30 protein-coding genes and 2 pseudogenes are annotated in these 41,709 nt (G+C 74.1%); 15 read left to right on the top strand and 17 right to left on the bottom strand.

Annotation, left to right across the window (positions count from 1 at the left end):
* Positions 1–375: 375 nt before the first annotated feature.
* The 4 genes and pseudogenes from AUV08_RS11690 to AUV08_RS02625 all read right to left on the bottom strand — a co-directional run.
* A pseudogene (locus AUV08_RS11690) lies at positions 376–1,093 on the bottom strand (transposase); the annotation flags it as partial.
* 230 nt (positions 1,094–1,323) lie between these two features.
* Complete coding sequence (gene acnA, locus AUV08_RS02635) at positions 1,324–4,026, bottom strand: aconitate hydratase AcnA (RefSeq protein ID WP_061867243.1); 2,703 nt, start codon at positions 4,024–4,026, stop codon at positions 1,324–1,326.
* A 201-nt stretch (positions 4,027–4,227) separates the two neighbouring features.
* The gene (locus AUV08_RS02630) at positions 4,228–5,700 is read right to left on the bottom strand and encodes a class I SAM-dependent RNA methyltransferase (protein ID WP_020625083.1); all 1,473 of its coding nucleotides are present in this window, start codon (positions 5,698–5,700) and stop codon (positions 4,228–4,230) included.
* Positions 5,701–5,859: 159 nt separating this feature from the next.
* Positions 5,860–7,812 (bottom strand): APC family permease, encoded by a 1,953-nt coding sequence (locus tag AUV08_RS02625; protein WP_036382845.1) that lies wholly within the window; start codon positions 7,810–7,812, stop codon positions 5,860–5,862.
* 134 nt (positions 7,813–7,946) lie between these two features.
* On the opposite strand from AUV08_RS02625, the gene AUV08_RS02620 reads away from it, so the two are divergent.
* Together AUV08_RS02620 and AUV08_RS02615 are read left to right on the top strand one after the other, a co-directional pair.
* Entirely contained in the window at positions 7,947–8,648 is a 702-nt protein-coding gene (locus AUV08_RS02620) for a TrkA family potassium uptake protein (protein ID WP_020625081.1), read from the top strand.
* The gene (locus tag AUV08_RS02615) at positions 8,645–9,358 is read left to right on the top strand and encodes a TrkA family potassium uptake protein (protein WP_036382825.1); all 714 of its coding nucleotides are present in this window, start codon (positions 8,645–8,647) and stop codon (positions 9,356–9,358) included. Before AUV08_RS02620 ends, AUV08_RS02615 begins: the two co-directional genes overlap by 4 nt.
* On the opposite strand, the gene AUV08_RS02610 is transcribed toward AUV08_RS02615, so the two are convergent.
* From AUV08_RS02610 to dut, 4 genes are read right to left on the bottom strand one after another with little or no spacing between them, the layout of a single operon-like run.
* On the bottom strand, positions 9,310–10,014 hold the full coding sequence (locus AUV08_RS02610) for a DUF3159 domain-containing protein (protein ID WP_020625079.1): 705 nt from the start codon (positions 10,012–10,014) through the stop codon (positions 9,310–9,312). The genes AUV08_RS02615 and AUV08_RS02610 overlap by 49 nt on opposite strands.
* Before the next feature lie 23 nt (positions 10,015–10,037).
* Positions 10,038–10,355, bottom strand: coding sequence for an OB-fold nucleic acid binding domain-containing protein (locus AUV08_RS02605; RefSeq protein WP_061867241.1), 318 nt, complete (start codon positions 10,353–10,355; stop codon positions 10,038–10,040).
* Positions 10,352–11,128, bottom strand: a complete 777-nt coding sequence (locus AUV08_RS02600) for a DUF3710 domain-containing protein (RefSeq protein ID WP_061867240.1) — start codon at positions 11,126–11,128, stop codon at positions 10,352–10,354. Before AUV08_RS02600 ends, AUV08_RS02605 begins: the two co-directional genes overlap by 4 nt.
* Complete coding sequence (gene dut / locus AUV08_RS02595; protein WP_061867239.1) at positions 11,125–11,607, bottom strand: dUTP diphosphatase; 483 nt, start codon at positions 11,605–11,607, stop codon at positions 11,125–11,127. Before dut ends, AUV08_RS02600 begins: the two co-directional genes overlap by 4 nt.
* A gap of 117 nt (positions 11,608–11,724) precedes the next feature.
* Between dut and AUV08_RS02590 the strand changes: the two genes are divergently transcribed.
* Positions 11,725–12,267: a DUF3093 domain-containing protein gene (locus AUV08_RS02590; protein WP_061867238.1), complete on the top strand. Its 543-nt coding sequence runs from the start codon at positions 11,725–11,727 to the stop codon at positions 12,265–12,267.
* A 19-nt stretch (positions 12,268–12,286) separates the two neighbouring features.
* Here the strand turns inward: AUV08_RS02590 and AUV08_RS02585 are convergent, their stop codons facing one another.
* Entirely contained in the window at positions 12,287–12,586 is a 300-nt protein-coding gene (locus AUV08_RS02585) for a DUF4193 domain-containing protein (RefSeq protein ID WP_002858157.1), read from the bottom strand.
* A 289-nt stretch (positions 12,587–12,875) separates the two neighbouring features.
* Here AUV08_RS02585 and sepH point away from each other — a divergent pair, with 289 nt between their 5' ends.
* Positions 12,876–14,315: a septation protein SepH gene (sepH, locus tag AUV08_RS02580; RefSeq protein ID WP_061867237.1), complete on the top strand. Its 1,440-nt coding sequence runs from the start codon at positions 12,876–12,878 to the stop codon at positions 14,313–14,315.
* Positions 14,316–14,339: 24 nt separating this feature from the next.
* On the opposite strand, the gene AUV08_RS02575 is transcribed toward sepH, so the two are convergent.
* Genes AUV08_RS02575 through AUV08_RS02565 form a run of 3 tightly spaced genes read right to left on the bottom strand, consistent with a single transcriptional unit; the run spans position 14,340 to position 18,973 of the window.
* Positions 14,340–15,521, bottom strand: a complete 1,182-nt coding sequence (locus tag AUV08_RS02575) for an alkaline phosphatase family protein (RefSeq protein WP_036382815.1) — start codon at positions 15,519–15,521, stop codon at positions 14,340–14,342.
* The gene (locus AUV08_RS02570; RefSeq protein WP_036382843.1) at positions 15,518–16,186 is read right to left on the bottom strand and encodes a DUF5998 family protein; all 669 of its coding nucleotides are present in this window, start codon (positions 16,184–16,186) and stop codon (positions 15,518–15,520) included. Before AUV08_RS02570 ends, AUV08_RS02575 begins: the two co-directional genes overlap by 4 nt.
* A 57-nt stretch (positions 16,187–16,243) precedes the next feature.
* A complete protein-coding gene (locus tag AUV08_RS02565; RefSeq protein ID WP_061873084.1) occupies positions 16,244–18,973 on the bottom strand; it encodes a GNAT family N-acetyltransferase in 2,730 nt (909 codons plus the stop codon).
* A 48-nt stretch (positions 18,974–19,021) separates the two neighbouring features.
* On the opposite strand from AUV08_RS02565, the gene AUV08_RS02560 reads away from it, so the two are divergent.
* The 4 genes from AUV08_RS02560 (at position 19,022) to AUV08_RS02545 (ending at position 26,826) form a co-directional block, all read left to right on the top strand.
* A complete protein-coding gene (locus tag AUV08_RS02560; RefSeq protein WP_061873083.1) occupies positions 19,022–21,628 on the top strand; it encodes a DNA topoisomerase (ATP-hydrolyzing) subunit A in 2,607 nt (868 codons plus the stop codon).
* 141 nt (positions 21,629–21,769) lie between these two features.
* Positions 21,770–22,801: a 3-oxoacyl-ACP synthase III gene (locus tag AUV08_RS02555; RefSeq protein ID WP_044659529.1), complete on the top strand. Its 1,032-nt coding sequence runs from the start codon at positions 21,770–21,772 to the stop codon at positions 22,799–22,801.
* Between the two features lie 18 nt (positions 22,802–22,819).
* Positions 22,820–25,756 (top strand): alpha/beta fold hydrolase, encoded by a 2,937-nt coding sequence (locus tag AUV08_RS02550; protein ID WP_061867234.1) that lies wholly within the window; start codon positions 22,820–22,822, stop codon positions 25,754–25,756.
* Entirely contained in the window at positions 25,753–26,826 is a 1,074-nt protein-coding gene (locus tag AUV08_RS02545) for an NAD(P)-dependent oxidoreductase (protein WP_044659527.1), read from the top strand. Before AUV08_RS02550 ends, AUV08_RS02545 begins: the two co-directional genes overlap by 4 nt.
* A 124-nt stretch (positions 26,827–26,950) precedes the next feature.
* On the opposite strand, the gene AUV08_RS02540 is transcribed toward AUV08_RS02545, so the two are convergent.
* Entirely contained in the window at positions 26,951–29,056 is a 2,106-nt protein-coding gene (locus AUV08_RS02540; protein WP_036384624.1) for a type IIA DNA topoisomerase subunit B, read from the bottom strand.
* Positions 29,057–29,307: 251 nt separating this feature from the next.
* On the opposite strand from AUV08_RS02540, the gene AUV08_RS02535 reads away from it, so the two are divergent.
* Positions 29,308–29,517, top strand: a complete 210-nt coding sequence (locus AUV08_RS02535) for a hypothetical protein (protein WP_002858172.1) — start codon at positions 29,308–29,310, stop codon at positions 29,515–29,517.
* Positions 29,518–29,582: 65 nt separating this feature from the next.
* Here the strand turns inward: AUV08_RS02535 and AUV08_RS02530 are convergent, their stop codons facing one another.
* From AUV08_RS02530 to AUV08_RS02520, 3 genes are all read right to left on the bottom strand, one after another.
* Complete coding sequence (locus AUV08_RS02530; RefSeq protein WP_254184191.1) at positions 29,583–31,133, bottom strand: RNA polymerase sigma factor; 1,551 nt, start codon at positions 31,131–31,133, stop codon at positions 29,583–29,585.
* Positions 31,134–31,293: 160 nt separating this feature from the next.
* Positions 31,294–32,352: a DUF4192 domain-containing protein gene (locus AUV08_RS02525; RefSeq protein ID WP_012750911.1), complete on the bottom strand. Its 1,059-nt coding sequence runs from the start codon at positions 32,350–32,352 to the stop codon at positions 31,294–31,296.
* A 36-nt stretch (positions 32,353–32,388) separates the two neighbouring features.
* Positions 32,389–33,345, bottom strand: a complete 957-nt coding sequence (locus tag AUV08_RS02520; protein ID WP_036384622.1) for a PAC2 family protein — start codon at positions 33,343–33,345, stop codon at positions 32,389–32,391.
* Positions 33,346–33,579: 234 nt separating this feature from the next.
* On the opposite strand from AUV08_RS02520, the gene AUV08_RS02515 reads away from it, so the two are divergent.
* From AUV08_RS02515 to AUV08_RS02500, 4 genes are all read left to right on the top strand, one after another.
* Complete coding sequence (locus AUV08_RS02515) at positions 33,580–35,112, top strand: leucyl aminopeptidase (protein ID WP_061873082.1); 1,533 nt, start codon at positions 33,580–33,582, stop codon at positions 35,110–35,112.
* 115 nt (positions 35,113–35,227) lie between these two features.
* Entirely contained in the window at positions 35,228–36,607 is a 1,380-nt protein-coding gene (lpdA, locus tag AUV08_RS02510) for a dihydrolipoyl dehydrogenase (RefSeq protein WP_036336938.1), read from the top strand.
* A 98-nt stretch (positions 36,608–36,705) separates the two neighbouring features.
* Complete coding sequence (sucB, locus tag AUV08_RS02505) at positions 36,706–38,571, top strand: 2-oxoglutarate dehydrogenase, E2 component, dihydrolipoamide succinyltransferase (RefSeq protein WP_036336936.1); 1,866 nt, start codon at positions 36,706–36,708, stop codon at positions 38,569–38,571.
* Between the two features lie 18 nt (positions 38,572–38,589).
* Positions 38,590–38,934: a hypothetical protein gene (locus AUV08_RS02500; protein ID WP_010078527.1), complete on the top strand. Its 345-nt coding sequence runs from the start codon at positions 38,590–38,592 to the stop codon at positions 38,932–38,934.
* Between the two features lie 116 nt (positions 38,935–39,050).
* On the opposite strand, the gene AUV08_RS02495 is transcribed toward AUV08_RS02500, so the two are convergent.
* Positions 39,051–40,724: a serine/threonine-protein kinase gene (locus AUV08_RS02495; RefSeq protein WP_061867232.1), complete on the bottom strand. Its 1,674-nt coding sequence runs from the start codon at positions 40,722–40,724 to the stop codon at positions 39,051–39,053.
* Positions 40,725–40,832: 108 nt separating this feature from the next.
* Here AUV08_RS02495 and lipB point away from each other — a divergent pair, with 108 nt between their 5' ends.
* A complete protein-coding gene (lipB, locus tag AUV08_RS02490; RefSeq protein ID WP_036314221.1) occupies positions 40,833–41,534 on the top strand; it encodes a lipoyl(octanoyl) transferase LipB in 702 nt (233 codons plus the stop codon).
* Positions 41,531–41,709: pseudogene (locus AUV08_RS02485) on the top strand (lipoyl synthase); the annotation flags it as partial. The gene lipB and the pseudogene AUV08_RS02485, both read left to right, overlap by 4 nt.

The raw sequence follows: 41,709 nt of genomic DNA, 5'->3' as shown, positions 1-41,709 counted from the left end.
CGTCATGATCTGACCAGTCTCCCTGCCCGCGACCGCGGGCAACAGGACGACTCTCATAACGACTGGACCTACGAAACGGGGTCAGCCCAGTCCCATCCTTGGACTCCCACAGGGTCTCGGCGTCCCGATGTGAGGATTCGCCCGAGAGCCGGCTTCAGAGTCATCGCAGGGCATCACCAGACCGGGCTGAAGCCTCGTCGACCAATATCAACCAGTGCCAACTGAAGAGCACTACATCGCTCACTCTGTTTCACGATGTGCATTTCGGGGGATCCTCTCTGTCCAGGTCCTCACGCTCATACCTGCCGGTGCTGAGCCTCGCCGAGCTTCTCGAGCACTTGACCTGGATCGTCGATCAGTTCGAACACGCCACTCGGGCGTGTCCGACAATGCCGTCGACCACGCGAGCACAGCATTCAGGACCACGGCAGCCCAGTACACGATCGCGTACTCGTCGTACCTGCTCGCCAGGCCCGGCCATTGCTTCAGGTGCGCGTCCTGGCGCTCGATCACGTTCCGGCCCGTGTAAGCCTCCGAGTCCAGGCCCACGGGTCGGCCGCCGGCCGAGCCGCGGCGTCTGCGGTGGCCCTGCTGGTCAGCCGGTTGGGGAGGACGGCCTTGATGCCACCGGCGCGCAGATGGGTGCCGATCGCCCGCGAGGAGTACGCCCTCTCGCCCAGCACCGTCGACCAGCTGATGGGTCTTAGTGCTCAGCCCGCTCCGTGAGCGCCCGAGGCCGTGGTCGGCGGGCTCTTCACGCGGATTCCTTGTCGTTCGATCCAGCCCCCTGTGAGCCGGGTGGTGTTCCTCGCGTGCTGATGGGCGCGGGCGATCGTGGAGTCCACCGAGACCGACCAATCGATCACGATTTCGGCATCCGCTGCGGCGGTCAGTGTTGCCAGCACCGTGTCCCACGTGCCCTCTTCGGCCATGCGGCCGTGCCAGGTCCACACGACTCAGCCAGGGCCCGTAGATCTCGGGCAGGTCCCGCCAGGGGATCGAAGCACCTGTACCGGTGGATGATGGCGTCGACCATCGTGACGGCATCGGCGAAAGGCCGGCCCTGCCGGCCTGTGGGGGCGTGGGAGAGCATCTGGAACCGGGACCGTGTCTTCGAGGGTGCCGGCCTTCCCCCGGCTTCATTGTCAGACACGCCCGAGGACCGTCTGGCCCAAGGGTTGGCCGGTCCCTGCACTGGGGGATGAAGAGCGGTCCTGCACCGGCTTCGGCCCCGGCGCCCACGACGACGGCGGCCCGCCGCCCTCCGTGCGGAGGGCGGCGGGTCGCCGTCGTGATGCCCGCGCGCGGGCTGTGTCCCGTGGATCAGGCCTTCGAGGCGATCTGACGGAGCACGTACTGCAGGATGCCGCCGTTGCGGTAGTACTCGGCCTCACCGGGGGTGTCGATGCGGACGACCGCGTCGAACTCGGTGACCTTGCCGTCCTCACCGGTGGCCGTGACCTTCACGGTCTTCGGCGTGGTGCCCTCGTTGAGGGCGGTGATGCCGGAGATGTCGAAGGTCTCGGTGCCGGTCAGGCCCAGCGAGTCGGCGTTCTCACCCTCGGGGAACTGCAGCGGCAGCACGCCCATGCCGATGAGGTTCGAGCGGTGGATGCGCTCGAAGGACTCGGTGATCACGGCCTTGACGCCCAGGAGCGCCGTGCCCTTGGCCGCCCAGTCACGGGAGGAGCCGGAGCCGTACTCCTTGCCGCCCAGGACCACCAGCGGCGTGCCCTGCTCGGCGTAGTTCTGCGCCGCGTCGTACACGTAGGCCTGCGGGGCGCCCTCCTGGGTGAAGTCGCGGGTGAAGCCGCCCTCCACGCCGTCGAGCAGCTGGTTCTTGATGCGGATGTTCGCGAACGTGCCGCGGATCATCACCTCGTGGTTGCCACGACGGGAGCCGTAGGAGTTGAAGTCCTTGCGCTGCACGCCGTTCTCCAGCAGGTAGCGGCCCGCCGGGGTGTCCGACTTGAAGGAGCCGGCCGGGGAGATGTGGTCCGTGGTCACGGAGTCGCCCAGCTTGAGCAGGACGCGGGCGCCGGAGATGTCCGACACCGGGTCCGGCTGCATGGTCATGCCCTCGAAGTACGGGGGCTTGCGCACGTAGGTGGACTTCTCGTCCCACTCGAAGGTGGAGCCCGAGGGGGTCTCCAGGGACTGCCAGCGCTCGTCGCCGTCGAAGATCGTGGCGTACTGCGAGGTGAACATCTCGGTGTCGATCGACGCGTCGATGATCTGCTGGACCTCGGTCGGGTCCGGCCAGATGTCCTTGAGGAAGACGTCGTTGCCCTCCGTGTCCTGGCCCAGGGCCTCGTTCTCGAAGTCGAAGTCCATGGTGCCGGCCAGGGCGTAGGCGACCACCAGCGGCGGGGAGGCCAGGTAGTTCATCTTCACGTCCGGGTTGATGCGGCCCTCGAAGTTGCGGTTGCCGGAGAGCACCGCGGTCACGGACAGGTCGTTCTCCTGGATGGCCTCGGAGATCTCGGACTCCAGCGGGCCGGAGTTGCCGATGCAGGTGGTGCAGCCGTAGCCGACCACGTTGAAGCCGAGGTCGTTGAGGGACTCGCGCAGCCCGGACTTCTCGTAGTAGTCGGTCACCACGCGGGAGCCCGGGGCCACGGAGGTCTTCACCCACGGCTTGGACTTCAGACCCTTGGCGACCGCGTTGCGGGCCAGCACGCCGGCCGCCATCATCACGGACGGGTTGGACGTGTTGGTGCACGAGGTGATCGAGGCGATGGACACGGCGCCGTGGTCCAGCTGGAACTGGCGGCCGTCTGCCATGGCCACGTCCACGAGCTTGGACGGGCGACCCTCGCCGGCCTCATCCTGCGTGGCGTAGTTGTGCAGGTCCTTGCGGAACTGGTCCTTGGAGTCGGTGAGCTCGATGCGGTCCTGGGGACGCTTCGGGCCGGAGATGGAGGGCACCACGGTGGACAGGTCCAGCTCGAGGTACTCGGAGTAGGCGACCTCGGCGGACGGGTCGTGCCACATCCCCTGCTCCTTGGTGTACGCCTCCACGAGGGCGACCTGCTCCTCGGAGCGGCCGGTCAGGCGCAGGTAGTCGAGGGTGACCTCGTCGATCGGGAACATGGCGGCGGTCGAGCCGAACTCGGGCGACATGTTGCCGATGGTCGCGCGGTTGGCCAGGGGCACGGAGCCGACGCCCTCGCCGTAGAACTCGACGAACTTGCCGACCACGCCGTGCTGGCGGAGCATCTCGGTGATGGTCAGCACGACGTCGGTCGCGGTGGCGCCGGACGGGATGCTGCCGGTCAGCTTGAAGCCCACCACCCGCGGGATCAGCATGGACACGGGCTGGCCGAGCATCGCGGCCTCGGCCTCGATGCCACCGACGCCCCAGCCCAGCACGCCCAGGCCGTTGACCATGGTGGTGTGGGAGTCGGTGCCGACGCAGGAGTCCGGGTAGGCGCGCAGCACGCCGTCGACCTCGCGGGTCATCACGGTGCGGGCCAGGTTCTCGATGTTGACCTGGTGGACGATGCCCATGCCCGGGGGGACGACCTTGAAGTCGTCGAAGGCGGTCTGGCCCCAGCGCAGGAACTTGTAGCGCTCGCCGTTGCGCTCGTACTCGATCTCCATGTTCCGCTCGATGGCGGCGTCGTTGCCGAAGGAGTCGATCTGCACGGAGTGGTCGATCACGAGCTCGGCCGGGGAGAGCGGGTTCACGCGCTCCGGGTCGCCGCCCAGGTCCTGGATGGCCTCACGCATGGTGGCCAGGTCCACGACGCAGGGCACGCCGGTGAAGTCCTGCATGATCACGCGCGCCGGCGTGAACTGGATCTCGGTGTCCGGCTGGGCGTTCGGGTCCCAGGCGGCCAGGGCCTTGATCTGGTCGGCGGTCACGTTGGCGCCGTCCTCGGTGCGCAGCAGGTTCTCCAGCAGCACCTTCAGGGAGTAGGGCAGCTTCTGCGCCCCCTCGACCTTGTTCAGACGGAAAATCTCATACTCGGCGCCCTTGACGTCCAGGACGCCCTTGGAGCCGAAGCTGTCGACGGTGGTCACGAGAGGACTCCTCTTCCCGCCCGGTTTCCTCCGGGCGCTCGTCCAGTGGGGGGTGGTCACCCGCGGCCGCGGACCGCGCCCCGTCCGGGACGGGCGTCGTCTGCGTCACAGGTGCCGCACTGCGTCCCAGGGTACCGCGCCGGTCCCGTGTGACGCGGGCATGGCGCGCGGCGGCCCGCAGGCCGCCACGCGGATGCCGGGTCAGATCTCGACGACGGCCGCGGCCGGGGCGCTCTGGGCGGCCGGCACCAGCACGGTCACCGACTCGAGGTGGTGGGTGTCCGGGTAGAGGTCGAACACGCGGGCGCGCTCCACCTCGTAGCCGCCGTCGCGCAGCCACGCCAGGTCGCGGGCGAACGAGGCGGGGTCGCACGAGACGTACACGATGCGGCCCGGCTCGAGCGCGAGGATGCGCTCGATCGCCCGCCGCCCCGCGCCCGCCCGCGGCGGGTCCAGGACGACGGTGTCCAGCGCGGCACCGCCGAGGCCGCCGTCCGCCACGGGACGCTCGGGGTACTTCAGCCAGCTGCCGAGCACCTTGTCCGTGGGGCCGTTGAGCACCGAGGCCTGCGGCTGGTCGTGCAGGTTGCGGCGGGCGTCCTTCGAGGCCTGGCGGGAGGCCTCCACCGAGTACACGCGGCCCTCGGGTCCCACGGCGTCCGCCAGGTACGCGCTGAACAGGCCGGCGCCGCCGTAGAGGTCGGCCACGACCTGGCCCGGCTCGACACGGGCGTCCTCGAGCACCGCGTCCACGAGGGTGGCCGGGGCGTGCTGGTGGACCTGCCAGAAGCCGTCACCCGTGACGCGGAAGCGCTTGGTGCCGCCACGCTCGGACTCCACGGTCTCCTCGACCCAGGTCTTGCCGGTGATGCGCTCGACCTTGACCGGCTGGAACTGCTTCGGGCCGGGCAGGGCCAGGCCGGTGGAGACGTCCACGCCGCACGCGTTGGCGGCCTGGCGGATCCGGGTGCGCAGCCGGCCGAGCTTGACCTCGTCCGCCCGCGTCTGCGGGGTGGGCGTCACCAGCACGAGGGGGCGGGAGCCGGAGGCCGGCGTCGCGACGTCCACGCGGGCGGCCCCGGTGAAGTCCCAGTCCCACAGGGCGAGCGCATCGAGGGCCGGCACGCCGAGCGGCATGTTGCGCACGGGCAAGAGGGTCGCCGAACGGTAGGCGTGCATCGCGATGTGCCCCTGGGGGGTCACCGCGAACGCGTTCCGGGTCCGCCAGCGCTGGCCGGTGGGCTCGTCCTCGGAGCCGGCGAAGCACACCTCCGGCTCCACCGCGAGGTCGGCGATGCGGTGCACCGTGTCCCGGAAGACCTGGGCCTTGAGCCGGCGCTGGTGCGGGACCACGATGTGGCCGAACTCGGCGCCGCCCACGGGCGGGCGACCCGAGGCGTGGGCGCGCAGCATGTCCGCGAGCTTCCACTGGTGGATGCGGCGGAACTCGGAGGGCCGCAGCACCTCCACGACGTCGCCGCGCCAGAAGCGGGCCCCGTCCTCGGCCTCGGTCAGGGCCACCCGGACCTTCTCGCCGGGCACGGCGTGGCGCACGAAGACGACCCGCCCCTCGTGCCGGGCCACGCAGTGGCCGCCGTGGGCCATGGCCCCGACCTCCACCTCGATTGTCCTCCCGATCCCGGTGACGTCTGTGGACGTGTCGACGACTGCCATGTCTGGCTCCTCTCGCATCGCAGCGCGCTTCAGGTCTTGCCCTGAGCATCGGCTGGTCAGATCATCACCATCCTTGCAGACCGATGTGGCTGTGTCGCCTCGATCGTGGGCGCGCCGTCGGACGGCGTCATCCGCCGCTCACCGGGGACGCCGGGGCGGTCAGGAGCCCTGGCCCTCGTGGACCTGCCACGGCACCGAGCCCACCATCACGCCCGGCTCCCGCTGCAGCCGCCGCGTCTGACGGGTGGCGGTCCGGTTGTGCAGGAGCGTGCGCCAGCCCGGCCGGACCACGTACTCCGGGATGAACACCATGGTCAGGTCCCGCGGGGAACGGCGTCGGTGCTCGCGCACATGCCGCACCAGGGGGGCCACCGTGTCGCGGTAGGGCGAGGCGATCACGGTGAGCGACATCGGCAGGCCGGCACGCTCCCAGGCGTCGATCACCTCCAGGGTGGCGGCGCGCTCGGCGTCCACGACGACGGCCTCGAGGGAGGACGGCCGCGACGCGCGGGCGTAGGCCAGCGCTCGCAGCGCCGGCCGGTCCAGCGTGGTCACGACGACCACCACGTGGACCCGCGAGGGCAGGGCCCGCGCGTCGTCCTGGGGGTCCGGTGCGAGCTCGCGGTCCACGTCCGCGTAGTGGCGGCGGATCCGCCCCATCACCAGCGAGCCGAGCACGATCGCCAGCAGCGCCACCCACGCGCCCTGCGTGAAGCGGGTGACCAGGACGACGACGCCCGCCAGCGCCGTGACCACCCAGGCCACCGCCGTGATGATCAGGCGCAGCCGGACGGCCGCGCGGGCCCGGGCGCCCGGCGTGTGCACGAGCCGGCGGCGCCACAGCCGCAGCATGCCGGCCTGCGCGAGCGTGAAGGCCAGCAGCACGCCGATGACGTAGAGCTGCACGAGCAGGGCGGTCCGGGCCTCGAAGAACAGCACGAGCGAGAGGGCCACGGCCCCCATCCCGAGGACGCTCCACGTGTGCACCAGCCGGTCGCTGCGGACCCTCAGCTGCCGGGGCAGGTAGCCGTCCTCGGCCACGCGCGCGGCCAGGGCGGGGAACGAGCGGAACGCCGACTTGGCCGCGAACAGCAGGAGCAGGGCGGTGGCCGCGATGGTGGCGACGGACAGGATGCTGCCCGGGCCGTACACGGTGTCCGCGAGCTGGGCGAGCACGGGGGCGGGGGCGCGGTCGGGCGTGACCTCGGCACCCGCGGCGTCCCGGAGGTTCTCCAGCTCCAGCCCGACGACGACGCCGGTGCGCTGGGCCAGGTGCATGACGCCCACGGTCAGCGCGCCGAGGGTGAGGGCCATCACGGTGAGCACCCACCGCACCGTGGGCACGGCCGGCCGGGCCATCAGGCGGGTGCTCGAGACCGGCACCTCGACGCCGGTGAGCAGCACCGATCCCGCGCTGAACGCGCGCAGGGCGAGCAGCGCCGTCGCCACGGTGCCGACGGTCCCGCCGACCCCGGCGCCCTCCTGCGTCCAGCCGGCCGTCGGCGCCGCGCCGAGCAGCCCACGGCCCTCCTGCCACAGGCCCGCCAGGACGAGCAGCGCGGTCAGGGCGACGAACACGCTCACGAGCACGGGCAGCACCCACCGGGACAGCCGCACCCCGCGGAGCGCGGCCAGCAGTACGCCCACGAGCGCGGCCGAGGCCACCAGCACGCGGCTGCCGACGGTGAGTCCGGGGGCCAGCGCCGCCACGAAGTGGGCGAAGGCGGCCACGGAGACCGCGGCGGTGAACACGAAGTCCAGCAGGAGCGCGGCCGAGGCGACGACGCCGGCCCTCGGGCCCAGCTTCATGCCGGCCATGTGATAGATGCCGCCGTGCGGAACGGCGGCGACCGCGGCGCGGAAGGACACGACGATGAGCAGCATCACCGCGACGACGGCCCAGCCGACGGCGGGTCCGAGCGCGAGCGCGGACGTGCCGGCCGCGACCAGGGTGAGGATGACCTCGTCCGGGGCGTAGGCGAGGGAGGACAGGGCGTTCGACGACGTCACGGGCAGCGCCCGCCACCGGTTCATGCGGGGCTCGTCGGCGGCGTGCGACGTCACGGGGCGACCGAGGAGGCCGCGGCGCAGGAGGGAGGACAGCGTGGCCACCGCACCACGGTACCCCCGCCGGGCCCGGACGCCGCGGCGACGCGGATGCTCCCGGACGTGCCCGCCGGATGCGAGGATGGAGCGCGCGTCGGCTCCCCGGCGCACGGAGCACCGCACGAGAGGCAGGGACGGGCATGGCCCACTACGTGATCGTCGGCGGCGGACGGGTGGGCACCCGGTTGGCGGCCGCGCTGGACGCGGCCGGTCACGGCGTCGCCCTCGTGGACCGCGACCCGCGGACCGTGGAGGGGCTGGCCCCCGGCTTCTCCGGCGAGCTCGTGGCCGGCGTGGGCTTCGACCGCTCCGCGCTGCTCGCCGCCGGCATCGACCGCGCGCAGGGCCTGGCGGCCGTGACCGCGGACGACAACACGAACATCATCGCCGCCCGCGTGGCCCGCGAGACCTTCCACGTGGACCACGTGGTGGCGCGCATCTACGACGCCGACCGGGCCCGGCTGTACCAGCGCCTCGGCATCCCCACGGTCGCCTCGATCCAGTGGACGGCCGACCAGGTGCTGCACCGGCTGCTGCCGGCCGGCACCGCCGACGCGGAGCACCGCGACGCCTCCGGCCGGCTGCTCGTGACCGAGCTGGTCCCCCACTCTTCGTGGTGGGGCCGTCGGCTGACCGACGTCGAGTCCACGGTGGGGATGCGCATCGCCTACCTCACCCGGCTCGGCGACGGCCAGCTGCCCCGGCCGGGCGACCGCCTGCAGGAGGGCGACGTGCTGCACGCCGTCTACCCGGTGGACCGCCGGGACCAGGTGGAGGCCGCCCTGCAGGGCGAGGCACGCGTGCCGGACGGCACGGACGAGGACGAGGAGGGACGGGCATGAGGGCCGTCATCGCCGGAGCCGGCGCCGTGGGCGCCTCCATCGCGCGGGAGCTGCACGCGCACGGCCACGAGGTGGTCGTCGTCGAGGCGCGCACGGACGCGGCCCGCAAGGCCGACGTCGGCGGCGCACGCCTCGTCCTCGGGGATGCGTGCGACCTGACCGTGCTCGAGCAGTGCGGCGCCCTGGAGGCGGACGTGCTCGTCGCGGCGACCGGCGACGACCGGGTCAACCTCGTGTGCTCCCTGCTGAGCCGCTCGGAGTTCGGCGTCGGCCGCACCGTGGCTCGCGTCAACAACCCGCTCAACGACTGGCTCTTCGACGAGTCGTGGGGCGTGGACGTGGCCGTGTCCACCCCCTCGATCATGACGGCGCTCGTGGAGGAGGCCGTGGAGACCGGGGACCTCGTGCGCCTGCTCAGACTGGAGGCCGGCGGCGCGGCGCTGTCCGAGTTCCGGGTCCCGGCGGAGCACTGGCTCGAGGGCCGGCGCATCGGCACCGTGTCCTGGCCGCAGGAGGCTCCGCTCGTGGCGGTCGTGCGCGACGGCGCCCCCCGGCAGGCGTCGGCGGACGAGGTCCTGGAGGTGGGCGACGAGCTCTTCTTCCTGGCCGCCGGCTCCGCCGAGCCGGCCCTGCGTCGCCTCCTCGTCGGCGAGGGCCGCGCTCAGGGACGCTCGGAGGCGGCGGAGTCCGCCGGCACGCCGTCGTCCTGACCGGGCGAGCTGACGGACCAGGCGAGCCAGAGCCCCAGGGCATAGAGCGGCAGGCCCATCACCAGGCGGGCCACCCCGAGCGCGGTGACGGCGTCCCCGAGGTAGAGGGGCACCTGCACCGCCAGGCGCAGCGCGAACACGGCCACGAGGATCCAGGTGGCCGCGGCGTAGGCGCGGCGCCGACGCCGGTGGGCCCGCCAGCGGGTGCCCTCGGCGCGCACGAGGCCGAGCACCAGGCCCGCCGCGGGCCAGCCCACGAGGACGGACACCGCGAACGCGAGGCCGTAGGCGGCGTTGGTGACGAAGCCCCACAGGTAGTAGTCGCGGGCCTGGCCGGTGGTCAGGGAGACCACGACGGACAGGACGACGACGGCGAGGCCGGCCAGCACCTGGACCGGCGACTGGCGCTGGACGAGGCGCGCGACGCCCAGCACGAGTGCGACCGCGACGGCCGCCACGCCGGAGGGCCACACCTGCTGGGTGGCGACGTAGCCGACCATGTAGACGAGGGTGGGCAGGGAGGCCTCGACGATGCCGCGCCAGCCACCGACGCTGCCCAGCGCGTCGAGGCGGCCGCGCTCGTCCAGGCGGGCTCGAGACGGCAGGGGGCCGGCCCCGTCCGGGGCGGCGGTGACGGGGCCACGCGGCTCGGTCATGGGCTCTCCTCTCGGGGCCGTGCTCAGAGCGTGGCCTCGGGCGCGTCGACCAGGTCGAACTCGGGGTTGTGCAGGGTGGGCACGCCATCCATCTGGGTGACGCGGCCGCGGACCGTCAGCCACTCCCCCGGCATGACGCCGGGCACGCGGCGCCGCCCGTGCCAGACCAGCTGCAGCGTCTCGGCGGGCGCCATGCTCCCGGGTGCGGGCAGGCGGTCGGCCAGGGACGCGCGGAAGACGGTCGCCTCGTCCGCGCCGGGCAGCGTGACGGAGGCGATGACCCCGCGGCGCTCGATGCGGCCTGCGGCGCCGGCCGGGTGGGCCGCGACGGCGGGGCTCACCGGATCTCCGTGATCTCCGGACCGCGCTCGGGCAGCGCGGTGGCCTCCGGTGCCGCGCCGTCCCCCGGGCCGGCGGCGGTGTCCGCGAGCACGTCCCGGCCCTCGTCCGGGGCCGGGCGGCGACGCTGCAGCGGGCGCGCGTTGGGAGGCGGACGCAGGGGCAGCAGCTCGCGCGGCGGGAGCGGCTCGTCGCCCCGCACCACGACCAGGTCGGAGAACACCTGTTCCAGCGGCTCGGCGGCCTCCGGCTGGAAGGCGGCCTCGCCGTGGAACACGCCGCGGACGAACCAGCGCGGACCGTCCACGCCCACGAACCGGGCGACGTTCCACCCCGGCGAGCCGTCCGGCAGCGCCGCCGGCACGCGCGTGAGGATCTCGATGCCGAAGCGGCCGGTCTGCTCCTGCACGGTCGCGTGGGCGGTGGTCGACAGGGAGTCGTGCAGCTCGGCGCGCAGGTCGTCCCACAGGCCCGTGCGGCGCGGGGCGCTGAACGCCTGGACCTGCAGGGCCGAGCGGCCGAGGCTGACGGTGGCGGCGACGATCCGCTTCGTCGCGTCCTCGACGTCGAGGCGCAGCTTCATGCCCTGGACGGCCCTCAGGCGCAGCGACCCCAGGTCGATCATGCCGGCGGGATCCGGGCGGGTGGCGACGTCGTGCGGACCGACGTCGGCTGCCTCCGGCGCGGCGGCGATCTCGAGGTCGCGCTCCTCCAGCAGCTCGGCCGGCAGGCTGACCTGCTCGTGGCGCACGGTGCGGTTGCGTCCGAAGATCACGACGTCCTCCCAGGGGTGGTGTCGGCGGTGAAGCCGCCGGTCGAGCCGAAGCCGCCGGCCCCGCGCTCGGAGTCGGGCAGCGCGTCCACGGGCTCGAAGCGGGCCCGCACGACCGGCTGCAGCACGAGCTGGGCGATCCGGTCGCCGCGGTGCAGCACGATCGGCTCGGTCGGGTCCAGGTTGATCAGGGGCACCTTGATCTCGCCGCGGTAGCCGGCGTCGATGGTGCCGGGGGCGTTGACGACGCTCAGACCGTGACGGACCGCGAGGCCCGAGCGGGGGTGCACGAACCCCGCGTGGCCCTCCGGGATGGCCAGCGCCACGCCGGTCGGCACGAGGGCGCGCTCGCCCGGGGCCAGGGTCACGTCGACGGCGGTGCGCAGGTCCGCGCCCGCGTCGCCCGGCTGCGCGTAGGCGGGCGGGGCCAGGCCCGGATCGAGGGCGTGCAGGGGCACGGGCAGCTCGGCGGAGTCGGTCACGAGGCCCGACCCTACACGAGCACCCGCCGGCCCGGGGCCGCGTCGAGGCGGCCGGGCGGGCGCCCTCACCGGTGCCACGCGGCGGGACCGGAGTCCGGATGTGGGAAGCTGGGACCCATGCGTGATCCCCAGCAACACCCCGTCGCCGATGCCTCCCGCCGCGCCCCCGAGGGCGCCGCGGCGGGACCCGATCCGGTCCTGTTCGAGGAGCGGTTGACGCCCTCCCCGGGGGTCTGGGCCGTGGCGCTCATGCTGGCGGCGCTGACGATCCTCGTGTTCGCGCCGATCGACCTCGGGCTGGGCATCGCCGCCGCCGTCGCGTTCTTCGCCGTCGAGGTCCTGATCCTGGTGGCCACCACCCCGCGCATCGTGGTGCGCGAACGCACCCTCCAGGTGGGCCGCGCCAGCATCGAACGGCACCACGTCGGTCAGGTCACGGGGTATCGCGGCGAGGACGCCCGGGCCCAGCGCGGCCCGCTGCTGCACGGGCTGGCCTTCGTGAACGTGCGCGGCTGGATCACGCCCGTCGTGCGGATCCAGCTGACCGACGAGCGCGACCGCACACCCTACTGGCTGACCAGCACCCGGCGTCCGGAGGAGCTGGTCGCGGCCCTCGGCGGGACCATGGCCCGGCAGGAGGGGGCGGCCGAGGACCGCTGACCGTCCCGGCGGCGGGGGCTCAGCCCTCGCAGTCGGTGCAGTAGATCAGGCCGTTCTTCTCACGCGCGGCCTGCGAGCGATGGCGGACCAGGAAGCAGGAGGCGCAGGTGAACTCATCCGACTGGGCGGGCAGCACCCGCACCATCAGCTCCTCACCCGAGAGGTCGGCGCCGGGCAGCTCGAACCCCTCGGCGGCCTCCGCCTCGTCCTCGTCCACGACGGCGGACTGGGTGTCCGTGCGCCGCGCCTTCAGCTCCTCGATGGAGTTCTGGCTCAGCTCTTCCTCGTTCTTGCGAGGGGCGTCGTAGTCAGTGGCCATGGGGTTTCACGCTCCGCTGGTGGGGGACGGCACCGGGACCGGTGCCGGCACTGCGCAGGCGGCGTCGTGGGCGGGCCACGCATCACCGGCCTGCGCCGTTGCGCGTAGATTGTGCACCATGGCCGAACCCGTGCCAAATGTTGACCGGCATGCTCGCCCAGGGCGGATTCGCGCGCGCGCGCCCCTCGCCCGGGCTGTGGTCTGCGGCCCGGCGGCTAGGATCGGGGCATGCCCGGCCGGGCGTCCACATGCCCGGTGACCAGAACACGACGTGGGAGGGACCACCGCCATGGCAGAGCTGCGACTGACCGGACCCACCGAGGACGGCGACGCGCTGCGCCTGTCGGGGCCGGAAGGTGAGGAGCACACGCTCGCCCTCTCCCCCTATCTGCGCCGGCTGGTCATCGAGGGCGCTGCGGCCGAGGACGGGCGACCGGCCGAGGACGGCCCCGCGGCCTGGCACGACATGACGGAGATGGACGTCCCCGGGACGGGCGACGAGGACGCCGAGGGACCGGTGGACGCGACGACGCAGGCCGACGATGCCGCGGAGGAGGGCGAGCGGGCTCCCGAGGCGCCCTCCGGCCCGGCCCGGCCGGACGAGGACCTCGCGCTCACCCCGCGCATCGACCCGCGGCCCGTGGCCGACGACGAGACCGCGGACGGCCCGACCCCGGCGCCGCTGACCGACCAGGAGTCCGTCAAGGCCGCCGCGACCCAGGAGGCCGTGCCCCTCACCCCCCGGGAGATCCAGCAGCGCATCCGTGCGGGCGCCTCCGTGGAGCAGGTGGCCCGGGAGAGTGGGAACGCCTTCTCGCGCATCCGCACCTACGGTCACCCCGTCCTGGCCGAGCGCGACTGGATCGCCCGGCAGGCCCGCGCCGTCGAGGTCTGGGTCGGCGGGCCCGACCTCTACTCCGACCTCGTCCAGGACGGCGGCCCCACGACGCTCGGCGAGCTCGCCGCGCACCGGCTCGCCGAGCTGGGCGTGGACGAGGCGAGCCTCGAGTGGGACGCGTGGCGCGAGGACCAGGCCGGCTGGACCGTGGCCGCCCGGTTCGCCGTGGCCGGTGCGAGGAGTCTGCCCACCCGCGAGGAGCCGCCGGCGCTCTGGACGTTCCGCCCGGCCGGACGCCACCTCGAACCCGAGAACGCCTGGGCCCGCGCCCTGTCCGAGGCGGAGGCCTGGGACCTGGTCCCCCGCGCCCCCGCGGCCGAACCGGTGACGGACGACGTGGACGCCGAGGACGCCGTGACCCCCGCGGGTGCGCACTCCCCGGCCGCCGACCGCGACGCCGATCTGCTGGAGATCCTGCGGGTGCGCCGGGGTCAGCGTGTGGGCGCGGACCTGGAGTCGGACGACGCGCTCGCGCACCTGATCGCCCGCGAGCACCAGGACCGGAGTCGGCGCGAGGCCGCCCAGGCGCCCGAGCGGCTCGCCCCGGTCGACGCCGAGGGGGCCCTGACGACCGCCGACGACGCCCCGGTCGTCGACGAGCCGGAGCCGGCCGCCGAGACCGACCGCGCCGAGGACACTGCCGCAGAGGTCGCGGTCGCGGAGGTCGCGGACGCGGGTGTCGAGGACGAGGGGGCGGAGCCCGCGCCCCGCGAGCGTGCCGCGCGCCCTGCCATGCCGACCGTCACGCCGCGCCCCCGGGCCCGCTCGGCCGCTCGCCGCGCGTCCGTGCCCAGCTGGGACGAGATCGTCTTCGGCCGCAAGGGCGACTGACCCCGGCCCGGCCCCGGGGCGGGCTCAGCGGTGCCAGGTGAGCAGCGGGACCTCCCGCTCGGCGCGCGTGGGCGCGCCGTGCTGGCCCACCATCTCGAAGGCGTGCGGGGGCACCCGCCGGCCGTCGTAGAGGGCCAGATCCCCGTGCACGGCGACGAGCAGATCCCCGATGCGGGCACGGACCCGGTCCTCGACGACGGCGCCGAACCAGCCGGCGTCGACGGCCTCGTCCCGCGTGAGCACCCACGCGTGCGCCCCGTAGCGCTCGGCCCAGGTGCGCCGCACCCTCGCGCGCACGTCCGGACCCGCGTCGGACCGGAAGTGCAGCTGCACGAGGCGGGGCTCCCCCGCGGTGTGCGCGATCCCCTCGAGCAGCGCGGGGTCGGCGAGCTCCCCGGCCTCGTCCAGGGCGGCGTAGTCCACGCGGCGCGACGGCGGCACGTCGACCATGCCGTGGTCGCCGGTGGCGAGCACCACCGTCCCGGCGGGCACGCGGTCCACCAGGCGCCGCACCGCCGCGTCGATCTCCTCGAGGGCGTGCAGCCACCGTTCCGAGCCCACGCCGTCCCGGTGGCCGGCCTTGTCCAGCTCGTTGACGTAGAAGTAGACGAGCGTGGGCATGCGCGCGTCCTTCATCACGCGTTCGGCGGCCTGGGCGCGGGCGATCAGGGTGCGACCGGCCACGAACCGGCCGCCACGCAGCCCCGCCCGTGTCAGGGCCGAACGCTCGAAGGCGGGCAGCGAGACCGTGACGGCGTCCACGCCGGCCGCGGCGGCGCGCTCGAACACGGTGGGCTTCGGCTGCCACCCCACCGGGTCGGTGGCCTCGTCCCAGCCGCCCAGCTGATTGATCACCACGTCCCGGTCCGGGTCGAGCACGTCGTAGCCGGCCACGCCGTGCTCCCCGACGTCCAGCCCGGTGCCCAGGCTCGTGAGGGAGGCGGCCGTCGTGGTGGGCACGGCCACCTCGAGGACGCGGCCGCCGTCGGCCATCGCCGAGCGCAGCGTGGGGGCGTGGCCGCCGAAGCGCTTCAGCAGGGACCGTCCGAGGCCGTCCACCAGGGCGACGACCACGCGGCGGCCCGCCGGGACCGCGAGCGCGTTCTCACAGCCCGGGACACCGAGGGCGGCCGCGGCGGAGGTCAGGACGGAGCGCAGGGCACGGTCGGCGGGGACCACGCCCGCGGGGAGGGCGGGCCCCGTCACGTGGTGGCCGCCAGGTGGGCGCGGCGCAGGGCCCGGGCGAAGGCCAGGGCGCCGTCGACGGCCCCCTGCCCGTCGGCGTCGGCGGCGACGCGGATCACGAGGTCCTCGCGGGTGGCGGTGCCGGTGTAGCCGTGGTCGAGGTCGCACTGGGGGTCGGCGCAGCCGGCGGGCTGCAGGTCCAGTCGCTGGCCTCCGGCCCACATCAGCCCGAGGGTCATCTCGGCCACGGGGTCGGACGGCCGGAAGCGGGCGGGGTCGGCGTGGCCGGTGGTCAGGACCACGGAGCCGAGGGCGCGGACCGGGACCATCTCGGTGGAGACCTGGGCGAGGACCGCCTGGCCGGCCGGGTCGGCGGCGTGGTCGTCGAGGTGGACGGCCAGCAGGGTGTCCCCGGCGAGCACGAGGGCCGTGATGTGCCGGTGGATCTCCTCGTAGTCGAAGTGCGTGTCCACGTGGACGAGGTGCGCGTCCGGGGTGCGGCCTTCGAGCTCGACGGCGATGGCGTGCGCCACGAGGTCCGGGTAGAAGCCGGCGCGGACGAGCGAGGCGTCGAGGCCGCCGCTGCCGTCCAGGGTGCGGGCCTCGCGCTGCCGGCCCTCGGCCTCGGGGGCGTCGGGGCGGTGGTCGGGACGGCCGGGCTCGTGACTCCTGCGGAACGGGCTCATGTCCCCCATGCTACGGGTCCGGTGCCGGGCCGTCCGGGCCCGCTGTGGACGGCCCGGTCAGCGGCCGCGCAGCGCGCGCCGGGCCGAGTCGGTGCGGCGGGCCGCGTTGGCGACGTGCACCTCGGCCTGCAGCACCGTCACGCCCTCGGGGGCGGCCAGCACGGGCGCGAAGCGCAGGCGGGCGACCTGCGGCAGGTCGTCCTTGAGGACGCTGACGCGGCCCACGAGGTCCTCCAGCGCGGCGAGGTTGACGGAGGGCACCCCGCCGGTGCCGCGCAGCTTCACGGCGGCGCGGGGGGCGCGGACCATGCGGGCCACGTCCCGGTCCGTGAGCGGGGGCACGCGGTGCACCCAGTCCCCCAGCAGGTCCGTGGCGTCGCCGGCGATGCCGAAGGAGACCACGGGGCCCAGCAGCGGGTCCTCGAGCGCCGTGAGCATGCAGGCCTGGCCGGCGGGGGCCATGGCCTGGACCTCGAGCTCGCGCACGCCGAACGGCGCGAGCAGACGGCGCATGTGCTCGACGTTGCGGCGCAGGGAGTCGGCGTCCACCACGTTCAGGCGGACGCCGCCCAGGTCGAGTCGGTGCCGCAGGTGGGGGTCCACGGCCTTGAGCGCCACGGGGAAGCCGAGCCGCTCGGCGGCCGCCACGGCCTCGTCGGCGGTCTCGAACCGGGCCGAGGGCAGCACGGTGATCCCGTAGTGGCCCAGCAGCGTCTCGGTCTCCTCGTCGGAGAGCCGGACGAGTTCGGTGCCCTCGGCACGCGCGGCGGCCGCCTCCACGAGCTCCTCGGCCTCGTGCGGGTGCAGGCCGGTCGGCTCGAGCGGCTCGCCGACCTCCTGGCGGCGCCAGTGGACGTAGTCCGCGAGCGCGCCGAGCACGGTCATGGCCTGCTGCGGCGACGGGTAGAAGGGCAGACCGGGCTGCAGGGAGCCGGGCTCGGCGTCGTCGTCGACGGGACCGGCGGCGCCGAGCGTGGCCCCGCGGTAGCGCGGGGAGACGACGTCGGTCAGGCAGCCGAGCACGGGGATGCGGGCGTCCCGGGTCGCGTCGGCGAGGGCGTGGGCCAGTCGCTCCGGCTCGTCGTCCGCCTGGTGCAGGCCGAGGCGGGCCAGCACCACGACGGCGTCGGCCTGCTCGTGGCGGACGGCGTCCCGGACGGCGGAGACCAGCGTCTCGGCGGGCGGGGCGATGCCCTGCTCGCTGCCGACGAGGCCGACGGTGGCCGTGACCTCCAGCCCGGCCTCGGCCGCGGCGTCGCGGCCCAGCCGGTCCAGGGCGAGGGAGTCGGCCACGAGGACGACGCGGTGGCCCGTGGGCAGCGGCTGGCTGGCCACGGCCATGAGGATGTCGAGCATGGCCTCGTGCGTGTGGGCCTCGAGCACGCCGGTCTGGTCGAGCATCGAGTCCACGGTGCCCTCGGGGGCCTGGGTGGTGCGGGTCTCGTGGCCCGGGGGCAGGAAGCGCCCGGTGACGTCGGAGCGGACCACCACGACGGGCTTGGTGCGGGAGAGCCGCCGGGCGATGCGGGAGAACTTGCGTGGGTTGCCGAACGACTCGAGGTACACACCGACGGCGGCGGTGTGGGGGTCCGCCTCGAAGAACTGCATGGCGTCGTTGCCCGAGACGTCCGCACGGTTGCCGGCGCTGATCGAGGTGGAGATCCCCACCCCGCGGCGCTTGACGCCGGCGGAGACCATGGCGCCGGCGGCGCCGGACTGGCTGAACAGCCCGACGGGGCCGCGCTGGGCCAGGCCCGGGGACGGGGAGGCGTTGAGGCGGATCGCGGGGTCGGTGCGGACCAGGCCGGCCGAGGCCGGGCCGATCACGCGCATGCCGTGGGCGCGGGCGAGGGAGACCAGGCGGCGCTGGGCCTCGAGCCCCTCGGCGCCGGCGTCGGCGTAGCCCGAGGTGAGGACCACGAGGCCCTGGGCCCCGGCCGCGGCGGCCTCGGGGATGAGGGCCTCGACCTCGTCGGCGGGCACAGCGACGACGACGAGGTCGACCGGCTCGCCGATGTCGGCCAGGGAGCGGTGGGCGGTGAGGCCCTGGACGTCCTCGGCGGCGCGGTTCACGGCGTGGACGGCTCCCGTGAAGCCCGCCTCGAGGACGTGGCGCAGCACGAGCGAGCCGACGGCCTGCGGATCGCGGGAGGCGCCGACGACGGCCACGGACGCGGGCTCGACCAGCTCGGCGACGCTGCGGGACTCGGCGCGGTGCTCGCGGGACTCGACGACGGCGCGCCACCGGGCGGTGGGGTCGATGGGGAACTCGACGGCCACGACGCCGTCCTCGAAGCGGCGAGTCACCTCGAAGCCGGACTCCTGGAACACCGAGAGCATCTTGCGGTTCTCGGGCAGGACCTCGGCGGTGAAGCGGCGGATGCCGTTCTCGCGGGCGGCCACGGCGAGGTGCTCCATGAGGATGGAGCCCAGTCCGCGGCCCTGCGCGGCGTCGGAGATGTTGAAGGCGACCTCCGCGGCGTCGGAGTCCCCGTAGCGGTCGTAGCGGCCCACGCCGAGCAGTCGGCCGCCGCGGGTGATCACGAACGCCACCCGGTCCCGGTGGTCCACGTGGGTGAACCGGTCCAGGTCCTTGGCGCTCAGCTCGGACTTGTACGTGAAGTAGCGCAGGTAGATGGAGTTCTCGGACTGCCCGGCGTGCATGCGCTGCAGCTCGGCGGCGTCCTCGGGCGAGATGGGCCGCAGGTGGGCCGTCGCACCGTCACGGAGCACCACATCGGCCTCCCAGTGGGAGGGATATCCGCGGACGGCTTCGGTCTCACCCATAGGATCACTGTAGACAATCCCCGACGCCGTGAGGACTCCCCGACCACCATGATGGCCCGTTCATCCCGTTCCCGCCCCGCCGAGCAGGACGCCCCGCGCCCGCTGCCGCTGGAGCAGGAGAACATCGTCGACGTCGACGTCTCCGAGGAGATGGAGGCGTCCTTCCTCGAGTACGCCTACTCGGTGATCTACTCGCGCGCCCTGCCGGACGCGCGCGACGGCCTCAAGCCGGTGCAGCGGCGCATCCTCTACATGATGTCCCGCATGGGCCTGCGCCCGGACCGCGGCCACGTGAAGTCCGCCCGTGTGGTGGGCGAGGTGATGGGCAAGCTGCACCCCCACGGCGACGCCGCGATCTACGACGCGATGGTCCGCCTCGCCCAGCCGTTCTCCCTGCGCCTGCCCGTGGTGGACGGGCACGGCAACTTCGGCTCGCTCGACGACGGCCCCGCGGCCCCGCGCTACACGGAGGCCCGCATGGCCCCGGCCGCCCTGGCGCTCACCGCGGACCTCGACGAGGGCACCGTGGACTTCGTCCCCAACTACGACAACCAGCTCCAGCAGCCGGCCGTGCTGCCCGCCGCCTACCCCAACCTGCTCGTCAACGGCACCACCGGCATCGCCGTCGGCATGGCCACGAACATGGCCCCGCACAACCTGCGCGAGGTCGTGGCGGGCGCGCGCCACCTGCTCGCGGACCCCGAGGCGGACCTCGAGGCGATCATGGCCCACATCCCCGGCCCCGACCTCCCCTCGGGCGGCCGGATCGTGGGGCTCGACGGCGTCCGCGACGCCTACGCGACCGGCCGCGGCACGTTCCGCATGCGGGCCGCCGTCGCCGTGGAGCAGGTCTCCGCGCGGCGCACCGGCCTGGTCGTCACCGAGCTGCCGTACGGCGTGGGCCCCGAGAAGGTCATCGAGCGGATCAAGGCCGGCGTCGACGCGAAGAAGCTCAGCGGCATCGCCGACGTCGTGGACCTGACGGACCGCAAGAACGGGCTGCGCCTGCAGATCGAGCTCAAGTCCGGGTTCAACCCCCAGGCCGTGCTGGCCGCCCTGTACCGGCACACCCCGCTCGAGGAGACGTTCGGGATCAACAACGTCGCGCTCGTCGACGGCCAGCCGCAGACCCTGGGCCTGCTGCCCCTGCTGCGGGTCTACGTGGACCACCGTCTGGACGTGGTGCGGCGCCGCACCGGGCACCGCCTCGGCAAGCACCGCGACCGCCTCCACCTCGTCGAGGGCCTGCTGCTGGCGCTCGTGGACATCGACGAGGTCATCGAGATCATCCGTTCCTCGGACGACACCACGGCCGCGCGCACCCGCCTCATGGGCGTCTTCGACCTCACCCAGGTGCAGGCCGACCACATCCTGGAGCTGCGGCTGCGCCAGCTGACGAGATTCTCCCGCATCGAGCTGGAGGCCGAGCGCGACGAGCTGCAGGCCGCGATCGCCGAGCTCGAGGCGATCCTCGCCTCCGACGCGCGGCTGCGTGAGGTGGTCTCGGCCGAGCTGCAGGCCGTCGCCGACGAGCACGGCGACGACCGGCGCACGGTCCTGCTCGAGGCCGAGACCGCCGCGGCCCCCGCCGCCGGGCCCGCACCGTCCGGGCCCACCCCCGCCGGCGCCGCGGAGGCCGGGGCGGACCTGATGGTCCCGGACACGGCGTGCTGGGCCCTGCTCTCCACCTCCGGACGCCTGCTGCGCACCGCGGACCGCACGCCGATCGCCCCGCAGGGCCGGCGCCGCAAGCACGACGCCTTCGCCTCCGTGGTCCCGACGACGGCCCGCGGCGAGATCGGGGCCCTCACCTCCGCCGGCGCGCTGCACCGCCTCCAGGCGGTCGACCTGCCGGCGGCCGGCGAGCCGTCCGCGGCCCCCGCGATGACCGCGGCCGTCCCCGCCGCGGAGCTGGTGCCCCTGGCCAAGGGCGAGACGCTCGTGGCCCTGGTCCCCCTGGACGCCGTCCTGGCGCTGGGCACCGCCCACGGGGTCGTCAAGCGCGTCCGGCCGGAATGGCCCCTGAACCGCCAGGTCGTCGACGCCGTCGCCCTGAAGGACGGCGATGCGGTGGTCGGCGCCGCCCCCGCCCCGGACGAGGCCGACCAGCTCGTCTTCCTCACCCGCACCGGCCAGCTGCTGCGCTACGCCGCCTCCGCCGTGCGCCCCCAGGGCCCGGCCGGCGGCGGTGTCGCGGGCATCCGGCTGGCCGCCGGGGACACGGTGCTCGCGTTCGGGGTGGCCCCCGCCGCCTCCCTCACCGAGACCGGTGCGGACGCCGCCGCCCACCCACGGCCCGCCGTCGTGGTGACCGTGACGGACGGCGAGGCGGACGTGCTCGGCTCCGCCCCGGGCTCCGTCAAGGTCACGCCGCTCGGGGAGTATCCGGCCAAGGGCCGCGGCACCGGCGGCGTGCGCGCCCACCGGCTGCTCAAGGGCGAGAGCGGCCTCGAGCTCGGCTGGATCGGCGCCGCGCCCGCGCTCGCGGCCTCCCGGGCCGGCGTGGCCCGCGCGCTGCCGATCGAGTACGGGCGCCGGGACGGCTCGGGCGTGCCCGTGGACCAGCGCATCGAGGCCGTCGGCGCCGGCGCCTCCCCCGAACTCGTCTCGGTCCCGCCCGCCGAGGACGACGCCGTGGCCGTGTCCGCGGACTGACCCCGGTCCGGGGCGAGCCTGTTCGCCTCGGGCCGATCGACGCCCCGGATGGGCGCCCCGCCCGACCCCTCCGATACAGTGGGCTGTCGTCTCACCGCAGGTGAGCGCCCCCCTCCCCCGACCCCCCGCAGATTGGTCCTGGTGACGAACGTGTCCGGCAACGCCAGCTACGAGTACTCCCGCGCCGCCCTCCTGGCGGTCACCGAGGTGGAGGCCCCCGTCGAAGTCACCTCGCGGGACCTCGACGACCAGCTGGCGGAGGTGCTCACCCGCCTGCGCCTGCCCGGCTCCCTCCTGGAGCGGGTGGCCGGTGTGCGCAGCCGACGGAACTGGGACGAGACCGAGGACTTCCAGGAGGCCGCCGCCCGCGCCGGCGTCGCGGCCCTGGAGCAGGCCGGCGTCCCCCGGGAGCGGGTGGGCCTGCTCGTGAACACGTCGGTCACCCGGGCCACGCTCGAGCCCTCCGTGGCCGTGCGGATCCATCACCTCATGGGGCTGCCGACCTCGGCGACCAACTTCGACATCACGAACGCGTGCCTCGGGTTCGTCAACGGCCTCATGCTCGCCTCCACCCTCGTGGACGCCGGCCAGATCGACTACGCGGTCGTGGTCGCCGCCGAGGACGCCTCGAAGGTGCAGGCCGCCACCGTGGCCAACCTGCACGCCGAGACCACGCACCGCGGCAACTTCATGGAGCAGTTCGCGTCCCTGACGCTGGGCTCCGGGGCCGCCGCCGCCGTCGTCGGCCGCATCGAGGACCACCCGGACGCCCATCGGATCGTCCGCGGGATCACCCGCGCCGGCACCGACCACCACGGCCTGTGCGTGGGCGACCACCACGGCATGTACACCGACTCCACCGCCCTGCTCAAGGACGGTCTCGAGCTCGTGATGGACGCGTGGCACGACGTCCCGGCGGAGTGGGCGTGGCCGGAGGCCGACCGGTTCATCACCCACCAGGTCTCGCAGATGCACACCGACGCGATCGCGGAGTCCGCCCACCTGGACCCGGCGCGCATCCCGACGACGTTCCCCACGCTGGGCAACGTCGGCCCGGCGTCGCTGCCCATCACCCTCGTGCGGGAGATGGACGCCCTGGAGGACGGGGACACGGTGGTCTGCCTGGGCGTGGGCTCGGGCCTGAACACCGCGATGCTCGAGATCGAATGGTGAGCTGAAGGAGCCAGAGCCATGCCCCAGATCCCCGCCGCCCCCGCCGCCCTGCCGCCGGCCGACCGACTGCCCGGCTGGGACCCGGCGTGGTCCCGCCTCGTGGAGATCCGCTCCGCCGCGGACCCGGAGGGGACCGTGCGGACGCTGCACGTGGCGGACACCGGTCCCGTGCTCGCCGCGGCCGGGGCGGAGATCGTCGGCACGATCGTGGCGGTGCACGGCAACCCGACGTGGTCCTGGCTGTGGCGGTCCCTGCTCGCGGAGACCGTGCGCCGGGCACGCCGGGGCATGGCCGCGTGGCGCGTCGTGGCGCCGGACCAGCTGGACATGGGCTTCTCCGAGCGCCTCGCGCACGCGGGCTCCCCGTCCGCCGCGTCGATGGGCCGTGCCGGCGACACCTACCGCACGCTGGGCGGCCGCATCGCCGACCTGGACGCCCTGCTGGCGGCTCTCGGGCTGCGCGACCTGGCAGCCACCGGCCACCCGCTGATCACGCTCGGCCACGACTGGGGCGGTGTCGTGTCCCTCGGCTGGGCGGCGCGTCATCCGGAGCTGGTGGCCGGCGTCGCGACCCTGAACACCGCGGTCCACCAGCCCGAGGGGGCGCCGATCCCCGCCCCGCTGCAGGCCGCCCTCGCCGGGCCCGTCCTGCCGGCCTCCACCGTCACCACGGACGCCTTCCTCTCCGTGACGACCTCCCTCGCCACCCCGGCCCTCGACCGCGAGACGCGGGCCGCCTACCACCTGCCCTACGACACGGCGGCCCGACGCGGCGGCGTCGGCGGCTTCGTCGCGGACATCCCGGCCGACCCCGGCCACGGCAGCCATCCCGAACTGCAGCGGGTGGGCGAGGACCTCGCCGCCCTGGGCCGTACCGACGTGCCCGCCCTCATCCTGTGGGGCGCCGACGACCCGGTCTTCCTGGACCGCTACCTCGACGACCTCCGCGACCGCCTGCCCCACGCGCGCGTGCAGCGTTACGAGCGGGCGGGGCACCTGCTCGTGGACGACCGCGACATCACCGCGCCCCTGCTGCAGTGGGCCCAGCTGCTGCGCGGCGGCCAGCTCTCCGACCCCGCCTCGGGGCTGCCGGGCCCCGTCCCGCACGCCACCGCCGACGCGGCCGCCGACCCGGGCCTGGAGGTGGACCTCGGGGAGGAGCCCGGAGCCCGCGAGCCCGGCGTGGTCCGGCTCTGGGACCACCTGCGCGACTGGGGCGCCCCCGGCTCGGACCACCGCGAGTACACCGCGCTGGTGGACATGGCCGGCGCCCAGGCCGGCCGCTCGCTCGTGGGCACCGCCCGCCGCCCCGTGGCCGTCACCTGGGGTGAGCTGCAGGAGATGGTCTCGGCCATCGCGACCGGGCTGTGGGCCGCGGGCATGCGACCGGGCGACCGGGTCGCCATGCTCGTGCCGCCGGGTCGCGACCTGTCGGCGGCCCTGTACGCCGTGCTGCGCGTGGGCGCCGTCGCCGTGGTGGCGGACCAGGGCCTCGGGGTCAAGGGCATGACCCGGGCGATGAAGTCGGCCCGCCCCCGCTGGATCATCGGCCGCACCCCCGGTCTGACGCTGGCCCGCGCCCAGTCCTGGCCGGGCACCCGGATCTCCGTGACCGAGCCGGGCGCCGCCCAGCGCCGCCTGCTCGACGTCTCCGACTCGCTCTACGCGATGGTGGACCGCCACCGCGACCCGGCCACGGGCGACGCCGTCGACGAGTACGGCACCGTGCTGCCCGAGCCCGCCCTGGACGCGGACGCCGCGGTGCTGTTCACGTCCGGCTCCACGGGCCCGGCCAAGGGCGTCGTGTACACGCACGAGCGGCTGGGCCGCCTCGTGGCGCTGATCTCCCGCACCCTGGGCATCCGCCCGGGCGGCTCCCTGCTGGCCGGCTTCGCCCCGTTCGCGCTGCTCGGACCCGCCCTCGGCGCCGCGTCCGTCTCCCCGGACATGGATGTCACCCAGCCAGCCACCCTCACCGCGCAGAAGCTGGCCGACGCCGCGATCGCCGGGCAGTCGAGCGTGCTGTTCGCCTCCCCCGCCGCCCTGGCGAACGTGGTCGCGACCGCCGACGGCCTCGACGCGCCCCGGCGCGAGGCGCTCGACGCCGTGCGTCTCGTGCTCTCGGCCGGCGCCCCCGTGCACCCGCAGCTGATGCGTCAGGTCTCGGACCTGATGCCGAACGCCCGGGTCCACACGCCGTGGGGCATGACCGAGGGGCTGCTGCTCACGGACATCGACGGCGCCGAGGTGCAGCGCCTGCGCGCCGCCGACGACGAGGGCGTCTGCGTGGGCTCCGCGCTGCCCACGGTGTCCCTGGCCATCGCGCCGCTGCTCGAGGACGGCAGCGCCGAGGACGTCATCCTCGACCCCGCGCGGGGCCACGGCGTCCTCGGCGAGATCGTGGTCAGCGCCCCCCACCTGAAGGACCGCTACGACGCGCTCTGGCACACCGACCAGCAGAGCAAGCGCGACGGGCTGTGGCGGCGGGACGGCCGGGTATGGCACCGCACCGCCGACGTCGGCCACTTCGACGCCGAGGGCCGCGTCTGGCTCGAGGGTCGGCTCCAGCACGTGATCACCACGCCCGAGGGCCCGGTCGGTCCGGGTGGGCCCGAGAAGACCGTCGACGCGCTCGGGCCGGTGCGACGCAGCGCCGTCGTCGGCGTCGGGCCCCGGGGCACGCAGGCCGTGGTCGTCGTCGTGGAGGCGGCCGTGCCGGCCACGCGCCCGGCGCGGCGCCCGGGTCACCACCGGGACGGCCGGCCCAAGCAGGGCCTCGCCCCGACCGCGCTGGCCTCCGCCGTGCGCGCGGCCCTCGAGCCGCTGCCGGTGGCCGCGGTGCTCGTGGCCGATGAGATCCCCACGGACATCCGGCACAACTCCAAGATCGACCGCGCCCGGGTGGCCGACTGGGCGGAGGCCGTGCTCGCCGGCGGGAAGGTGGGTGCGCTGTGAGCGGCTTCGGCTACGACGTCGACCTCGACGCCGCCGGGATGCCCGACCTCGTCGAGCGCCTCGCGTCGCGCCGCGTCCTGGTGACCGGCGCCTCGGGGCTGCTGGGTGCGGGCGTCGCCCGGGTGCTCGCCGATGCCGGCAACGACGTGACCACCCTGCAGCGGCGTCCGTCGGGCGTGCCCGGTGCGCGGGACGTGCGCGGGTCCGTGACCGACCCGGCCGCCGTCGAGGAGGCCCTGACCGGCGCGGACACCGTGGTGCACGTGGCCGCGAAGGTGTCCGTGTCCGGCCCCGAGCACGAGTACGAGGCCGTGAACGTGGAGGGCACGCGCATCCTGTTGCACGCCGCACAGCGCCACGGCGTGCGACGCTTCGTCCACGTCTCCTCCCCCTCCGTGGCGCACGCCGGCGACTCCATCGTCGGCGAGGGCGCCGGAGCCGCCAGCCCCGAGCACGCGCGCGGACCCTACGCGCGCACGAAGGCGGCCGGCGAGCGACTGGCCCTGGCCGCCGACCGCGACGACTTCCGCGTCCTGGTGCTGCGCCCCCACCTGATGTGGGGGCCCGGGGACCTGCAGCTCACCGACCGGATCGTGCAGCGCGCGCGGGCCGGGCGAATGCCCGTGCTCGGCACGGGCGCTCCCCTGGTCGACACGCTGTACACGGCCAACGCCGTCGAGGCCGTGGTGGCGGCTGTGTCCGCGGCCGACGTGCACCACGGCGAGGCCCTCGTGGTCACCAACGGCGAGCCGCGACCGGTCGGCGAGCTGATCCGCCAGATCGCGCTGGCGGGCGGCGCCGCGGAGCCCGAACGCCGCGTCCCGGCGGGCCTGGCCCGGCGCGCCGGTGCCCTGATCGAGCGGGCGTGGGAGCGGGATCTGTTCGGGCTGCGGTCCCGGGGCGTGGGCTCCGACGACGGCGAGCCGCCGCTGACCGAGTTCCTCGCCGAGCAGCTCTCGACCGCCCACTGGTTCGACCAGCGTCGCACCCGTGAGGTCCTCGCGTGGACGCCGACCGTGAGCATCGACGAGGGCCTGCACCGCGTCGCGGCGTACTACCGCGACCGCTGACGCCCGCCGCGGCCGGAACGAGCGCCCGTCCCGAGCTTTCGTTCGGAAAACGGCGCGGGTCACGCCGCTTTCGTTCGGGAAACGGCGGCGGCCGCGCCGCCGTTTCCCGAACGAAAGCGGAGGGTCAGGCGTCGATGCGCTCGCGGTCCAGCTCGTCGGCGTGGGAGACGATGAAGTCCTTGCGCGGGGCCACCGCGGAACCCATGAGCAGGTCGAAGACGCGCTCGGCGGCCTCCACCTCGGCGATGTTCACGCGGCGGAGCATGCGGTGGCGCGGGTCCATGGTGGTCTCGGCCAGCTGGTCCGCGTCCATCTCGCCCAGACCCTTGTAGCGCTGGATCGGCTCGCGATACGAGCGGCCCTCCCGCTCCAGGCGGGCGAGCGTCGCGTGCAGCTCCTGCTCGGAGTACGTGTAGATGACCTCGCGTTCCTTGACGCCCCGGGTCACCGCCTCGATCCGGTGCAGCGGCGGGACGGCCGCGTACACGCGCCCGGCCTCGACCATGGGCCGCATGTAGCGGAAGAAGAGCGTCAGCAGGAGGGTGCGGATGTGGGCACCGTCCACGTCCGCGTCCGTCATCAGCACGACCTTGCCGTAGCGGGCCGCATCCAGGTCGAAGCTGCGCCCCGCACCACCCCCGACGACCTGGATCAGCGCCGCGCACTCGGCATTGGCCAGGATGTCCGAGACGGAGGCCTTCTGCACGTTCAGGATCTTGCCCCGGATCGGCAGCAGGGCCTGGAAGTCGGAGGACCGGGCCAGCTTGGCGGTGCCGAGCGCCGAGTCGCCCTCGACGATGAACAGCTCGGAGGAGGCGACGTCGTTGCTGCGGCAGTCCGCCAGCTTGGCCGGCATCGTCGAGGTCTCCAGGGCGTTCTTGCGCCGCTGGTTCTCCTTGTGGGTGCGCGCGGAGATGCGCGACTTCATCTCGGCGACGACCTTCTCCAGCAGCGTGTGCACCTGCTGCTTCTGGGCGCGGGCCGTGGAGGTGAGGCGGGCGGTCAGCTGCTTCTCCACCACTTGGGAGACGATCCGCCGCACCGCGGAGGTGCCGAGGATCTCCTTGGTCTGCCCCTCGAACTGCGGCTCGGCGAGCCGCACCGTCAGGACGGCGGTCATGCCGGCCAGCACGTCGTCCTTCTCCACCTTGTCCGACCCGGCCTTGAGCCGGCGCGCGTTGGCCTCCACCTGGGCGCGGAACGCCTTCAGCAGTGCCGCCTCGAACCCGGACTGGTGGGTGCCGCCCTTGGGCGTGGCGATGATGTTCACGAAGGACCGGAACACGGTGTCGTAGCCGACGTCCCAGCGCAGGGCGACGTCCACCTCGCACGTGCGCTGCACATCCTGCATGGAGGTGCGCCCGTCCTCGCCGAGCACCGGGACCCGCTCCTTGAAGGTGCCGGAGCCCTGGATCCGCCACACGTCCGTCACCGGGGTGGCGGGCGTGAGGTGCTCCACGAACTCGGAGATGCCGCCGTCGTACTGGAAGACCTCCTCGACCGGGCCGTCGGCGCCGGGCGTGCCGGGTCGGCGGCGCAGGTCCTTGACCGTGATCCGCAGGCCCGGGATCAGGTAGGCGGTCTGGCGCGCCCGCGCCTGGAGCTCCTCGGCGGAGAACGTCGCGTCCTTCACGAAGATCTGCTCGTCCGCCCAGTAGCGCACGCGCGTGCCGGTCTGCCCACGTTTGGCCTTCCCGACGACGTCCAGCGGCGAGGCGTCCGTGGACGGCTCGAACGGGGCGTCCGGCGACGGGCGCGACCCGTCCTGGAAGCGGCCCGGCTCGCCGCGCCGGAACGACATCTGATGGACCTTGCCCCCGCGCAGCACCTGCACGTCCAGGCGCGAGGACAGGGCGTTGACCACCGACGCGCCCACGCCGTGCAGGCCGCCCGAGGCGGCGTAGGAACCGCCGCCGAACTTGCCGCCGGCGTGGAGCTTGGTGAACACCACCTCGACGCCGGACAGACCGGTGCGCGGCTCCACGTCCACGGGGATGCCGCGCCCGTTGTCCTCGACCTCGACGGAGCCGTCCGGATGCAGGGTGATCTCGATCGACTGCCCGAAGCCGGCCAGAGCCTCGTCCACCGAGTTGTCGATGATCTCCCAGAGGCAGTGCATGAGGCCGCGGGAATCGGTGGAGCCGATGTACATGCCCGGCCGCTTGCGGACGGCCTCGAGCCCCTCCAGCACGGAGAGGTGGCGGGCGTTGTACTCGGTGTTCGCGGGCACGGGGCGGGCCTTTCGGTGGACGACGGCGGCCGGTCCAGCCTACTCCGCGGGCCGGACACGCCAGGATCCGAGCCGGACCTCCCGGGCCGCCCGGCCCGGGCGCTTGCGTACGCGGGTGGCGAAACGCGGGTGCGGGGCGGGCGCGCGGGGAAGTTCCCTGCCATCCTTGCTGTTCCATGGGACAAGAGGAGGACCGGCCCGCCCCACCGGCGTCGTCGCCCTCCAGCCCCGAGAGACCCGAGGAGGACACCATGTCCATCACCGCCGTGGCCGAGCCGGCCGCCCTCACCCGTTCCGACCGCTGCGACCGCTGCGGCGCGCAGGCCTACGTCCGCGCCGTGCTGCACTCCGGCGGTGCCCTCCAGTTCTGCGCCCACCACGCCCGCGCCGTCGAGGACGCGCTGCGTCCCCAGGCCGCGCTGTGGCAGGACGAGACGGACCGCCTCACCGCCGGCGCCTGAGGCGCCCGGCATGACGAAGGGCCGGACCCCCGCGGGGGTCCGGCCCTTCGTCATGCCGCTCCGACTCAGTCCAGGTAGTCCCGGAGCACCTGCGAGCGGGAGGGGTGACGCAGCTTGGACATGGTCTTCGACTCGATCTGGCGGATCCGCTCGCGCGTCACTCCATAGACCTTGCCGATCTCATCCAGCGTCTTGGGCTGTCCGTCGGTCAGGCCGAAGCGCATGGCGACGACACCGGCCTCGCGCTCGGAGAGCGTGTCGAGCACCGAGTGCAGCTGCTCCTGGAGCAGCGTGAAGGAGACGGCGTCCGCGGGCACGACGGCCTCGGAGTCCTCGATCAGGTCGCCGAACTCGGAGTCGCCGTCCTCGCCGAGCGGGGTGTGCAGGGAGATGGGCTCGCGGCCGTACTTCTGCACCTCCACGACCTTCTCCGGGGTCATGTCCAGCTCCTTGGCCAGCTCCTCCGGGGTGGGCTCGCGGCCGAGGTCCTGGAGCATCTGCCGCTGCACGCGGGCCAGCTTGTTGATGACCTCCACCATGTGCACCGGGATGCGGATGGTGCGGGCCTGGTCCGCCATGGCGCGGGTGATGGCCTGACGGATCCACCACGTGGCATACGTGGAGAACTTGAAGCCCTTGGTGTAGTCGAACTTCTCGACGGCGCGGATCAGGCCGAGGTTGCCCTCCTGGATGAGGTCCAGGAACAGCATGCCGCGGCCGGTGTAGCGCTTGGCCAGGGAGACCACCAGACGCAGGTTGGCCTCGAGCAGGTGGTTCTTGGCCTTGCGCCCGTCCGCGATGATCAGCTGGATGTCCCGGCGCTCGCGGTAGTCGTCGGAGGCCTCGTGCTGCACGACGTGCTCGGCGTAGAGGCCGGCCTCGATGCGCATGGCCAGGTCCACCTCCTGCTCGGCGTTGAGCAGGGCGACCTTGCCGATCTGCTTCAGGTAGTCCTTCACCGGGTCCGCCGTGGCACCCGCCACGACCACCTGCTGCACCGGGGCGTCGTCCTCGGAGTCGTCCATGACGAACGCGCCCTTGGACTGGGCCACCTTCTGGCCCGTGGCGGCCTTCGTGCCAGTCACGGCCTCCGCGTCCATCGCCGGGCGCTCCGGAGCGTCCGAGCCGTCCGCGTCCGCGTCGTCCGAGTCCTCGGTGGCGGTCTCGTCCTCCACCACGTCCTCCTCGACGGCGTCGGCGGCCTCGGTGCGCTCGCGCGCCTGGACGAGCTCCTCGTCGTCCTCGGCCTGCTCGGCGGAGGCGGCGGACGCGGTGGCCTTCTTGCCCCCGGTCGTGGCGGTCTTCTTCGCGGCGGTGGTCTTGGCCGTGGCGGTGGTCTTGGCCGCGGTGGGCTTCCGGGTCGCCTTCTTCTTGGCCGTCGGCGTGGCAGCGGTCTTGGTCGCCGCCGACTTCGTCGCGGTCGTCCGCGTCGTGGCGCTCTTCGTGGCTGCCGACTTCTTGGCTGCCGACTTCTTGGCTGCCGTGGAGCGGGTGCGCGTGGTCGTGGCCTCGGAGGCAGTGGTCTCCTTGCCGTCCTGCACACCGCTGGTCGTCGAAGTGGTCACTCGAGGCCTTTCCGTCTCGTCCGCGGCCACCCGCGGATCCTTGCAGTCCATAGACACGTGACCCTGTCAAGTCGCGGCCTCGGACGACCGACGTCGTCCGGGCCCGCCGACTGCAGGGTCCGTGAGTGCCAACGACGGCTGAGACCGATCTATTCCGAACCCGGGAAACGGGCTGCGGTCGGCCGTGCCGTCGTGAAGCCGCATCATTCTCTCATGGGCGGCCACCGTCGGGCCGCCACGCGGTGGCCGGGTCGGTCGCCCAGCCTGCGACGCACCCCGCGGCCACGATGCGTCGCAGGACGGAGACGAACGGGTCGCCGGGACTCAGCGCCGCCGCCGCGGTCAGGTGGGCGTCCGCGTCGGAGCCGTGGCCGCGGGCCCAGCCGACCCACCCGGCCAGTGCCAGGGCCTGAGCCGCCACGGCCGGCGTCGCGACGGGCACGAGCGCGCGCAGCCCCGCCCGCAGGGCGTCCAGCCGGTCCCAGGCCGGCGCCCGGCGCGAGGCCGCGGTGAGGATCCGTTCCTCGTCCCCCGGATCCCCCGTGGCCGCGCCGGACGGCGCGGCGGCATGGAGCAGCAGGCCGTCGCGCCAGGCCGGACGCGTCAGCGGCGAGCCCAGCACGGCGGGGGCGGGCGCACCGCGGCCACGCGCCGTGCCGGTCAGCACCGGCTCCCACTGCGCCAGCCACGCGCGGCGTGCCGGGGGCGCGTCCTGCTCGGGCGGCCGCCACCGCGCGTCGTCGGGCCGGGCCGCGGCGGGACCACGACGCGGGACCGGGTCGGACACCGCCGCGCGGTCCCAGACCGAACCGCGGGTCATCAGGTGCAGGGACAGCGGCGCGGCTCGGGGGTCGAGGGTGCCCTCCTCGGCGATGCTGCTCCCCCACCAGGGGCGCGCCCGTCCGTGCGCGCACGTCCAGGCCGCGGCCAGGGGGCGACCCGCGGACGCCAGGGCGTCGTCGAGCGCCGCGGCCCAGCCGGGACGGGTCAGCGTGGCTCGGGCGCCGTCCGGCAACGCGAGGCAGAGCGTCGCGTCCGCTGCCGCGTCCCGCCGGCACACCTCGGCCACGGCGCAGGCCCAAGCGTCGACGTCGACCTCCTCGGGAGGCAGATCGACCCGCACCACAGCGCGCAGGCGCCCGTCGTGCAGGGTGAGGAGGACGAGGCTGTCCTCGGGCAACCGCCCGAGGGCGTGGCCGACGTAGGCGAGCAGGTCCTCCGGGCCGCGGGCCGGCAGGACGGGGGCGTCGAGCGAGGTGGGGGCTTCCATGCCGCCACCCTCGCCGACCGGGCCCCCGCGGTGGAATCAGTCCCCGTCGTCGGTGGACGGACGGCCGGGTCCGTCCTCCTGTGCAGGAGCGGACCCGCCGCCGGCGTCCCGCGCGGCGAGGTACGCCTCGACGGCGGAGGCGAGTTCGTCGCCGTCGGGCAGGCCCTGCTCGGTCTCGAGCAACGACCGCTCCTGGTCCTCGGCGTTCTGGTCGTAGTTGCGCTCCAGGCCGGCGATCATCTGCTGGATCTCCCCGGACCCGGAGACCTGGCGCTCCAGCTCGGCCTCGATGTCCCGCGAGGCGTCTCGCAGGTCGTCCGAGGGCAGCATGAGCCCCATGGCGGCCCCCGCGTACTCGAGCGCGGCCACGGCCGCCTGGGGGAAGGACGCCTCGGCCACGTAGTGCGGCACATGGACGGTGTAGCCCGCCGTCGGCAGGTCCGCCTCCTCGGCGCGCAGCTCCAGCATCTGCAGCAGCCCCGCGACGATGTCCGCCTGCGGGCTCCAGGTGGACAGCCCCTCGACGGCCTCGGCGCGGGACCCGTGGGTCGTGACCCCGAGCCGCCGCGTGTGCGGCACGGGCAGCGGGGCCGCGTCGAGGAACGTGAGCGAGTCCACCTCCCACTCCTGCGCGAGGCCGAGCACGGCCTCCGTCACCGCCTGCCACCGGAAGTCCGGCTCGGGGCCGGACAGCAGCAGGAAGGGGTGGCCGAGCAGGTCCTCGACCAGCTGCACCTCGAGCGCGGGCAGGCGCAGATCGCGGTAGCGGTCCCGGTCGAACCGGAGCCGGGGACGCCGGGCGCGGTAGTCGAACATCGAGTCGACGTCGAAGGAGACGACGGTCCGATGGGTCAGGTGCTCATGCAGGGCGGCCCGCACCTGCCGAGCGACCCGGCCCGCGTCCATGTGCCCGGTCAGGGCCACGAGCATGCCCAGGCCGGGGGGCACGGGCGCCCCCTCATGACGGGTGTACAGCGGCGCGGCGTCCTGCACGTCTCGTTCCCCTTCCGGTGGTCTGTCTGCGGGAGAGCCGTCCCCGCCGCCCGGATGGCGACGGACGCGGATCCCTCCCTATCCTCTGGCGTCAGTCAACCACGGCACGGCACACTCCTATTCCGCGCCCGCGCGCCCTGGACGGGCGCGCGAGCCCTCTGGCTAGGATGACGCGGGACGGCCCGGCCCACCCCGCCGGGCGCATCCCCCCACCCCCGGAAGAGAGGCCCGTCCGTGATCACCCTGGACCGCCCGACCCTGACCGCCTGTGCCCTGGAGGACCTGACCGCCTCCGCCCTCGTGGTGGGGGTGGGCACCGGCCCGGACGGCCCCGTGCTCCTGACGGACGCGCTGCCGGCCGAGGCGGCCACCGCCCTCGAGGCCTCGTTCGAGCTGCTGGGCGTGCGGGGCGCCGAGGACGAGATCCACCGCCTCCCGGGCCTGGACGGCGTGCCGGTGCCGCTGCTGGTCCTGGCCGGCGTCGGCGGTCTGGACGACGACGGCGAGGCCGCGGACGAGTCCCTGCGCCGCGCCGCCGGGGCTGCCATGCGCTCCCTGGCCGGCACCGACGCCGTGGCCCTGGCCCTGCCGGCCGACACCCCGGCCCGACTGGCCGCCGTCGCCGAGGGCGCCGTCCTGGGCGCGTACGCCTTCACCGCCCAGAAGTCCGAGCGCGCCCGCGCCGAGACGGACACGTCCCGTCCCGTCCGCGAGGTCGAGGTCGTCACCCCGCTCGCCGCCGCGGACGCCGACCCCGTGCTGCGCCGGGCCGCCGTCGTGGGCGACGCGGTCTGCGCCGTGCGCGACCTGGTGAACACGGCCCCCTCGCACCTCTACCCGGCCACGTTCGCGGACGCCGTCGCGGAGGACCTCGCGGACTCGTCCGTGAGCGTGGACGTGTGGGACGAGGACCGCCTACGCGCCGAGGGCTTCGGCGGCATCCTCGCGATCGGCCAGGGCTCCTCCCGCCCGCCGCGGCTCGTGCGCATCGAGCACGCGCCGGCCGACGCCGCCGCGCACATCGCGCTGGTGGGCAAGGGCATCACCTTCGACACGGGCGGCATCTCGCTGAAGCCCGCCGCCTCGATGATGACGATGAAGTCGGACATGGCCGGCGCCGCCACCGTCTTCGCCGTCGTGCGCGCCGCCGCGGCCCTGGACGTCCCTGTGAAGGTGACCGGCTGGCTGGCGCTGGCCGAGAACATGCCCTCGGGCACCGCCATCCGCCCGTCCGACGTCATCACGATGTACGGCGGCAAGACCGTGGAGGTCATGAACACGGACGCCGAGGGCCGCGTCGTCATGGCCGACGCCCTCGTGGCGGCCACCGACGAGCGACCCGACGCGGTGCTCGACGTGGCCACCCTCACCGGTGCCCAGCTGGTCGCCCTCGGCGTGCGCCACACGGGCGTCATGGGTGACGACGCGCTGCGCGACGAGGTCGTCGCCGCGGCCGACGCGGCCGGGGAGCTCGCGTGGGGCATGCCCCTGCCGGAGCAGCTGCGCGCCTCGCTCACTTCGCGCGTCGCGGACATCTCCAACATGGGCGACCGCTTCGGCGGCATGATGACCGCCGCCACCTTCCTGCGCGAATTCGTCGACGCCGGACGGTCGGAGGGCGACGCCGCCGCACGGACCCCCTGGGCCCACCTCGACATCGCCGGCCCCTCCTTCAACGAGTCGGCCGCGTACGGCTACACCCCGCAGGACGCCACCGGCGTGATGGTGCGGACCCTGTTGGGTCTCATCGAGGGGCGTGCCCGGTAAGGTTGGTCCCGATGTCCACCGCGTCCCCGGCCGCGCGGCCCGCCGCCGACGGCCGGGGGTGGCGGTGACGCACCACCACCACGATCCACCGACCCCAGCACCAAGGAGCAACATCGTGGCCGACAAGGCAACCGCTCAGGAATTCGACGTCCTCGTCCTCGGCGGTGGCTCCGCCGGGTACGCCGCAGCCCTGCGTTCCGTGCAGTACGGCAAGTCCGTCGCCCTCGTGGAGAAGTCCAAGGTCGGCGGCACCTGCCTGCACTGGGGCTGCATCCCCACGAAGGCCTACCTGCACGCCGCCGAGGTGGCCGATGAGACCCGCAACGCCGCCAAGTTCGGCGTCAACGCGACCCTCGAGTCCGTGGACATGGCGAAGGTGCGCGACTACAAGGACGGCATCGTCGCCGGCAAGCACAAGGGCCTGGCCGGCCTGCTGAAGATGCGCAAGGTCCAGGTCATCGAGGGCGAGGGCAAGCTCGTCTCGAAGAACGAGGTCGAGGTCGACGGCACCCGTTACACGGCGGAGAACATCGTGCTGGCCTCCGGCTCCGTGGCCAAGACCATGGGCCTGCCCATCTCCAAGAAGATCATGACCTCCACGGAGGCCCTCGAGCTGGACTACACCCCGAAGTCGGCCATCGTGCTCGGCGGCGGTGTCATCGGCTCCGAGTTCGCGTCCCTGTGGAACTCCTTCGGCGTCGACGTCACCATCATCGAGGGCCTGAAGACCCTGGTCCCCAACGAGGACCCGGCGATCATCAAGGTCCTCGAGCGCGAGTTCAAGAAGAAGGGCATCAAGACCAACCTGGGCACGTTCTTCGACAAGGTCGAGGAGACCGACTCGGGCGTCAAGGTGACCCTCGCGGACGGCAAGGAGTTCGAGGCCGAGGTCTGCCTCGTCGCCGTCGGCCGCGGCCCGAACACCGAGGGCCTCGGCTACGAGGAGCAGGGCGTCAAGATGGACCGCGGCTTCGTCCTCACCGACGAGCGTCTGCACACCGGCGTCGGCAACATCTACGCCGTGGGCGACATCGTTCCCGGTCTGCAGCTGGCGCACCGCGGCTTCCAGCAGGGCATCTTCGTGGCCGAGGAGATCGCCGGCAACAAGCCGATGGTCGTCGAGGACATCAACATCCCGAAGGTCACCTTCACCGAGCCGGAGATCATGTCCGTGGGCTACACCCAGCCCAAGGCGGAGGAGAAGTTCGGCAAGGACAACGTCGAGGTCGCCGAGTACAACCTGGCCGGCAACGGCAAGTCCTCGATCCTCGGCACCGGCGGCATCATCAAGATGATCCGCCAGAAGAACGGCCCGATCGTGGGCGTGCACGGCATCGGCAAGCGCATCGGCGAGCAGATCGGCGAGGCGCAGCTCATCGTGAACTGGGAGGCCTACCCCGAGGACGTCGCCCAGTTCGTGCACGCGCACCCCACGCAGAACGAGGCCCTGGGCGAGGCCGCCATGGCCCTGTTCGGCCACCCGCTGCACAGCTGACCCACCGCACTGACCATCCCGGGTCCGTGCGTCGGGCCCACCTCGCAACCCCGGGTGGGCGCCCCCGGCGCCCACCCCTCATGAGGAGCATCGGAACCATGTCTGAAACCGTGAACCTGCCCGCCCTGGGCGAATCCGTCACCGAGGGCACCGTGACCCGCTGGCTCAAGGCCGTCGGCGACGAGGTCGCCGTCGACGAGCCCCTGGTGGAGGTCTCCACCGACAAGGTCGACACCGAGATCCCGTCCCCCGTGGCCGGCGTGCTCGAGGAGATCCTGGTCGAGGAGGACGACACGGTCGAGGTCGGCGCCCCGCTGGCCACGATCGGCGACGGCTCCGGCGGCGGCTCCGCCGACGCGTCGGAGGACGACGCCGCGGCCGAGGAGCCCGCCGTCGAGGAGGCGCAGCAGGACGACGCCCAGCAGGAGCCCGCAGGCGAGCCGGCTCCGGAGGAGCGCGCCTCCACCGACCAGGGCTCGGACGGGGCCCCGTCGGCCGGCGGCGAGGCCTCCGAGGTCACCCTGCCCGCGCTGGGCGAGTCCGTGACCGAGGGCACCGTGACCCGCTGGCTGAAGTCCGTCGGCGACGAGGTCGAGGTCGACGAGCCGCTGCTCGAGGTCTCCACCGACAAGGTCGACACCGAGATCCCCTCCCCCGTGGCGGGCACCCTCCTGGAGATCCGTGCGGAGGAGGACGACACCGTCGAGGTGGGCGCCGTCCTCGCACTCGTCGGCTCCGGCTCCGCCGGCGGCGGCTCCGCCCCGTCGGAGGGCTCCTCCGGTCAGGACGAGGCGTCCGCCGAGGAGATCGAGGACAAGGCGACCGAGGCCGAGGCCCCCGAGGAGACCGAGGAGGCCGCCGAGGCCGCCGGCGCCGAGAAGTCGGAGAAGACGCCGGAGGCGTCTCCGTCCGAGGAGGCCTCCCGGCGCGAGTCCGCCGAGCGCGACTCCGCGCAGGCCGAGTCCGCCGAGGCGCCCTCCGCCACCGAGCCCGGCCAGGGCTACGTGACCCCGCTGGTGCGCCGCCTGGCCCACCAGAACAACGTGGACCTGTCCACGGTTCGCGGCACGGGCGTCGGCGGCCGCATCCGCAAGCAGGACGTGCTCGCCGCCGCGCTGGCCTCGCAGGCCGCCGCGGGCGGGTCCGAGGCTCCGGCCGAGCAGGCCTCCGAGGCTGCCGCCCCGTCGTCCGCCCCGGCCGCTGCGTCCGCCCCGGCCGCGAGCTCCTCCGTGGACCCCTCGGTCCGCGGCGAGGTGGAGAAGGCGCCGCGCATCCGCCAGGTCATCGCCCAGCGCATGCGCGAGTCCCTCGACCTGTCCGCCCAGCTGACCCAGGTGCACGAGGTGGACGTCACCCGCATCGTGCAGCTGCGCAAGAAGGCCAAGGCCTCCTTCCAGCAGCAGGCCGGCGTGAACCTGACGTACCTGCCGTTCATCACCAAGGCGGTCGCCGAGGCCCTCAAGCAGCACCCCAAGCTGAACGCGTCGTTCTCCGAGGACAACAAGGAGATCACATACCACGCGTCCGAGGACATCGCGATCGCCGTGGACACGGAGAAGGGGCTGCTGGTGCCCGTCATCAAGGACGCCGGCTCCCTGAACCTGACGGGCCTCGCCCAGAAGATCGCCGACGTGGCCGAGCGCACCCGCACGAACAAGATCTCGCCGGACGAGCTCTCGGGCGGCACGTTCTCGATCACGAACATCGGCTCCGTGGGCGCGCTGTTCGACACGCCGATCATCAACCAGCCGCAGGTCGCGATCCTGGGCACCGGTGCGATCGTGAAGCGCCCCATGGTGGTGACCGACGCGGACGGCAACGACTCGATCGCCATCCGCCACATGATGTACCTGTCCCTGACCTACGACCACCGCCTGGTGGACGGGGCCGACGCGGGCCGCTTCCTGACGACGCTGCGTCAGCGTCTCGAGGGCGGCGAGTTCGCCAACGAGCTGGGTCTCTGACGGAAAGGGAGAAGGACTGTGGATATCCTGCACAGCATCCTGGTGGCCGTGCACATCGTGTCCGCCGCAGCGATCGTGGGCGGTTGGTTCGCGCACTTCCGCAACCCGACCGTCACCACCTCGCAGTGGTGGGGCTCCGTGGGCATGATCGTCTCCGGCGTGGTGCTTTTCGGCCTCGCCATGAGCGGGGAGCCGAACCACATGAAGCTGGGCGTCAAGTTCCTGATCGGCGTCATCGTCTTCGTGGCCGCCCTGATCGGCCGCCGCAAGTCCAACCGCGGGGAGGTCGTGCCCACGGGCCTGGCCCACGCGGTGGGCGGTCTGGGCCTGGTGAACATCCTGGTCGCCGTCCTCTGGCAGTGATCAGCCCAGGCGGCTGACGCCGCACCACGCCGCGGGCCCCGGGGAGCTTCTCCCCGGGGCCCGCGGCGTCCCCCCGTCGGGACCGCCGGCCTCCGGCGCTGGATCCGGGCCCGGGGTCAGCGCGGATCGACGGTCTCGACCCGCCACGTCCGACCCGCCGCGCCGCCGTCCCGCCCCTCGGGGCCCTCTCCGTGGCCGCTGCGCAGGACCAGCACGACCTCCTCGGCCGTCGCCTCCCGATGCGCCGCCACGCGTCCCGCGCGGTCCAGCACGGTGTGGGCCGACGTCCGGAGCACGGCGTCGACACGCAGCGCGTCGTCCCCGGCCCGCCGGGCGGGACCGGCCTGCTCCACCGTCACCTCGAGGCCGGAGAAGGCGAACCCCTCGTCCGTCAGCCGGCGCAGCAGATCCCGGTCGTTCTCCCACGCCGGTCCCCCAGGCACGGCGTAGGCGTCCAGTCGCGCGGGCTCCGGGTCGGTGAGCGCGGCCGTCCGTGCGTGGCCGACCGCGGCCAGCGTTTCGCCCACGTCGACGGCGTCCTCCCCGGCGGCGTCCTCCCCGGGGGCACCCGTGTCCGGCACCCTCGCCGGCGCCCCGCTCTCCCGCGTCCCGTCCGCCGGGCCCGCCGCGTCCACCGCGGTGCCGGCCGGCACCGCGCCCGCCGGCTCCGGCGCCCCCTCCGCTGCCGAGCCCGGAGCCGCCGGCCACCACAGCCCGGCGGTGCCACCGCCCACGGCCAGCGCGGTGGCCAGCCCTGCGGCCAGGAGGACGCCCCGGCGTGGCGCCGCCCCCCGTCGGCGCGCGAGCGCGCGCCGTCTCGGAGCCGCGCGTCGTCCCCGGCGTCGCCGCGTGGGCCCGGAGCCCGGCAGCACCGTGGGCAGCAGGTGCGCCACCTCGGCGGGGGCGGCCTCTCCCAGCGGGACCGGCTCGGGCCGGGCCGTCGCGTATACGGCTGCGGCGGCCTCCTCCGCGCTCGGCCGCGCCGCCGGGTCCGGGGAGAGCGCCGCATCGAGCAGCAGCGCGAGCTCGGGGGACGCTTCGGGGACCAGGACGGGCAGCGGCGCCCGATGCCCGGCGGCGCCCGGCGCCCGACCGGTGAGCGCGTACCAGCCCAGGGCGGCCCACGCATGGACGTCACTCGGCGCCCCCACCGCCGGAGACGCCCCCGGTTCCGCCCCGGCCCCCTCCACCGCGGCGAGCGCCTCGGGGGCCGCGAAGCCCGGCGTCGCCCCGGCCCCCGACGCCCCGCCGACCACCCGGGCGACGCCGAGGTCGGCGAGGGCCGGGCTGCCGTCGACGCCGAACAGGACGTTCGCCGGGGACACGTCGCCGTGCACCACCCCCTCGCGGTGCAGGCACGCGAGAGCCTGGGCGATCGGGACGAGCACGGTGACGGCCTGCCCCGGGCTCAGGGGTCCGACCCGCTGCACCATGTCCTGCAGCGTGCCGGCCGCGCGGTGCTCGGTGAGGACCCCGAGGCCCCGGTCCGTCTCCACCACGCCGAGCACGCGCAGCAGATGGGGATGCGCGACCCGTCCGGCCTGCGCCTCCGCCGCCAGCGCATCCGGCGCCGCGCCGGCACGGGGCACCTTCAGGGCGGCCCGGACGCCCCGACCGTCCTCGACGAGCCAGACCTCCGCCTGGGCGCCCGCGCCGAGCAGCCGGACGGGTTCCCAGCCCGGGGCGCGCGGCGCAGCCGTGCCCGGCTCCGACGACCTCTCCGGTTCGGTCTCCGGCCCGCCGCCGACGCGTCCGGCCGCGCCGCCGTCCGCCTCGTCCCAGTCCCGCATCGGTCTCCCCTCTCCGCCGCGCCGTCCGTTCCAGCCCAGGGTGCCGCATGTCCCCGAGCGTCACGGCGGTTGTCCACAGGTCCGGGCCCGAGGACTACAGTGGACGTCATGCCCGAGACACCCCTGCCGCCCCTGCGCGTGCTCGGCCTGGCGCCCGACCTGGTGGACTACCACGCCGCCTGGGACGCCCAACGCGCCCTGCACGCGGACGTCGTCGCCGGCCGCTCCGACGGCGAATTCCTCCTCCTGGAGCACGAAGCCGTCTACACGGCCGGTCGCCGCACCGAGGACGCCGAGCGCCCCACGGACGGCGCCCCCGTCGTGGACGTGGACCGCGGCGGCAAGATCACATGGCACGGGCCGGGCCAGCTGGTCGGCTACCCCGTGGTCCGGCTGCGCGACCGTGCCCACGTCAAGGACTACGTCTGGTTCCTCGAGGAGCTGCTGATCCGCACCGCCGCCGAGTTCGGCGTCACGGCCGTCCGCGTGGACGGGCGGGCAGGCATCTGGGTCCTCGCGGACCGGGACGACGACGGCACGGCCCGCCCGGACCGCAAGGTCGGCGCCATCGGCCTGTCCATCCACGACGGCGTCTCGATGCACGGCTTCGCACTGAACTGCTCCAACTCCCTGGCCCCCTACGAGGGCATCATCGCGTGCGGCATCACGGACGCCGCCACCACCACCCTGTCGGTCGAGACGGGCCGGACCATCACCCCGGCCGACGTCGTGCCGGTGCTCACCCGTCATCTGGACGAGCTCGGGCCTGCGTACATCGCCGTCACCCCCACGGAAGGAATCCCCGCATGAGCCTCGCCCCCGAAGGACGCCGCCTGCTGCGCGTGGAGGCGCGCAACGCCGAGGTGCCCGTCGAGCGCAAGCCCGAGTGGATCAAGGCCAAGGTCCACATGGGCCCCGAGTACATCGGCCTGAAGAACAAGGTCAAGTCCGCCGGCCTGCACACCGTGTGCGAGGAGGCCGGCTG

Source organism: Micrococcus sp. CH7, assembly GCF_001595485.1.
Lineage (GTDB): Bacteria > Actinomycetota > Actinomycetes > Actinomycetales > Micrococcaceae > Micrococcus > Micrococcus luteus.
The sequence above is the reverse complement of the archived record's forward strand: the minus strand, read 5'-3'. Positions and strand labels throughout refer to the sequence as shown.

Coding starts and splice junctions, on each gene's coding strand:
- AUV08_RS02525 (WP_012750911.1), bottom strand. CDS start 32,352: ATGGAAGCCCCCACCTCGCTCGACGCCCCCGTCCTGCCGGCCCGCGGC.
- AUV08_RS02565 (WP_061873084.1), bottom strand. CDS start 18,973: ATGGGTGAGACCGAAGCCGTCCGCGGATATCCCTCCCACTGGGAGGCC.
- AUV08_RS02570 (WP_036382843.1), bottom strand. CDS start 16,186: ATGAGCCCGTTCCGCAGGAGTCACGAGCCCGGCCGTCCCGACCACCGC.
- AUV08_RS02550 (WP_061867234.1), top strand. CDS start 22,820: ATGCCCCAGATCCCCGCCGCCCCCGCCGCCCTGCCGCCGGCCGACCGA.
- AUV08_RS02590 (WP_061867238.1), top strand. CDS start 11,725: ATGCGTGATCCCCAGCAACACCCCGTCGCCGATGCCTCCCGCCGCGCC.
- AUV08_RS02615 (WP_036382825.1), top strand. CDS start 8,645: ATGAGGGCCGTCATCGCCGGAGCCGGCGCCGTGGGCGCCTCCATCGCG.
- AUV08_RS02585 (WP_002858157.1), bottom strand. CDS start 12,586: ATGGCCACTGACTACGACGCCCCTCGCAAGAACGAGGAAGAGCTGAGC.
- sepH (WP_061867237.1), top strand. CDS start 12,876: ATGGCAGAGCTGCGACTGACCGGACCCACCGAGGACGGCGACGCGCTG.
- sucB (WP_036336936.1), top strand. CDS start 36,706: ATGTCTGAAACCGTGAACCTGCCCGCCCTGGGCGAATCCGTCACCGAG.
- AUV08_RS02530 (WP_254184191.1), bottom strand. CDS start 31,133: ATGGACTGCAAGGATCCGCGGGTGGCCGCGGACGAGACGGAAAGGCCT.
- AUV08_RS02535 (WP_002858172.1), top strand. CDS start 29,308: ATGTCCATCACCGCCGTGGCCGAGCCGGCCGCCCTCACCCGTTCCGAC.
- AUV08_RS02630 (WP_020625083.1), bottom strand. CDS start 5,700: ATGGCAGTCGTCGACACGTCCACAGACGTCACCGGGATCGGGAGGACA.
- AUV08_RS02620 (WP_020625081.1), top strand. CDS start 7,947: ATGGCCCACTACGTGATCGTCGGCGGCGGACGGGTGGGCACCCGGTTG.
- AUV08_RS02610 (WP_020625079.1), bottom strand. CDS start 10,014: ATGACCGAGCCGCGTGGCCCCGTCACCGCCGCCCCGGACGGGGCCGGC.
- AUV08_RS02495 (WP_061867232.1), bottom strand. CDS start 40,724: ATGCGGGACTGGGACGAGGCGGACGGCGGCGCGGCCGGACGCGTCGGC.
- lipB (WP_036314221.1), top strand. CDS start 40,833: ATGCCCGAGACACCCCTGCCGCCCCTGCGCGTGCTCGGCCTGGCGCCC.
- AUV08_RS02560 (WP_061873083.1), top strand. CDS start 19,022: ATGATGGCCCGTTCATCCCGTTCCCGCCCCGCCGAGCAGGACGCCCCG.